This is a genomic window from Agromyces bracchium, assembly GCF_009709675.1.
Taxonomy (GTDB): Bacteria; Actinomycetota; Actinomycetes; order Actinomycetales; family Microbacteriaceae; genus Agromyces; species Agromyces bracchium.
On the sequence record NZ_WMLB01000023.1, the window covers coordinates 226,153 to 281,711 of the forward strand.

General features: G+C 73.0%; 53 protein-coding genes and 1 tRNA gene (1 of these 54 running past the window's edge). 24 read left to right on the forward strand and 30 right to left on the reverse strand.

Annotated features, from left to right (window positions below; translation table 11 throughout):
* Positions 1-923, reverse strand: partial view of an arginine--tRNA ligase gene (locus tag GJ743_RS10550; RefSeq protein WP_328289059.1) — the 5' portion only. It extends 751 nt beyond the left edge of the window; the window shows 923 of its 1,674 coding nt (coding positions 1-923); it begins with the start codon at positions 921-923; its stop codon lies beyond the left edge, outside the window.
* Positions 924-963: 40 nt separating this feature from the next.
* Between GJ743_RS10550 and GJ743_RS10555 the strand changes: the two genes are divergently transcribed.
* The 8 genes from GJ743_RS10555 to GJ743_RS10590 all read left to right on the forward strand — a co-directional run bounded on the left by GJ743_RS10555 (position 964) and on the right by GJ743_RS10590 (position 8,381).
* Positions 964-1,596: an iron ABC transporter ATP-binding protein gene (locus tag GJ743_RS10555; RefSeq protein WP_155051873.1), complete on the forward strand. Its 633-nt coding sequence runs from the start codon at positions 964-966 to the stop codon at positions 1,594-1,596.
* A 64-nt stretch (positions 1,597-1,660) separates the two neighbouring features.
* Positions 1,661-1,733: transfer RNA gene (locus GJ743_RS10560), tRNA-Arg, on the forward strand.
* Between the two features lie 193 nt (positions 1,734-1,926).
* On the forward strand, positions 1,927-3,948 hold the full coding sequence (locus GJ743_RS19990; RefSeq protein WP_155051874.1) for a TPM domain-containing protein: 2,022 nt from the start codon (positions 1,927-1,929) through the stop codon (positions 3,946-3,948).
* A 55-nt stretch (positions 3,949-4,003) separates the two neighbouring features.
* Positions 4,004-4,741, forward strand: coding sequence for a PspA/IM30 family protein (locus tag GJ743_RS10570; RefSeq protein WP_155051875.1), 738 nt, complete (start codon positions 4,004-4,006; stop codon positions 4,739-4,741).
* A 121-nt stretch (positions 4,742-4,862) separates the two neighbouring features.
* Complete coding sequence (locus tag GJ743_RS20365; protein ID WP_196216978.1) at positions 4,863-5,459, forward strand: DnaJ domain-containing protein; 597 nt, start codon at positions 4,863-4,865, stop codon at positions 5,457-5,459.
* An 89-nt stretch (positions 5,460-5,548) separates the two neighbouring features.
* Positions 5,549-6,391: an arginase family protein gene (locus GJ743_RS10580; protein ID WP_155051877.1), complete on the forward strand. Its 843-nt coding sequence runs from the start codon at positions 5,549-5,551 to the stop codon at positions 6,389-6,391.
* A 95-nt stretch (positions 6,392-6,486) separates the two neighbouring features.
* Positions 6,487-7,986 (forward strand): dihydrolipoyl dehydrogenase family protein, encoded by a 1,500-nt coding sequence (locus GJ743_RS10585; RefSeq protein WP_155051878.1) that lies wholly within the window; start codon positions 6,487-6,489, stop codon positions 7,984-7,986.
* Entirely contained in the window at positions 7,983-8,381 is a 399-nt protein-coding gene (locus GJ743_RS10590; protein WP_155051879.1) for a Fe-S oxidoreductase, read from the forward strand. The genes GJ743_RS10585 and GJ743_RS10590 overlap by 4 nt, the downstream gene beginning before the upstream one ends.
* A 71-nt stretch (positions 8,382-8,452) precedes the next feature.
* Here GJ743_RS10590 and GJ743_RS10595 read toward each other — a convergent pair whose 3' ends face one another.
* The 12 genes from GJ743_RS10595 to GJ743_RS10650 form a co-directional block, all read right to left on the reverse strand.
* Entirely contained in the window at positions 8,453-9,484 is a 1,032-nt protein-coding gene (locus GJ743_RS10595) for an iron-siderophore ABC transporter substrate-binding protein (protein ID WP_328289060.1), read from the reverse strand.
* A 72-nt stretch (positions 9,485-9,556) separates the two neighbouring features.
* Entirely contained in the window at positions 9,557-10,393 is an 837-nt protein-coding gene (locus GJ743_RS10600; protein ID WP_155051880.1) for an ABC transporter ATP-binding protein, read from the reverse strand.
* Entirely contained in the window at positions 10,390-11,511 is a 1,122-nt protein-coding gene (locus GJ743_RS10605) for a FecCD family ABC transporter permease (RefSeq protein WP_155051881.1), read from the reverse strand. Before GJ743_RS10605 ends, GJ743_RS10600 begins: the two co-directional genes overlap by 4 nt.
* Positions 11,511-12,590, reverse strand: coding sequence for a FecCD family ABC transporter permease (locus tag GJ743_RS10610; protein WP_328289061.1), 1,080 nt, complete (start codon positions 12,588-12,590; stop codon positions 11,511-11,513). The genes GJ743_RS10605 and GJ743_RS10610 overlap by 1 nt, the downstream gene beginning before the upstream one ends.
* A complete protein-coding gene (locus GJ743_RS10615) occupies positions 12,587-13,579 on the reverse strand; it encodes a siderophore-interacting protein (protein WP_155051882.1) in 993 nt (330 codons plus the stop codon). Before GJ743_RS10615 ends, GJ743_RS10610 begins: the two co-directional genes overlap by 4 nt.
* A gap of 80 nt (positions 13,580-13,659) precedes the next feature.
* Positions 13,660-15,096, reverse strand: coding sequence for an amidase (locus GJ743_RS10620; protein WP_328289062.1), 1,437 nt, complete (start codon positions 15,094-15,096; stop codon positions 13,660-13,662).
* A 75-nt stretch (positions 15,097-15,171) separates the two neighbouring features.
* A complete protein-coding gene (locus GJ743_RS10625) occupies positions 15,172-15,750 on the reverse strand; it encodes a GNAT family N-acetyltransferase (RefSeq protein WP_155051883.1) in 579 nt (192 codons plus the stop codon).
* 49 nt (positions 15,751-15,799) lie between these two features.
* Positions 15,800-16,492 (reverse strand): uracil-DNA glycosylase, encoded by a 693-nt coding sequence (locus GJ743_RS10630; RefSeq protein WP_155051884.1) that lies wholly within the window; start codon positions 16,490-16,492, stop codon positions 15,800-15,802.
* Positions 16,492-17,217, reverse strand: a complete 726-nt coding sequence (locus GJ743_RS10635) for a Type 1 glutamine amidotransferase-like domain-containing protein (protein ID WP_155051885.1) — start codon at positions 17,215-17,217, stop codon at positions 16,492-16,494. The genes GJ743_RS10630 and GJ743_RS10635 overlap by 1 nt, the downstream gene beginning before the upstream one ends.
* On the reverse strand, positions 17,214-17,738 hold the full coding sequence (locus tag GJ743_RS10640) for a phosphoribosyltransferase (protein ID WP_155051886.1): 525 nt from the start codon (positions 17,736-17,738) through the stop codon (positions 17,214-17,216). The genes GJ743_RS10635 and GJ743_RS10640 overlap by 4 nt, the downstream gene beginning before the upstream one ends.
* A 10-nt stretch (positions 17,739-17,748) precedes the next feature.
* On the reverse strand, positions 17,749-18,507 hold the full coding sequence (locus GJ743_RS10645; RefSeq protein WP_155051887.1) for a potassium channel family protein: 759 nt from the start codon (positions 18,505-18,507) through the stop codon (positions 17,749-17,751).
* The gene (locus GJ743_RS10650; protein WP_155051888.1) at positions 18,504-19,292 is read right to left on the reverse strand and encodes an SDR family NAD(P)-dependent oxidoreductase; all 789 of its coding nucleotides are present in this window, start codon (positions 19,290-19,292) and stop codon (positions 18,504-18,506) included. Before GJ743_RS10650 ends, GJ743_RS10645 begins: the two co-directional genes overlap by 4 nt.
* A 70-nt stretch (positions 19,293-19,362) precedes the next feature.
* Between GJ743_RS10650 and GJ743_RS10655 the strand changes: the two genes are divergently transcribed.
* The 6 genes from GJ743_RS10655 to GJ743_RS10675 all read left to right on the forward strand — a co-directional run bounded on the left by GJ743_RS10655 (position 19,363) and on the right by GJ743_RS10675 (position 26,563).
* Positions 19,363-20,571 carry an acyltransferase family protein gene (locus GJ743_RS10655; RefSeq protein WP_196216980.1) on the forward strand — a complete coding sequence of 403 codons (1,209 nt, stop codon included), beginning with the start codon at positions 19,363-19,365 and terminating at the stop codon, positions 20,569-20,571.
* Positions 20,572-20,670: 99 nt separating this feature from the next.
* Positions 20,671-21,996 (forward strand): bifunctional o-acetylhomoserine/o-acetylserine sulfhydrylase, encoded by a 1,326-nt coding sequence (locus GJ743_RS10660; protein WP_155051890.1) that lies wholly within the window; start codon positions 20,671-20,673, stop codon positions 21,994-21,996.
* 114 nt (positions 21,997-22,110) lie between these two features.
* On the forward strand, positions 22,111-23,319 hold the full coding sequence (gene metX / locus GJ743_RS10665; protein WP_155051891.1) for a homoserine O-acetyltransferase MetX: 1,209 nt from the start codon (positions 22,111-22,113) through the stop codon (positions 23,317-23,319).
* 124 nt (positions 23,320-23,443) lie between these two features.
* Complete coding sequence (locus GJ743_RS10670; protein WP_155051892.1) at positions 23,444-24,601, forward strand: sensor histidine kinase; 1,158 nt, start codon at positions 23,444-23,446, stop codon at positions 24,599-24,601.
* Positions 24,598-25,908 (forward strand): hypothetical protein, encoded by a 1,311-nt coding sequence (locus GJ743_RS19610; protein ID WP_230386706.1) that lies wholly within the window; start codon positions 24,598-24,600, stop codon positions 25,906-25,908. The genes GJ743_RS10670 and GJ743_RS19610 overlap by 4 nt, the downstream gene beginning before the upstream one ends.
* Before the next feature lies 1 nt (position 25,909).
* Complete coding sequence (locus GJ743_RS10675; protein ID WP_328289063.1) at positions 25,910-26,563, forward strand: response regulator transcription factor; 654 nt, start codon at positions 25,910-25,912, stop codon at positions 26,561-26,563.
* A gap of 10 nt (positions 26,564-26,573) precedes the next feature.
* Here the strand turns inward: GJ743_RS10675 and GJ743_RS10680 are convergent, their stop codons facing one another.
* The 4 genes from GJ743_RS10680 to GJ743_RS10695 form a co-directional block, all read right to left on the reverse strand.
* Entirely contained in the window at positions 26,574-27,848 is a 1,275-nt protein-coding gene (locus GJ743_RS10680) for an MFS transporter (RefSeq protein WP_328289064.1), read from the reverse strand.
* A 107-nt stretch (positions 27,849-27,955) separates the two neighbouring features.
* Entirely contained in the window at positions 27,956-28,264 is a 309-nt protein-coding gene (locus GJ743_RS10685) for a thiamine-binding protein (protein WP_155051894.1), read from the reverse strand.
* Positions 28,265-28,304: 40 nt separating this feature from the next.
* Complete coding sequence (locus GJ743_RS10690; RefSeq protein WP_155051895.1) at positions 28,305-29,576, reverse strand: glycosyltransferase 87 family protein; 1,272 nt, start codon at positions 29,574-29,576, stop codon at positions 28,305-28,307.
* Positions 29,577-29,613: 37 nt separating this feature from the next.
* Positions 29,614-30,465 carry an ADP-dependent NAD(P)H-hydrate dehydratase gene (locus GJ743_RS10695; protein ID WP_155051896.1) on the reverse strand — a complete coding sequence of 284 codons (852 nt, stop codon included), beginning with the start codon at positions 30,463-30,465 and terminating at the stop codon, positions 29,614-29,616.
* Between the two features lie 24 nt (positions 30,466-30,489).
* Between GJ743_RS10695 and GJ743_RS10700 the strand changes: the two genes are divergently transcribed.
* Both GJ743_RS10700 and GJ743_RS10705 read left to right on the forward strand, forming a co-directional pair.
* Positions 30,490-31,134, forward strand: a complete 645-nt coding sequence (locus GJ743_RS10700; RefSeq protein WP_155051897.1) for an HAD family hydrolase — start codon at positions 30,490-30,492, stop codon at positions 31,132-31,134.
* Complete coding sequence (locus GJ743_RS10705) at positions 31,131-32,267, forward strand: NADH:flavin oxidoreductase/NADH oxidase (protein ID WP_155051898.1); 1,137 nt, start codon at positions 31,131-31,133, stop codon at positions 32,265-32,267. The genes GJ743_RS10700 and GJ743_RS10705 overlap by 4 nt, the downstream gene beginning before the upstream one ends.
* Before the next feature lie 9 nt (positions 32,268-32,276).
* On the opposite strand, the gene GJ743_RS10710 is transcribed toward GJ743_RS10705, so the two are convergent.
* The 5 genes from GJ743_RS10710 to guaB1 all read right to left on the reverse strand — a co-directional run bounded on the left by GJ743_RS10710 (position 32,277) and on the right by guaB1 (position 37,374).
* On the reverse strand, positions 32,277-32,699 hold the full coding sequence (locus GJ743_RS10710) for a VOC family protein (RefSeq protein WP_155051899.1): 423 nt from the start codon (positions 32,697-32,699) through the stop codon (positions 32,277-32,279).
* Positions 32,700-32,757: 58 nt separating this feature from the next.
* Positions 32,758-33,795, reverse strand: a complete 1,038-nt coding sequence (locus tag GJ743_RS10715; protein WP_155051900.1) for a hemolysin family protein — start codon at positions 33,793-33,795, stop codon at positions 32,758-32,760.
* Positions 33,792-35,153 carry a hemolysin family protein gene (locus GJ743_RS10720; RefSeq protein WP_155051901.1) on the reverse strand — a complete coding sequence of 454 codons (1,362 nt, stop codon included), beginning with the start codon at positions 35,151-35,153 and terminating at the stop codon, positions 33,792-33,794. Before GJ743_RS10720 ends, GJ743_RS10715 begins: the two co-directional genes overlap by 4 nt.
* 263 nt (positions 35,154-35,416) lie before the next feature.
* Positions 35,417-35,818 carry a winged helix-turn-helix transcriptional regulator gene (locus GJ743_RS10725; protein WP_155051902.1) on the reverse strand — a complete coding sequence of 134 codons (402 nt, stop codon included), beginning with the start codon at positions 35,816-35,818 and terminating at the stop codon, positions 35,417-35,419.
* A 116-nt stretch (positions 35,819-35,934) separates the two neighbouring features.
* Complete coding sequence (gene guaB1 / locus GJ743_RS10730; RefSeq protein WP_155051903.1) at positions 35,935-37,374, reverse strand: GMP reductase; 1,440 nt, start codon at positions 37,372-37,374, stop codon at positions 35,935-35,937.
* A gap of 208 nt (positions 37,375-37,582) precedes the next feature.
* Between guaB1 and GJ743_RS10735 the strand changes: the two genes are divergently transcribed.
* A complete protein-coding gene (locus GJ743_RS10735) occupies positions 37,583-41,440 on the forward strand; it encodes a multifunctional oxoglutarate decarboxylase/oxoglutarate dehydrogenase thiamine pyrophosphate-binding subunit/dihydrolipoyllysine-residue succinyltransferase subunit (RefSeq protein WP_328289065.1) in 3,858 nt (1,285 codons plus the stop codon).
* Between the two features lie 95 nt (positions 41,441-41,535).
* Here the strand turns inward: GJ743_RS10735 and GJ743_RS10740 are convergent, their stop codons facing one another.
* From GJ743_RS10740 to GJ743_RS10750, 3 genes are all read right to left on the reverse strand, one after another.
* A complete protein-coding gene (locus GJ743_RS10740) occupies positions 41,536-43,881 on the reverse strand; it encodes an MMPL family transporter (RefSeq protein ID WP_155051904.1) in 2,346 nt (781 codons plus the stop codon).
* A 116-nt stretch (positions 43,882-43,997) separates the two neighbouring features.
* Positions 43,998-44,255, reverse strand: coding sequence for a zf-HC2 domain-containing protein (locus GJ743_RS10745; RefSeq protein WP_155051905.1), 258 nt, complete (start codon positions 44,253-44,255; stop codon positions 43,998-44,000).
* Positions 44,252-44,911 carry a sigma-70 family RNA polymerase sigma factor gene (locus tag GJ743_RS10750; protein ID WP_155051906.1) on the reverse strand — a complete coding sequence of 220 codons (660 nt, stop codon included), beginning with the start codon at positions 44,909-44,911 and terminating at the stop codon, positions 44,252-44,254. The genes GJ743_RS10745 and GJ743_RS10750 overlap by 4 nt, the downstream gene beginning before the upstream one ends.
* A 106-nt stretch (positions 44,912-45,017) precedes the next feature.
* Between GJ743_RS10750 and aroA the strand changes: the two genes are divergently transcribed.
* The 3 genes from aroA to bcp all read left to right on the forward strand — a co-directional run bounded on the left by aroA (position 45,018) and on the right by bcp (position 47,968).
* A complete protein-coding gene (gene aroA, locus GJ743_RS10755) occupies positions 45,018-46,388 on the forward strand; it encodes a 3-phosphoshikimate 1-carboxyvinyltransferase (protein ID WP_155051907.1) in 1,371 nt (456 codons plus the stop codon).
* On the forward strand, positions 46,385-47,425 hold the full coding sequence (gene rsgA / locus GJ743_RS10760) for a ribosome small subunit-dependent GTPase A (RefSeq protein WP_155051908.1): 1,041 nt from the start codon (positions 46,385-46,387) through the stop codon (positions 47,423-47,425). Before aroA ends, rsgA begins: the two co-directional genes overlap by 4 nt.
* A 66-nt stretch (positions 47,426-47,491) precedes the next feature.
* Positions 47,492-47,968: a thioredoxin-dependent thiol peroxidase gene (gene bcp, locus GJ743_RS10765; RefSeq protein ID WP_155051909.1), complete on the forward strand. Its 477-nt coding sequence runs from the start codon at positions 47,492-47,494 to the stop codon at positions 47,966-47,968.
* An 88-nt stretch (positions 47,969-48,056) separates the two neighbouring features.
* Here bcp and GJ743_RS10770 read toward each other — a convergent pair whose 3' ends face one another.
* Positions 48,057-48,470: a hypothetical protein gene (locus tag GJ743_RS10770; protein WP_155051910.1), complete on the reverse strand. Its 414-nt coding sequence runs from the start codon at positions 48,468-48,470 to the stop codon at positions 48,057-48,059.
* Positions 48,471-48,666: 196 nt separating this feature from the next.
* Here GJ743_RS10770 and GJ743_RS10775 point away from each other — a divergent pair, with 196 nt between their 5' ends.
* A complete protein-coding gene (locus GJ743_RS10775; protein WP_055859573.1) occupies positions 48,667-48,915 on the forward strand; it encodes a WhiB family transcriptional regulator in 249 nt (82 codons plus the stop codon).
* Positions 48,916-49,057: 142 nt separating this feature from the next.
* Here the strand turns inward: GJ743_RS10775 and GJ743_RS10780 are convergent, their stop codons facing one another.
* The 3 genes from GJ743_RS10780 to GJ743_RS10790 are packed head-to-tail and all read right to left on the reverse strand — an operon-like array spanning position 49,058 to position 52,443.
* Positions 49,058-50,551 carry a sensor histidine kinase gene (locus GJ743_RS10780; RefSeq protein WP_328289066.1) on the reverse strand — a complete coding sequence of 498 codons (1,494 nt, stop codon included), beginning with the start codon at positions 50,549-50,551 and terminating at the stop codon, positions 49,058-49,060.
* A gap of 30 nt (positions 50,552-50,581) precedes the next feature.
* Complete coding sequence (locus GJ743_RS10785) at positions 50,582-51,847, reverse strand: nucleotide-binding protein (RefSeq protein WP_155051911.1); 1,266 nt, start codon at positions 51,845-51,847, stop codon at positions 50,582-50,584.
* Positions 51,847-52,443, reverse strand: coding sequence for a hypothetical protein (locus tag GJ743_RS10790; RefSeq protein ID WP_155051912.1), 597 nt, complete (start codon positions 52,441-52,443; stop codon positions 51,847-51,849). Before GJ743_RS10790 ends, GJ743_RS10785 begins: the two co-directional genes overlap by 1 nt.
* Positions 52,444-52,610: 167 nt before the next feature.
* On the opposite strand from GJ743_RS10790, the gene GJ743_RS10795 reads away from it, so the two are divergent.
* Positions 52,611-52,904 carry a helix-turn-helix domain-containing protein gene (locus GJ743_RS10795; protein ID WP_155051913.1) on the forward strand — a complete coding sequence of 98 codons (294 nt, stop codon included), beginning with the start codon at positions 52,611-52,613 and terminating at the stop codon, positions 52,902-52,904.
* Positions 52,905-52,937: 33 nt separating this feature from the next.
* Here the strand turns inward: GJ743_RS10795 and GJ743_RS10800 are convergent, their stop codons facing one another.
* Positions 52,938-53,525 carry a hypothetical protein gene (locus tag GJ743_RS10800; protein WP_155051914.1) on the reverse strand — a complete coding sequence of 196 codons (588 nt, stop codon included), beginning with the start codon at positions 53,523-53,525 and terminating at the stop codon, positions 52,938-52,940.
* A gap of 177 nt (positions 53,526-53,702) precedes the next feature.
* Here GJ743_RS10800 and GJ743_RS10805 point away from each other — a divergent pair, with 177 nt between their 5' ends.
* Positions 53,703-54,152 (forward strand): Rv3235 family protein, encoded by a 450-nt coding sequence (locus GJ743_RS10805; protein ID WP_155051915.1) that lies wholly within the window; start codon positions 53,703-53,705, stop codon positions 54,150-54,152.
* A gap of 66 nt (positions 54,153-54,218) precedes the next feature.
* Positions 54,219-55,478, forward strand: a complete 1,260-nt coding sequence (locus GJ743_RS10810; RefSeq protein WP_155051916.1) for an adenylate/guanylate cyclase domain-containing protein — start codon at positions 54,219-54,221, stop codon at positions 55,476-55,478.
* Positions 55,479-55,559: the final 81 nt, after the last annotated feature.

The following is a 55,559-nucleotide window of genomic DNA, read 5'->3' on the forward strand; positions in this document are numbered from 1 at the left end:
ACCCGGTCCTTGTCGTCGCCGAAGTCGGTCGTGCGCACCCAGACCGCGCCGTCCTCGTCGAACACGTGGCCCTGCGCGCGGAGGCGCTCCACCGCGGCGTCGATCGCCGAGACGCCGTCGTCGTCCTTCGCGTGGAGCGCGCGCTCGCTCGTCCACACGTCGAAGTGCACGTTGAAGCGCTCGAGCGACGCGCGGATCTCGGCGAGCTGCAGTTCGTAGGCGATCTCGCGCGCGGTGTGCAGCGCCACCTCGTCGTCGAGCTCGAGCAGGTGCGGCTCGCGCTCGAGCACCCGGGCGGCGAGGTCGGCGACGTACTGGCCGGGGTAGCCGTTCTCGGGCGTCGGCTCGCCCTTCGCCGCCGCGATCACCGAGGCGCCGAAGTTGTCCATCTGGTTGCCGGCGTCGTTGACGTAGTACTCGTTCGCGACCTGCGCGCCCGCCGCACGGAGCACGCGGCCGATCGAGTCGCCGAGCGCGGCCCACCTGGTGTGGCCGATGTGCAGCGGGCCCGTCGGGTTCGCCGAGACGAACTCGAGGTTGATCACGCGGCCGGCGAGCGAGTCGCCGTGGCCGTACGCGGTGCCGGCGTCGACGATCGCCTTCGCGAGCGCACCCGCGGCCGCGGCATCCAGTCGGATGTTGATGAAGCCGGGACCGGCGACCTCGGCGCTCGCGACGCCGTCGACCTCGGCGAGACCGGCGGCCAGTTCGGTCGCGATCTCGCGCGGGTTCGCGCCGAGGGGCTTGGCGATGCGGAGGGCGATGCTGGAGGCCCAGTCGCCGTGCTCGCGGAGCTTCGGACGCTCGAGCGTCACGGCGTCGGGAGCGAGGCTCAGCTCGACCGCGGCACCGGCCTCGCGTCGTCGTGCGACCAGGGCGATGACGAGGTCGTACAGGGCACGCGAGAGGTCGGCGGGAGTCACTCGAAGATCCTACCGGGCGCCCGTTGCTATCGTTTCCCGCATGCCGCGCCCGAACGCCCCCCGTCCCCGCCTCCGCCCGGTCACGCTCGCCGTCGCCGGGGCGTCCGCGCTCGCCCTCCTCCTGTCCGCCTGCACCGACCCCTCGGCCTCCCCGACCGAGTCGACGGCGCCGCCCGCCGCCGGCGGATCGGCGGCCCCGACGGCGCCGGCCGAGCCGACCGTCGAACCCGAGCCCACCGAGGAGCCCATCCCGTTCGACGTCGCGTGCGACGAGATCCTCACCGCCGACCAGGTCTACGCGTTCAACCCCAACTACGGGACCGCCCCCGACTACTCCCCGACCGCGGCGACGGTCGGCGACGTGGTCGACGCGTCGGGCACCGCGTGCGGATGGAGCAACCAGACCAGCGGCGAGGTCATCGAGGTCGGCGTGGCCACCCTCCCCGAGCACGCGTACGAGCTCCAGGTCGGCGACGCCGCCATGCGGTCCAACCCCGTGCCCACCTACGGCACGCCGCCCGAGGTCGAGGGCTTCTTCCGGCAGTCCGGCGGCGTGGGCCAGGCACAGGTGTTCTCGAACGGGTACTGGATCGTGGTCGAGTCGCCCGTGCTCTTCGAGCCCGGCGACGCGCAGGACCTCGTCGCCGACGTCATCGCGAACGTCGTCGGCTGAGGTCCTCGACGGCTCGTCGGCGTGCGCCGTCGACCCGCGCAGGTGGTAGTGTTTCCTGCTGTGCGCCTCCGTAGCTCAGGGGATAGAGCGCCGGTTTCCGGTACCGTAGGTCGGGGGTTCGAATCCCTCCGGGGGCACGTCGTGAAGAGCCCGGTCCACTCAGTCAGCTGAGGGCCCGGGCTCGTTCCGTGTCCGGGGCGCAGGCCCTCCGCCGCCCTGCCGCGTCGGCCGCGATCGCGGGCTGCTGAGCGTCCGCTCGGAGTCGTGGACGCTCGTCGGGGCGCCCCAATAGACTCCGAACATCGGCTCCGAGGGGAAGGGCACTGTCGCATGCGGTCGGTTCGCACGGGTTCGATCGCGTTCGCCGTCCTGATCGTCTCGACGCTGCTCCACGTGCCCGCGATCGCGTACGCCGAGCAGCCGGTCGAGTTCGGTGCGAGCCCGATCGTCGACACGGTCGGCGCGCTGACGGCCGACGAGGCGGCCGACGTCGAGGCGGCGATCGACGAGGCGGCCGACGAGACCGGTCGCCAGTTGTTCGTGGCGTACGTCGGCGAGTTCGACGACCCGTCCGACGCAGGGTCCTGGGCGACCGAGACCGCCAACGACAACAACATGGGCAGCGAGGACTACCTGCTCGCGGTCGCGATCGACGGTCGGGCCTACCACCTCTCCGCCGCGGAGGACGCGTCGTTGTCGGCCGACGAGGTCGATCGCATCGCGGTGCAGGTCATCGAGCCGCACCTGCGCGACGGCGACTGGGCCGCCGCCGCGATCGCCGGTGCCGAGGCGATCGGCGGAGGCGGCACGCCGGGCGGTGGCCTCGGATGGCTGTGGATCGTGCTGCTCGTCGTCGCGGCGGCGGCGATCGTGGTGGCGATCGTGCTCGCCCGGAGACGCAGCCGGCACGGCGCGGAGCCGGCCCAGGGTCCGCCCGCGGTTCCGATCGAGGAGCTCCGCCGACAGGCGGGCGGCGCGCTCATCGCCGCGGACGACGCCCTCAAGACGAGCGAGGAGGAGCTCGGCTTCGCGGTCGCCTCCTTCGGCGAGGAGTCCGCAGCCTACTTCCGCACCGCGCTCGCCACCGCGACCTCGAAGGTCCGCGAGGCCTTCGGACTGCAGCAGCGACTCGACGACCACGAGCCCGACACCGAGCCGCAGCAGCGCGAGTGGTACACCGGCATCCTCCGCCTGACCGACGAGGCGGAGGCGCTGCTCGACGCGCAGGCCGAGCGCTTCGACGCACTGCGGGCCCTGGAGCAGAACGCGCCGCAGGCGCTCGCCCGGGTGGAGGAGGCGATCCGCGACGCCGAAGCCGCGATCGGCCCCGCCGCCGCGCGGCTGCAGGCGCTCTCCGCGCAGTACAGCACCGCAGCGCTCGCCTCCGTCGCCGACAACCCCGAGCAGGCGCGCGCGCGCATCGCGTTCGCCCGCGACTCCGCCGCCGAGGCCTCGTCGGCGGTCGGGCGCGGCGAGACCGGTGCCGCCGCCGTCGACATCCGCGCCGCGGAGGAGGCCGCCGACCAGGCCCGCCTCCTCGCGGCCGCGGTCGAGCGGCTCGCGGCCGACCTCGACGACGGCGACCGCGCCGTCGCGGCCGGCGTCGACGACCTCGATGCCGACGTCCGCACGGCTCGCGGCATGTCCGACGCGGCCCTCGTCGCCCTCGCCGACCGCGTGGAGGCCGAGGCCGGCGCACTGCGCGCCGACCTCGGCCGAGCGGGGCGTTCCCCCCACGAACTCGCGGCACGCCTCGACGCGGTCAACCGCGAGATCGACGCGGCGATCCAGGGCGCGCGCGACGCCGCGGTGCAGGCCGAGCGCGCACGGGCCGAGCTCGACCGCACCCTGCTCGCCGCTCGCTCGCGCGTGCAGGCTGCCGAGGACTACCTCGTCGCGCGACGCGGCGCGATCGGCGCGGAGGCGCGCACGCGCCTCGCCGAGGCCGGCCGGCTCGTGGTCGAAGCGCAGTCGCTCGCCGTGACCGACGCCGCCCGGGCCCTCGCCGCGGCGCAGCGCGCCGACCAGCTCGCCGGCCAGGCGATGTCGCTCGCGCAGCAGGATGTCGGCGGATTCGGCGGCGGGTTCGGCGGCTCCTCGGGCGGCCCGGGCGGATTCGGGGCCCCGTCGGGCCGCGGTGCGAGCGGGGGCGACATCTTCGGCGCGGTCCTCGGGGGCATCCTCATCGACTCGATGCTCGGCGGCGGGCGGAGCGGCGGATTCGGCGGCGGCGCTCCCGGCGGATTCGGGGGCGGCCGCGCGTCGGGCGGCTTCGGCGGCGGCCGACGCGCACCCGGGAGCTTCGGCGGATCCGCGACGCGCTCGAGGCGCGGGAGCGGGGGCCGCTTCTGACGCGCCGCTTCGACCAGCACGACCCAGTTCGATCACCACACGGAAGGACACACCGATGACCAAGCAGTCCATCTTCGGACGGATCTCGCAGCTCCTGCGAGCCAACATCAACGCGCTCATCGACCAGGCGGAGGACCCGGAGGTCATGCTCGACCAGATGGTCCGCGACTTCACGAACTCGATCGCCGACGCCGAGGCCGCGATCGCCGAGACCATCGGCAACCTGCGCCTCCTCGAGGACGACCATCGCGAAGACGTCACCGCCGCGCGCGAATGGGGCGACAAGGCCCTCGCCGCGAGCCGGAAGGCCGACGAGCTCCGCACCGCGGGCGACACCGCGGGCGCCGACAAGTTCGACAACCTCGCCAAGGTCGCGCTCAGCCGGCAGATCTCCTCCGAGAACGAGGCGCGCGCCGCCGAGCCGCAGATCGCCGCCCAGACCGAGGTCGTCGAGAAGCTCAAGTCCGGGCTGAACGGCATGAAGCAGAAGCTCGTCGAGCTGAAGAACAAGCGCAGCGAGCTCATCGCGCGGTCGAAGACGGCCGCCGCGCAGCAGCAGGTGCACGAGGCCGTGAAGTCGATCGACATCCTCGACCCGACCAGCGAGCTCGGGCGCTTCGAGGACAAGGTGCGCCGCGAGGAGGCGAAGGCGCGCGGGCAGGCCGAGCTCGCCGCATCCAGCATCGACGCGCAGTTCAACGAGCTCGAGGACCTCGGCGAGCTGACCGAGGTCGAGGCGCGGCTCGCCGCGCTGAAGACCGGGGGCGCCCAGGGCCAGATCTCCGGTTCCTGATCGGGGGCGGATGCCGCGGGGGCGCCGCCGCAGCGACGGCGACCCCGCGGCATCCGCAGCCCCCGGCGCCGACGGCCGGGCGCCCGGCCCGAGCTCTCCGCTCACGAGGGAGGTGCGGAGCATGACCCCCGACGAGGCGGCGCGCGTGCTCGGGGTCGAGCCTGGCGCCGGCCAGGCGGAGCTCGATCGGGCCTACCGGCGGCTCGCGCGCGAGCTGCACCCCGACCGCTACGTCGGTGCGCCGGACGCCGACATGCGCGACGCGAGCGCGCGGTTCATCGAGGTCGCGCGCGCCTACCGGCTGCTCTCGGAGGCGCAGTCGGGCACGAGCGACGACCGCCCGACCGGGCGCATCGTCGTCGAGCATCCGGCCGGGCCGCCCCGCTCGGTCCCGCTCCGTCCGTTCAGCCGGCGACTGTTCGCGACCTGGACCCTCCTGCTCCTCGTGGGCGCGCTCCTGTCGACGTCGACGACGCCCGTCCTCACCCCGCTCGACCTCTGGGGTCGGCTCGCCCTGCTCGTCGCCGCCGCGCTCGCGACGGGGCTCACCCGGAAGCGGTGGGCCTGGTGGGCGACGCTGGTGCTGCTCGGTCTCAGCGCCATCGCGGTGATCGCGTCGACCACCGTCGCCTCCCTGCTCGGGCTCGGCTTCATGGCGATCGCGTCGGTGGGCATCGCCGTCCAGGCCGGCCTCGTGCGGTTCCCCGACCAGGACTGACGACGACCACGCACCGGACTCGGCTCGGTCCGCCCCCGGCGTCCGACCATCGCTTCCGCACGGATGCCGCGAGGCACATACTGGGAACCATGCCGGCCGCCTTCGTCGTCGTCCCCGAGTGGCAGGGTTCCGTCTCCGCGCGCGCGATGAGCCACGCCGACGGGGCGCACGCCATCAGCGGAGACCTCCCCTCCGCCGCCACCGTTCTCGTCGACGTGCCCGTGGAGGCCGGCGACGCGCTCGGCACCGGCGTGCACCGCTACAGCGCCCTGCGGCGGGTCGGCGATCGCATGCGCGAGGCCATGCAGGGACTCGGGCGCACGCCGATCGCGATCGGCGGCGACTGCGGCATCGCGCTGGCCTCCGTCGCGACGGCCGCGGCGGGCGATCCCGACTCGCTCGCGGTGCTCTGGCTCGACGCCCACCCCGATCTCAACTCCCCCGAGACGAGCCCGTCGGGCGCGTTCAACGGCATGGTGCTCCGTGCCATCGCGGGCGAGGGCGCCGACGGGCTGGCCCTTGCGGACGGCGAGCGGATCTCACCGTCCCGGCTCGTCCTCGGCGGGGTTCGCGCGCTCGATGCCGGCGAGCAGGCCTTCATCGACGAGCACGGCATCGCGATGGTCGACGTGGAGCGGTTCGGCGAGCCCGACGCGGTCGTCGACGCGATCGTCGCGACCGGGGCCTCCCGGGTGTACGTCCACGTCGACCTCGACGTGCTCGATCCGTCCGCGATCTCCGGGCTGTCCTACCCGCTGCCGTTCGGCGCCGATCCGGACGAACTGGTCGCGCTCGTGCGGACCGTCGTCGCCCGGGTCCCGCTCGCGGGCGCGTCGATCGCGGGCTTCGCGCCGTCCTCCGCCGAGGCGGCCCTCGACGACCTGCCGACGATCCTCCGACTCATCGGCGCGCTCTCGTCGGGCGCGTCCTGACCGGTCGCGCCCCGATCCTCGCCTCCGCGGCGTCCGCTCCCTAGGCTGGCGTGGTGGCCGGTCGGCGCGTCCTCCGGCCGGAGGAGGGAGCGCGCATGGCCAGGGAGTTCGACCTCGTCGTCCTCGGTGCAGGACCGGTCGGCGAGAACGTCGTGGATCGGGCCCGCGCCGCGGGCCTCGAGGTCGCCGTCGTCGAGCACGAGCTCGTGGGCGGCGAATGCTCGTACTGGGCGTGCGTGCCGTCGAAGACGCTGCTGCGCAGCGGTGCGGCGCTGCGTGCCGCGCGACGGGTCCGTGGCGCGTCCGACGCGGTCACGGGCGACGTCGACGTCGCCGAGACGCTCGCCCGGCGCGACTACTGGGTCTCCGACTGGGACGACCGCAACGCGGTGGCGTGGCTCGAGAGCGTCGGCGCCGTCCTCGTCCGCGGGCACGGCCGCCTCCAGGGCGAGCGCCGGGTCGTCGTCACCCCGCCGGACGGCGGTGCCGACGAGGTGCTCGTCGCACGCCATGCGGTGGCCGTGTGCACCGGGTCGGAGCCGGTGGTTCCGGACGTGCCCGGCCTCGCCGACGCGCGCCCGTGGATCAGCCGCGACGCCACGGGAGTGCGGAACGTGCCGGCCCGGCTCGCGATCATCGGCGGCGGCGTCGTCGCGGTCGAGATGGCGACCCTCTACGCCGGCTTCGGCACGCGGACCACGATGATCGTCCGGCACGGGCTCCTCGGCGGCATGGAGCCGTTCGCCGGCGAGGCCGTCGCGGACGGCCTGCGTGCGCTCGGGGTCGAGCTCCGGCAGGGTGCGAGCCCGGTGCGCGTGAGCCGCGACGAGACGGATGCCGTCGTGATCGAGCTCGACGACGGCGGGACGGTCACGGCCGACGAGGTGCTCGTCGCGACCGGCCGGCGCCCGCGATCGACGGGGATCGGCGTCGAGGCGGTCGGCCTCGAGCCGGGGTCGTCGATCACGGTCGACGACACGCTCGCCGTGGTCGGCCTCGACGAGGCATCCGCGGCCGCCCGGAACGACGTCGACGACGGCGACGGCGACCGGCCCGAGCGCATGCCCTGGCTGTACGCCGTCGGCGACGTGACGGGGCGCGCGTCGTTCACGCACCAGGGCAAGTACCAGGGCCGCGCGGCCGGCGACGTCATCGCGGCGCGCGCCCTCGGCCGTCCGGTCGACGCGGGGCGGTACGGCATCCACACGGCGACCGCCGACTCGGTCGCCGTGCCGAGCGTCGTCTTCGCCGACCCCGAGGTCGGATCGGTGGGCCTCACCGCCGCCCGCGCCGCAGCGCGCGGGCTCGCCGTGCGCACGCCCGAGGTCGCCTTCTCGAGCGTGACCGGCGCGGGCATCCTGGCCGACGACTACGAGGGCCGCGCACGGCTCGTCATCGACGACGAGCGCGACGTCGTGGTCGGTGCGACGTTCGTGGGGCCGGATGTCGCGGAGCTCGTGCACCAGGCCACCATCGCGATCGTCGGCGAGGTGCCCGTCCGGCGGCTGTGGCACGCCGTGCCGGCGTTCCCCACGATGAGCGAGGTCTGGTTGCGGCTGCTCGAGGCCGACGGCCGTCCGGAGGTCGGCGGATGAACCGGACGGTGCGCGTCCGGCTCACCGACTCCCCCATCAGCGTCGCGGGCTACTGGTGGGCGACCACGGTCGGCTTCGCGTGGGGGTTCCTCTGGAGCCGGGGCCGCATCGAGGTGCGCCACGGCCTCATCGTGTTCAGCGGAATGCCGCGCTGGACGTTCGGGCGCGGCGGCTCGTGCGTCGGCGGCTGCTACCTGACCGATCGGAACCACTCCGACACCGTCCTCGGCCACGAGGTCGTCCACCGGGAGCAGTGGCGCACGTACGGCCTGCTCTTCCCGATCCTGTACTGGATGGCGGGGCGGAACCCGCTGACCAACCGCTTCGAGATCGAGGCCGGCCTCGAAGCGGGCGGGTACCTGCGGCGTCGGCGCACGCGGTCGCGCGAGGGCTGAGGCGGAGACGCCGACGACGACGGAGGGCCGGGCTCCGCTGGGAACCCGGCCCTCCGGCCGTCAGCGCTCGATCACTGCTCGACAACGCCCGCGATGGCCTCGACGAGTGCGGGCAGTCCGCCCTCCCAGTCGAAGCTCAGCGCGGTGGGGGGCGAGACCGACGAGACCGTCACGGGGTCGTAGACCTGCGCCACCCTGCCCGCTGCGACCGCGGGGATCGCCTGCAGTTCGGGCTTGACGAGGAAGGCGTCGGCCTCCTCCTTCGTGCTGTGGTAGCTGACGATCACGTCGGCGTCGAGCTGGTCGAGCTGCTCGTAGCTCAGCTCGTAGAAGAAGCCGCCGTCGCTGGTGTCGAGCTCGGAGACGCTCGGGGCGACCTCGAGCCCGATCTCGGTCAGCACCTCGATGCGCGAGTCGGCGGCCGTGTAGACGTAGACGAAGCCATCGCCGTCCCACACGCCGGCGAAGGTCGTGCCCGCGAAGTCGGGGTGCTCGGCGGCCTGCTCGGCGAGGCCGTCGGCGATGTCCTGCAGGACCGCGTCGCCCTCGTCGGCACGGCCGAGCGCCTCGGCGGTGATCTCGATGGTCTGGTCCCACGGGGTGGTCCAGGGCGCCTCGGGGTAGGCCACGACCGGCGCGATCTCGGAGAGCGTGTCGTACTGCTCCTCGGTGATGCCGGAGTACGGGGCGAGGATCAGGTCGGGCTCGGCCGCGATGAACTCCTCGTAGGGGATGGTCGCGCCGCCCTCGGGGTCGGGGATGAGCGCGGGCAGCTCCTCGCCGGCCTCCTCGTACGCCGCCTCGACCCAGGGCAGGTAGTTGCCCTCGCCCACGGTCCAGGCCTGCTCGGCGATGGCGACCGGGTACACGCCGACGGCGATCGCGGCCTCGGTGGAGCCCCAGCCCCAGGTCGCGACGCGCTCGGGCGCCTCCTCGACGACCGTCTCGCCGAGGGCGTGCTCGATCGTGATCGGGAAGCCCTCCGCGGCCGCGGCGTCGGAGCCGCCCTCGGACGACTCGGCGGCGCCGCCCGAGCAGGCGGACAGGGCGAGCGCGGTGACGGCGGCGCCGGCCACGGCGATCAGGGAACGTCGAAGACGCACGGATGCTCCTAGGTTCGGGGGAGATTGATAAGGCAAGGCTAACCTAAGTTCGCATGCACCGCACACCACGCGTCACGCGCGGTCATCGACCGAGTGGAACCGTCCGATCGGCACCACCAACGGGGTCCCCGACACCGGGTCGGCGATCACGTGCGACTCCAGGCCGAACGCCTCGCGCACGGTTCCGGCGGTCAGCACGGCGTTCGGCTCCCCCTCGGCCACGATGCGCCCCGCCGACATCACCACCAGGTGATCGGCGTAGCGCGCGGCGAGGTTCAGCTCGTGCAGCACCATGACGACGGTGGTTCCGCGCTCGCGATTGAGGGCGGTCAGGAGGTCGAGCAGCTCCAGCTGGTGCGCGACGTCGAGGAAGGTGGTCGGCTCGTCGAGCAGCACGAGGTCGGTCTGCTGGGCGAGCACCATCGCGATCCACACGCGCTGTCGCTGCCCGCCGGAGAGCTCCTCGATCGGTCGCTCGGCGAGGTCGGGGATGCCGGTGGCGACGAGCGCCTCAGCGACCACCGCGTCGTCGTCGCTCGAGTGCCGGCCGAACCAGCCCTGGTGCGGGAACCTGCCGCGCGCGACGAGGTCGGCGACCCGCACGCCGTCGGGGGCGATCGAGGACTGGGGCAGGACGCCGACGCGACGCGCGAGGTCGCGACGCGGCATCCGCCCCACGTCACGGCCGTCGAGCACGACGCGGCCGGCCTCGAGGGGATGCAGCCGGGCGAGTCCCCGGAGCAGCGTCGACTTGCCGCAGGCGTTCGGGCCGACGATCGCCGTGATGCGGCCGGACGGGATCGCGAGGTCGAGCGAATCGATGACCCGCCGGCCGTCGTAGCCGAGGCTGACGCCCTGGGCGACGAGCCCCTCGGCCGACGCGGGCGCGGGAACGGGAAGGGCGCTCATGCGCGGGTCCTCTCGGTACGGGCCAGCAGCCACAACAGGTACGGTGCGCCGATCACGCCGGTCACGATGCCGAGCGGTGCGGTGAAGCCGGGGATCGCGAACTGGCCGGCGACGTCTGCGCCGAGCGTGAGCACGCCGCCCACGACCGCGGCCGAGGCGATCGCCGCTCCCCCGCGACCCGCGAGCCGGCGCGCGACGGCGGGCGCGATCAGGGCGACGAAGGCGACCGGCCCGGCGACCGAGGTCGCGAGCGCGACGAGCGCGACGGCGACGACGAGGAGCGCGACGCGAGCGGCATCCGCCCGGACCCCGAGAGCGCGGGCATGATCGTCGCCCAGCGCCAGCGGCCGGAGCGCCTTCGACAGGACCACCAGCGCGGCCCCGCACACCGCGGTGCCGACGGCGAGGAGCCAGAGCTCGTCGCCGCGGACGTCGGCCACGCTGCCCACCGTCCAGTGCAGCGCCGTCTGCGCCTCGCGCACCTCGGCACGTGCGAGCAGCCACGCGACGCTCGACCCGCAGAGGTAGGCCATGCCGACGCCGACGAGCACGAACCGCACGCCGTGCAGTCCCCGGCGCCAGGCGGCGAGCCAGATCACGATCGCGACGACGAGTCCGCCGCCGAAGGCGGAACCCGCGACGATCGCGCCGCCGGCCCCGAGTCCGAGGATCGCCCAGACCGCGCCGAGGCTCGCCCCGGCGGAGATGCCCAGGATGTCGGGACTCGCCAACGGGTTGCGCAGCGTCGCCTGGAAGACCGCACCGGCGAGCGCGAAGGCCACGCCCACGACGAGCGCGGCGAGGATGCGCGGGAGCCGCAGCTCGAAGACGACGAAGCGGTCGATGCGGTCCCCGCCGCCGAGGAGCACCGCGAGCACGCGATCGGGCGTCACGCCGGCTGCGCCGAACGACAACGCCGCGAGCGCGACGGCCGCGGCGACGGCCGCGCCGACCACCACGACGAGCACTCGGCGCCGGCGGTCCTCGCCGCGGGCGGCGGCGACGGCGGCGGCGACCCCGGCGGCGTCGGCTGAGGGACCGGCGACGGCGACCCCGGCCGAGCGCACGGCGCGCGTGCCCGGCTCCGCGGAGGCCCGACCGGCTCGGAGCGCGGCCATCAGAGCCCGGCCACCCGTCGGCTCCGCGCGATCGCGATGAGCATCGGCGCGCCGAGGAACGCGGCCACGACCCCGGCCTCGAGCTCCGAGTTCGGCACGACGAGGCGCCCGATCACGTCGGCGGAGAGCAGCATGATCGGCCCGAGGAGCACCGCGAGCGCGGTGATCCACCGGTAGTCGCTGCCGACGAGTCGGCGCGCGGCATGCGGTACGACGAGCCCGACGAGCGCGATCGGGCCGGCGAGCGCGACCGCGGTGCCGCAGAGGAGGACCAGCGCGATGCCGGCGGCGCCGCGCGTGACGCCGACGCGCTGCCCCAGGGCGGCGGCGACGTCGTCGCCGAGCGCGAGCAGGTTGAACCGGTGGGCGAGCACCGCGGCGAGCACGACGCCGACCGCCAGGAAGGGCCACAGCGCGGCGACGGTCGACAGGTCGCGTCCGGTGAGGGAGCCGACCGCCCAGAAGCGGTACTGGTTGAACGCCTCGGTGTCGCGCAGCAGCACGAGCGCGATGAGCGGCGTGAGCAGCGCCGTCAGCGCCGCCCCGACGAGCGCGAGCCGGACCGGTCGCGCGCCGCCGATCGCGAAGACGGTCGCGGCCGCGACCGTCGCGCCCGCGAACGCGAACCAGATGAAGCCGAGCGGCGCGGTCACGCCGAGCAGCGAGATGCAGAGCACGACGGCGAGCGACGCACCCGCGTTGATCCCGAGGAGCCCGGGATCGGCGATCGGGTTGCGCGTCACGCCCTGGATGAGCGTGCCGGCGAGCCCGAGCGCGAGGCCGGCCGCGAGGCCGATCACGGTGCGCGGGATCCGCAGTTGCACCACGACGGCCTGGTCGGGGTCGGCGAGGTCGGGAGCGACCAGCGCCTGCCAGACCTCGCCCGGGTCGATCGTCCGGACGCCGAGCGCGAGGCTCGCGGCGACCACCACGAGGAGTGCGACGGCGCTCCCGACGAGCACCGCGACGGGGCGCGCGGAGTGCGACCGCCCGCTCGCCGCGGTGCGGTCGACGGCGGCGGGTCGCGCGGGCGGCGCGACCGGGGTCGCGTCCGTCGCCGGGATCGGGGTCGCGTTCACGCCAGTTCGGCGCGGCCCCGCCGCCAGTACCCCATGAACGCGACCTGGCGCCGGTCGAGACCGGCCTCGCGCACGAGGAAGCGGCGGAGCGCGGTGATGACGGATGCCTCGCCCGCGAGCCAGGCATAGCAGTCGCCGTCGAGGCTCGTGCCCTCGGGCACGTCCCACAGGATGCCGTCGGCGTCGGCGGCGGCCTCGAGCTCGGCGAGCGTCCGGCGCGCGGACTCGGCGGCCGCCGAGGCCGGGTCGGCGCAGTCGCGGAGCCAGCAGGTGCGCGCGACCCAGTCGCGGACCGCGGGGACGAGTCGTTCGCCGTGCGCCTGCGCGCCGGTGCGCGGCAGCCAGCGCACCTCGACACCGGCCGGTGCGGCGACCTCGAGCACGTCGTCGGCGCTCGGGACCTCGATGATCGCGGCACCCTCGGCGTCGGCGGGGAGCGACTCGAGGATCGCGCAGATCGCAGGTGCAGCGGTCTCGTCGCCCGCGAGCAGGACGGTGTCGACCGCGCCCGGGCGCCAGTCGATGCCGATCGTACGGCCATCGCTCAGCTCGTCGGGGCCGACGAGCACGATCTCGTCGCCTGGCTCGGCGCGAGTGGCCCACGCCGAGCCGGGGCCGGTGTCGCCGTGCGCCACGAAGTCGACGTCGACCTCGCAAAGCTCGGGGCGCACGCCCCGGATCGTATAGGTGCGGAACGGATTGCGCTGCTCGGCGGGAAGCTCCCGCCACGCGGCGTACCAGTCCTCGCCCTCGGGGAAGTGCTCGAATCCGGAGCCGTCGAGCGGCAGGACGACCTTCACCCGCTGATCGAGGCCGGCCGTGCCGAACTCGGCGAGTTCCTCACCCGCGAAGGTGACGCGCGTGAAGTGCTCCGACAGGCGCCGGACCCGCGCGACGCTCGCGCGGAAGCCGCGGTAGGCCGGACGCGGTCGCGCGGGTGCGGGTGCGGTCGCGGTCGCGGCTTCGGCTTCGGCGAGTGAGGTAAGCATTACCTAAGTCTTGCACACGGGCGCGGGCGGATGACACCCGGCGACGCGTCACGCCCCGACCGGCGCGGACGCGGCATCCGTCACCACACGGGCGGGCGGCGCCGACCGCGCCGCGCGGCCCGTTCGAGCTGCGCCGCGAGCGCGAAGAGCGTCGCCTCGCCGCCGGGGCGACCGATGAGCTGGACGCCCATGGGCAGTCCGGCCTCGGTGTCGTGCACCGGCAGCGTCAGCGCGGGCAGCCCCGCGACGTTGACGAACGAGGTGTACGGCGTGAACCGCACCTGCTGCGCGAAGTTCTCCTCCGCGTCGTCGGCGTCGTACCAGCCGACGGGCCGCGGGGTCATCGCGAGCGCGGGGGGCAGCACCGCGTCGAACGCGGCGAAGCGGGCGATGGTCCGGCGCTCGAACCCCGTGAGCCAGCCCAGCGCCTCGGCGAGCTCGCCCGCGGTCCGCTCCCGGCCGCGTTCGACGAGCCAGCGCGTCAGCGGCTCGAGCGAGTCCTCCGTACCGGGCGGAACCGCGATGCCGGCCGCGCCGGCCTGCCAGATCGTGCGGAACGCCGCCGGATACCCGGGCTCGGACGACGGCGGCAGTTCCTCGACCCCGTGGCCCATCCGGTCGAGGAGGGCGATCGCGCGCTCGAGCGCGGCGCGCGGCTCGTCGTCGACGCGGATCTCGGCGAACTCGTCCCACGGCGTGTCGAGCATCACCCCCACCTGGAACCGCCCCTCGCCGCGGACGGCCGCCCCGAGGTAGGGTCCGTCCTCGCCCGGGGCGCGCAGCGCGAACGGATGGCTCGCCGGGTACCCCCGCGGCGCGATGAGACCGTCGAGCAGCAGCGCCGCGTCGGCGACCGTGCGCGCCAGCGGGCCGACGACGCCGAGGCCGGCCAGGCGATCGATGCCGGAACCCGACGGAACTCGCCCGCGCGACGGCTTCACGCCGACGAGCCCGCACGAGGCTGCCGGGATGCGCACCGATCCCCCGCCGTCGCTGCCGGGCGCGAATGGCAGCAGGCCCGCGGCGACCGCGGCCGCCGCACCGCCGCTCGAGCCCCCCGCCCCGAGCGAGAGGTCCCACGGATTGCGCGCGGCACGGCCCGCGAGCGGCTCCGTGTACGACGGCAGGCCGAACTCGGGCGTCGCGGTCTTGCCGAGGCTCACGGCGCCGGCGGCGTCGACGTCCCGGACGAGGTCGTCCGACGCGTCGGGCACGTCGCCCGCGAACGCGCGGGACCCGAAGGCCGTCACCACGCCCGCGCGGGGGTGCAGGTCCTTGTCGGCGAGCGGCATGCCCCAGAGCGGCGCGGCGTGCGCGAGATCGCGCTGCACGAGCCCGGCCCGCTCGCGAGCCGCATCCGGCGTCACCAGCGCGAAGGCCCCGACCTCGTGGTCGAGCCGCTCGATCCGGCCGAGGTAGTGCTCGGTCGCCTCGAGCGGCGTCACCTCACCGCGTTGCAGGAGCTGGTGCAGCTCCAGTGCGGTGTACTCGTGCAGGTCCTCGTGCAGGTCGGCCACCACCCGAGCCTACGCACCGCGAGCCCGGCGCAGCACGGGTCGAGCGCCTCGCGCGGCGCCGGCCCGCGGCATCCGCTACTTCAGGGTCTTCTGCAGCAGCACCGTGCCGAGCCAGCGGTCGAACTTGAAGCCGACCCGGCCCATGCGCCCGATCTCGTGGAAGCCGAACCGCTCGTGGAGCCGGATCGACGCGTCGGCGCCCTGGTCGGCGATGACGGCGATCATCTCCTTCAGCCCGGCCGCCTTCGACGCGTCGATGAGGGCGGCGAGCAGCGCCCGCCCGAGGCCCTTGCCGGATGCCGCGGGGCCGAGGTAGATCGAGTTCTCGACGGTGTACCGGTACGCGCGCTTCTGCTTCCACGGCGACACCAGCGCGTAGCCGAGCAGCTGCCCGGTGGGCGACTCGGCGACCAGGAAGGGCATGCCGAGCCGGCTCAGGTAGGAGTACTTCTGCTTCCACTCCCGCAGCGACATCGCGTCCTCGTCGAACGTGACGGTCGAGTTCGCGACGTAGTAGTTGTAGATCTCGCGCACCGCGGGCAGGTCGGCCGGTCGCGCGGGACGGATCTCGAAGGAGAACGGGGCCTCGGGCTCCTCGGGCTTGCGCAGGTGCCGCGGCAGGGCCCGGCGCGCCTGGTATTCCTCCTCGAGCATCCCGCCATGCTACGCGCGCGACGTTGCGAACGGATGACGCGGGGGCGCGTCAGGCCGGGATCGCCCAGTCGACGGGCTCGCCGCCCTGCGCGACCAGCAGCTCGTTCGCCCGGCTGAACGGCCGCGAACCGAAGAACCCGCGGCTCGCCGACAGCGGACTGGGGTGGGCCGACTCGATGCGGGGCACGTCGCCGAGTCGCGGCGCGAGGGACTGCGCATCGCGACCCCAGAGGATCGCCACGAGCGGCCCGCCGCGTGCGACGAGCGTGCCGATGGCGTGGTCGGTCACGCGCTCCCAGCCCATGCCGCGGTGCGAGGCCGGTTCCCCCGGCCGGACCGTGAGGACCCGGTTCAGCAGCATGACGCCGTGCGTGCTCCACGCGCCGAGGTCGCCGTGCGCGGCCGGCGGGATGCCGAGGTCGTCGGAGAGCTCGCGGTAGATGTTCGCGAGGCTCCGCGGCAGGGGCCGGACGTGCCGCTCGACGGCGAACGACAGGCCGATCGGGTGCCCCGGGGTGGGATACGGATCCTGGCCGACGATGAGGACGCGCACGTCGGGCACCGGCTGGCGGAACGCGCGGAGCACCGCGTCGCCCGCCGGGAGGTAGCCGCGCCCCGCGGCCGCCTCGGCGCGAAGGAGTTCCCCGAGGTGCGCGATGTCGCCCGCGACCGGGGCGAGCGCCTCTGCCCAGGTCGCGTCGATGAGGCCCGCGTCGGCGAGCTCGGGAAGCGTGCGGCCCATCAGACCCCGATCGTGGAGACGAGAACGCCCTGGTCTGCCGGCAGGACGCGCCAGACGCTGCCCGCACCCTCCACTCGGAGGCCGCCGTCGCCCACGATCAGCGCCGTGCGCTCGTCGATGCCGAGGCCTCCGGCGACGAGCCCGGATTCGACCGCGGCGACCAGCCGCGAGAGCATGCCGCGCTGTGCGACGTGCACCTCGATCGCCACGTCGACCAGCCCCAGGCCGGCCTCGATCTCCAGCTCTGCGCCCGGTTCCTCCGGATCCTCGGGCGCGACCGGCACTCCGCCGATGCGCGATCCGCTCCCGAACGAACCCTCCGACGCGATCATCGCGCCCGCCGAGACGCCGAGGTACGGCACGCCGTCGGCGACCAGTCGGCGCAGCTCGCCGAACACGGGCTCGAGTCCGGCTCGGACGTCTTCGACGACGCCCCCGCCCACGGCGACGCCGTCGACCCCGGCGATCGCCGCGAGCCCGATCGGCTCGCCTGGTCGCCACACCGTCGGCTGCGGCTCGATCTCCGTGCCGCCTCCGGCGACGGCGAGGAGTTCCGCCAGTGCCGCGGCCTTCTCCCCCGCCTCGGGATGCAGCGAGATCACGGCGATGCGCGGTCGTCCGCGGCCCGCTGCCGCCGCCCGCCGGGCGGCCTCCGCGACGAACGGCGCGTACAGCGCGGCATCCGAGCGCTCGGTGGCGCCGCCCCCGACGAGGTGGATGCTCATCGGGTCGCCTCCGGCCCCTCGACGGGCGGCAGCGCCGACCACGGGAAGATGATCCAGTCGTCGGTCCGCCGGTAGTCGTAGTCGGGCGCGAGCACGGTGTGGGACTTCGTGTACAGCGTCGCGCTGCGCACCTCGGCGCCGGCGTCCGAGAGCAGGTCGACGACCTTTCGCAGCGTCCGGCCGGAGTCGGAGACGTCGTCGACGAGGAGCACGCGGCGACCGGCGAGCGCCGGAGCGTCGAGCATCGGCGGGTGCAGCACCGGCTCGGGCAGTCGCTCGTCGACGCCCGTGTAGAACTCCACGTTGATCGAGCCGCACGACTTGGTGCCGAGCGCGTAGGCGATGGCTCCCGCGAGGAGCAGCCCGCCGCGCGCGATCGCGATCACCACGTCGGGCCGGAACCCCGAGCCGAGCACGTCGGCCGCGAGCGAGCGCGCGGCGTCGCCGAAGTCGTCCCAGGAGAGGATCTCGCGCCGGATCCCGTCGGCGTCGGTCGCGGCGTCGTTCGCGTCGAAGGTCATGCCCGTCAGGCTACCGGCCCGCCTCGCCGCCATCGGCGGCCGACCCGGTCTCCGGCACCTCGAGGTCGTCGGCCACGAGCCCCTCGCGCTCGGCGAGCGCGGAGCCGCCTGGCGGCCCGCCGTGGCGGAGCGCGCTCAGGCGCTCGTTCAGCACGGAGATGATCGTCGCGGACGCGACGCCGACGATCGCGATGCCGCCGATCATGAGGAACACCGCCCAGGTGCGCCCGAGCGTCGTGACCGGGTAGGTGTCGCCGTAGCCGACGGTCGTGAGCGTGACGACCGCCCACCAGAGCGCGTCCCCGAAGTTCGTGATCGTCGCACCTGGCGCGTCCCGCTCGGCCTGCAGGGTTGCGAGGGCGATGAAGAAGACGTACATCGCCGCGTAGACGACGGAGGTGATGACGAAGTTCGCACGGACGGTGTCGGCGGTCCGTCGCTGCAGCGCGGGGATGTGGCGGAGGAGCGTCACGGCGCGGAGCGCCCGGAACACGGGGATCAGCACGGAGAGGAACTCGATCGGGTGCTGCCACGTGTAGCGCCATCGCTCGCCGGCCGGCGTCAGGACGAGCCGGACGATGAAGTCGACGAGGAAGGCCACCCACGTGATGATGAGGATCGCGTTGATGACGTGGCGCCACTCGCCGGCGAAGTCGGGAGCGAGGACCGAGACGGTGTACGCCGCGACGAAGAGGAAGCCGAGGATCGCCAGCACCGCCGCCGTGCGGTCGACCCAGCGATGGCGCCGCTCGACCAGCCCGATCCTCATGCGCCCGGCTCCGCCTTCACGACCAGTTCGCCCTTCGCGAGCCGGTACGGCGCCGCCTGGGCGACGGGCTTGACGACGATGAGGTCGAGGTCGACGTGCCGCGGCTTCGACATCGCGTCGACGATCACGCCCGCGATGTCCTCCGCGACGAGCGGCTCGGGGACGCCGTCGTACACCGCGTCGGCACGGGCCCGGTCGCCGCCGAACCGGACGAGTGCGAACTCGTCGGTCCGCACCATCCCGGGGGCGACCTCGACCACGCGGATCGGCTCGCCGTTCAGCTCGAGGCGCAGCACCTCGGTGACCGCGTGCGCGGCGAACTTCGCGGCGTTGTACCCGCCGCCGCCGACGTAGGCCACGTGTCCGGCGATCGAGGTGACGTTCACGATGTCGGCGACGCCCCGGTCGACCGCGCCCCGCCGGAGGTGCGGGAGCAGTGCGCTCGTGACCCGCTTCAGGCCGAGCACGTTGACCTCGAACATCCACGCCCAGTCGTCGAGGTCGGACTCCTCGACCGACGCGAGCCCCTTCGCGCCGCCGGCGTTGTTCACGAGCGCGTGGACGCCGCCGGTCGCGGCGACGTGCTCCGCGAGCGCGGCGACATCCGCATCGCTCGTCACGTCGGCGACGAACGGTTCGGCACCGGTCTCGCGGGCGAGTTCGGCCAGGCGTTCACCGCGACGCGCGACGGCGACGACGTCCCAGCCTGCGGCCACGAGGCCGCGCACCGTCGCGGCCCCGATGCCCGAACTCGCTCCCGTGACCACTGCGCGCAACTGATCCATGCCGACATTCTGCCGGAGGACCGTGCCGAGGCCGACGCGCCGCCGACGGCCGGTGCGGGAGAATGGGCGGATGGAGCCGACCACCACGCCCCATGCCCACCGCCCGCCGCACCGCAAGCGGCGCGTACCGCTCTGGGACAACGCCAGATGGATCGCGATCACGCTCGTCGTGATCGGCCACGGCATCCTGCCGCTCATCGCCGAGGACGACGCGGCCTACAGCGTCTACCTCTTCATCTACTCCTTCCACGTCGCGGTGTTCGTCACGGTCTCCGGCTACTTCGCCAAGTCGGGACCGCCGAACGCCCGGGCGATGCGGCAGGTCCTCACCGACATCGTCTTCCCGTACTTCATCTTCGAGACGATCTGGACGGTGATCCGGTTCGCGCTCGGCGGGGACTTCGTGCTCGACTACACGACGGCGTCGTGGACCCTGTGGTTCCTCATCGCCCTCGCGATCTGGCGGATCGCCCTGCCCTACCTGGTCCTGCTGCGCTTCCCGCTCCTCATCGCGATCGCGATCTCGATCGGCGCCGGCTACGCCGTCGAGATCGACTCCACGCTCGCGCTCACGCGCACGTTCGGCATGTTCCCCTTCTTCGTCTTCGGCTGGAAGCTCCGGCAGTGGCGCATCACCGACCGCTGGCTCGACCTGTCGACCGCCGCGACCTGGCGCTGGCGGACGGGCGCCATCGCGCTCTTCTCGGTCCTCCTCGTCGTGCTGCCCATGGCGATCGAGACCTGGCGCGACCTCAGGCTCCGCCGCTTCATGCTCTACGACGAGTCGTACGAGGCGATCGGCTACGACGAGCCGTGGTCGGGCGCCATCCGGCTCTTCCTGCTGCTGCTCGCGATGCTGCTCGCGGTGGCGTTCCTCGTCCTCATGCCGCGGCGGACGACGCCGTTCACGGCGTTCGGCAGCGCCACGATGTACATCTACCTGCTGCACTCGTTCGTGCTGTTCCCGCTCAGGGAGACGCCGATCCTCGAGGGCGAGCAGCCCTGGTGGGTGCTCCCGGCGATGATCGTGTTCTGCATCGGCGTCTCGGTCGTGCTCTCGCTGAAGCCCGTGCGGCGCGTCTTCCGCCCGCTCGTGGAGCCGCGCGCGCGGTGGCTGTTCCGCCCCGAGCCCTCGACCGCCACCGGAACGCTCGTGCTCCCGCCCGACGCGCTGCCGCCGCTGCCCGATGCCGGGCCGACGGCGCCGCCCGCGCCGCCCGCGCCACCCGCGCCGCCGTCGCCCCCGCGACGGGATCCGGGCCCCGGCGCGCGCGAATGACGCCGTGTTGCGGGGTTCGTTGAGGCCCCGCCGGGCCGGACGTACCGTGGGCGACGGATGCGGCGGAGACCGCACCCCCGTTTCGTGAAGGAGTCCCACATGGCCGACCACGCCGCCGACTGGCGATTCGAGACCAAGCAGGTCCACTCGGGCGCCGCGCCCGACCCGGTGACCAAGGCCCGCGCGACGCCGATCTACCAGACCACGTCCTACGTCTTCGACTCGGCCGAGCACGCGCAGAACCTCTTCGCGCTGGCCGAGTTCGGCAACATCTACACGCGCATCATGAACCCCACGCAGGCGGTCGTCGAGGAGCGCCTCGCCGCGCTCGAGGGCGGCAGCGGCGCCCTGCTCGTGGCGTCGGGGCAGGCGGCCGAGACGTTCGCGGTGCTGAACATCGCGCAGGCCGGCGACCACATCGTCTCGTCGAGCTCGATCTACGGCGGCACGTACAACCTGTTCAAGTACACGCTCGCCAAGCTCGGCATCGAGACGACGTTCGTCGAGAACCAGGACGACGCCGACGAGTGGCGTCGCGCGGTCCGCCCGAACACGAAGCTGTTCTTCGCCGAGACCATCGGCAACCCGAAGATCAACATCCTCGACATCGGGCTCGTCTCGGGCATCGCGCACGAGGCCGGCATTCCGCTCATCGTCGACAACACGATCGCGACGCCCTACCTCATCCGCCCGTTCGAGCACGGCGCCGACATCGTGATCCACTCGGCGACGAAGTTCCTCGGCGGCCACGGCACGGTCATCGGCGGCGTCATCGTCGACGGCGGCCGCTTCGAGTGGTCGAAGAACGTCGAGAAGTTCCCCGGCCTCACCGAGCCCGACCCGTCGTACCACGGCGCGAGCTACACGGCGGCGGTGGGCGATGCGCTCGCGTTCATCATCAAGGCGCGCGTCCAGCTGCTCCGCGACCTCGGCGCGTCGATCGCCCCGGCGAGCGCGTGGCAGCTCATCCAGGGCATCGAGACGCTCTCGCTCCGCGTCGAGCGGCACACGCAGAACGCGCAGGAGATCGCGGAGTGGCTCGACCGCCACCCCGACGTCGCGCACGTGAACTACTCGGGCCTGCCCTCGAGCCCGTGGTACGCGGCGGCGAACACCTACGCCCCAAAGGGCGTCGGCGCGGTGCTCTCGTTCGAGCTGAAGGGCGGCGTGGACGCCGGCCGGGCGCTCGTGGACAACCTGTCGCTGTTCAGCCACCTCGCGAACATCGGCGACGTCCGTTCGCTCGTCATCCACCCGGCCTCGACGACGCACTCGCAGCTGACGCCCGAGCAGCAGCTCACGACCGGCGTCACCCCCGGGCTCGTCCGACTCTCGGTGGGCATCGAGAACGTCGACGACCTGAAGGCCGATCTCGAGGCCGGCCTCGCGGCCGCGCGCCGGGCGAGCGAGGCCGCCCGGGTCTAGCACCCGAGCGCAGACGACACGGATGCCGCGTCCCGCGAGGGGCGCGGCATCCGTCGTCTTCCGGCCCGGCGTAACAGTGCCGCGGCCGCCGACCGGGTCGGGGAGAATCGGAGCATGGACTGGCAGACGACCTCGGAGACGGTGCCCGCGAGCGTCGTGCCCGAGGCCCGCGCCGCCCACCAGCTCGCCGGGCGCGCGCCCGCGACGGGCGCCTGGCGCGAGGGCGACCCGGTCGGCGACCGTCGATTCGCGAGGGTCGGCGCGCTCGAGCTCGAGTCGGGCCAGGTCCTCCCCGACGTCCGCATCGCCTACGAGACGTGGGGCACGCTCTCGCCCGCGCGCGACAACGCGGTCCTCGTCCTCCACGCGCTCACGGGTGACAGCCACGTGATCGGTCCCGCGGGCCCTGCCCACGCGAGCGCGGGGTGGTGGCCGGGCGTCGTCGGTCCCGGCCGCGCCATCGACACCGACCGCTCGTTCGTGGTGGCGCCGAACGTGCTGGGCGGATGCCAGGGCTCGACGGGTCCCGCCTCGCTCGCGCCCGACGGCGTGGAGTGGGGGGCGCGGTTCCCGTTCCTCACGATCCGCGACCAGGTCGCCGCGCAGGCGGCGTTCGCCCGCGGCCTCGGCATCGAGCGGTTCGCGGCCGTCGTCGGCGGCTCCATGGGCGCGATGCACGTGCTCGAGTGGGCGCTCATGGCACCGGAGTCGGTCGAGCGCATCGCCGTGCTCGCGGCCCCGGCAGCGACGACCGCCGACCAGATCGCACTGAACTCCGTGCAGCTCGAGGCGGTCCGCAGCGACCCCGCGTTCCGAGGCGGGGCGTACTACGACGCCCCCGACGGCGAGGGCCCCACACGCGGCCTCGCGCTCGCCCGCCGGATGGCGATGCTGAACTACCGCACGCCCGTCGAGCTCAACCAGCGCTTCGAACGCGGCTGGCAGTCCGAGCTCGATCCCCTCGGCGGCGGAGGGCGCTTCGCGGTCGAGTCGTACCTCGACTTCCACGGCAACAAGTTCACCCGACGGTTCGATGCGAACAGCTACCTCGTGCTCACCGAGGCCATGAACTCGCACGACATCGGGCGCGGTCGCGGGGGCGTCGCCGCGGCACTGGGCCGCATCGAGGCGACGACGCTCGTGCTCGGCATCGACAGCGACCGCTACTTCTCGCTCGAGGGCCAGCGCGAGATCGCCGCCGGAGTCCGGAACGCGATCCACGGCGACGAGCCGGTGGTCCTGCGTTCCGACTACGGCCACGACGCGTTCCTCATCGAGGACGACGCCGTCGCCGCAGAGCTCCGCCGGCTCCTCGCGTCCTGACCGGATCCGGACTTCGCACCCCGCTTCAGGCCTTCTGTCCCGCATACGGGGGACGTTCTGAGCTATCTTCGAGAAGGACGATGCCGCGTTGCGCGAGCGACGGCCCGAACAGGCAGGGGGTGGCATGCGGCGGATCGACAAGGAGCGCGACCGGCTGCTGCGTCGTCTCGCGCGGGTCGGCGGGCTCACGGGCGCCGCCGTCGCGCTCGCCTGCATCGTCGTTCCCGGTGCGATCGGCCCGTCCCGGTTCGCCCTCGCCGCGGCCCTCGTCGTCGGCATGGCGGTCCTCATCGGCCTCGCGACCGCTCGCGGCGCACTCGCGGCGACGATCGGCGCGATGGCCGCCGCCACGGTGCTGCTGCTCGTCATCGGCCTCGATCCGACGCTCGATCCGGCGGGGGCGAGCGCGATGGCCGCCGTCGGGGCGCTGTCCACCGCCGCCCTCGCGATCCCGCTCGTCGTCCGGCCGGCGGGTCCGGCGGTCATCGTGGCGAGCGCCGCGTCGATCCTCGTCGCCCTGGGCGCGTCCGCGGCGTCCGGCGCCGACGTCCGCCTCGTGGTCGTGGCCACGGTCGCCGGCTGGATCGCGTGCGGGATCGTCGGGATCTGGCTCGCGCGGGCCATCGACCGCGCCGCGGAGCGGATCGACGAGGTGGGCCGTGCGCACGAGGCCGAGCGGCTCGCGAGCGAATCGGAGGCCCAGCAGCGCCAGGACGCTCGCGTGCTGCACGACACCGTCCTCGCCACGTTGAGCCTCCTCGCCCACTCCGGCGTCGGGGTCGAGACCGGTCCGCTGCGCCAGCAGGCCGGGGACGACGCGCGTCTGCTCAAGCAGCTGCGGCTCGGAGCGCCGCTCGACAACGGTTCGAGCGCGATCTTCTCCCCCGAGTCCTCCGACGAGGGCCTCGGTGCCACGTTCGAGTCCGTCCGGCAGCGCTTCGCGCGACTCGGACTCGACGTCAACTGGCACGGCGCCAACCACCTCGTGCTTCCGAAGGACGCCCTCGACGCCCTGCTCGGTGCACTGGGCGAGTGCCTCGAGAACGTCCGCCGGCACGCCGGCGTGAGCGTCGCGGACGTCACCGTGACCGACGACGAGCACACGGTCCGCGCGATGGTGACGGACCAGGGCGCCGGATTCGAGCCCGCGGCGGTCGATCCGGCGCGCCTCGGGTTCGCCGAGTCGGTCGTCGGGCGGCTGCACGCCGTCGGCGGTCGGGCGAGGGTCTTCAGCTCGCCGGGGTCGGGGACGACGGTCATGCTGGAGGTGCCGAAGCCGTGAACCCCTTCCGCCGGACCCACGAGGCCGAGGCCTCGCCCGACACCACCCACGAGATCCAGTTCGATCGCCCGAGACGATCGGCCCGCGCCGCCGAGGACATCCGGAGCGCCCACGGCGGTCGCCGCCTCGCGGTCGGCATCACCGCGGCCGCGGGCGTCATCGTCCTCGCCCACTTCGCCCATGCGGTGGGGCTCGTCGGCGTCTTCCCACCCGGGACTGGCTCGGGTCCCGCGTGGATCGCGTTCGCGATCGTCGCGGTCGCGACCGTCGTCGCCACCCGCGGCCTCACCCGCGTGGCCGACTGGACGCACGTGCTCATCCTCGCCGCGCTCGCCGTTCCCGTCGCGATGGACCTCTCGGCGACCGCGGGCCTCCTGCACCTCGGCATCACGCCGACGGCCGCTCCGGCCGCCGCGGCGCTGCTCCTCCCGGTCGCGGCGCTCCGCGAGACGCGGACCCCGGTTGCGGCGTCGGCCGTCATCGCCGTCGTCCTCGCGGTCGCCGCGCTCCTCCAGGCGGAGACGGCCCGATCGTGGACCGTGGCCGGTCTGGCGATCGCGGCCACCGCGGTCGTGCCGGTGGTGCTCGTCGCGATCGGCGTCCGCGGGTTCCGCCGACTCGTGGGTCGCGAGCTCGACCTCTCGCTGGTGCAGTCGACCGTCGCGACCCCGCGCTCCGCCGTCGGCATGCGCGCCTCCGAGGAACTCGCGGAACTCGACTACGACGCCGAGGCGCTGCTCGAGGACGTGGGGTCCGGCCGGATCTCGATCCCGCTGCCCGCCGATGCCGCCGACCGGGCGAGCAGCCTCGCCGCCCGGTTGCGCATCCGGCTCATCGAGGGACGCACCGACACGTGGCTGCGCCACGCGGTCACCGAGTCGGCGTACCTCAGCCGACGCGTCAGCGTCGACGACGCGCAGGGCCTGGCCGGCCTGCTCTCGCCCGCGCAGCGCGAGGGACTCCTGCTCGCGCTCTGGCTCGTCGCCGGGCAGCGACGACGCAAGGCGAACGAGCCGCCGCTGGAGGTCCGCGTCCGCTGCCGCGAGAGCGAGATCGGCCCGCCTGACGACGACGATCCGGAGGACGGATCGCGCTCGGCCGAACTGGCCGCCGTCGCGATCGGGCTCGACGTGTCCGGCCTCCCGGCGCGTCGCGTCGATGCGGCGGCATGGGATGCACTCGATAATGTCGGTGTACACGAGATCGTCCCGGGTCCTGAGGGGTTCCGGATCGAGCTCGAGTGCCGGATCGACCCCACGGTCCGGAATCCGGCGCCGCCCAGCGCCGTCAACCCGAGGGGAGCCTGACGTGCCCGAACCCGCGCTGCCGCCCATCCGACTCGCCGTCGTGGACGATCACCGCATGCTGCTCGGCGCCCTGACCGAGTGGCTGCGCGGCGCGACCGACGACGTCGACCTCGTCGCCGCCGTGCCGTCGTGGTCCGAACTGCTCGCGAACCCGGAGTTCCCGGTCGACGTGGTGCTGCTCGACCTCGACCTCCGCGACAACATCCCGATCTCGATCAAGCTGTCGACGCTGAAGTCGGCGGGCGTGCGCACGATGCTCATGAGCACGTACTCCGAGCCGGCGGTCGTCCGCGAGGCGCTCGGCGCCGGCGCGCTCGGCTACCTCGTCAAGTCCGAACCGGTCGAGACGATCGTCGAGGCCATCCGCGCGGCGCGGAACGGCGAGCAGTACCTGTCGCAGGAGCTCGAGGACGCGCTGCAGACCGATGGCGCGGCGCCGCGTCTCAGCGCCCAGGAGCGCCGCGTGATGGCGCTCTACGGCGCGGGTCAGCCCGTCAAGGCGGTCGCGTTCCAGCTCGGCATCTCCGAGGAGACCGCGAAGAGCTACCTCAAGCGCATCCGCGAGAAGTACCGCCTCGCCGGCTACGACGTCGGCACGAAGGTCGCGCTCCGGAAGCGCGCGATCGCCGACGGCATCCTGCTGCAGTCCGAGTAGGCCCGCGTCCTCAGTCGCCGATCGCGCCGAACGCCCCGGTCACCGAGGGCAGGGGGATGCCGCGGCGCTGTCGCGCCCGGTCGAGCGCGAAGGTGCCGACCGCGAGCATGATGCCCGCGATGGTGAGCAGCAGGCCGACCCAGACCGGGGCGACGTAGCCGAGTCCGGCGCCGATGACCATTCCGCCGAGGATCGCGCCGAGGCTGTTGCCGATGTTCAGGGCCGAATGGTTCAGGGCGGCGGCGATCGACTGGCTGTCGCGTGCGACGTCCATGAGGCGGGCCTGGATGGTGGGCGACAGTGCCGCAGCGGACGCGCCGACGAGGAAGACGCCGACGCCCAGGCCGAGCGGATGCCCCGCCGTGAAGCCGAGCAGGACGAGCGCGCCGGCGAGGACCGCGAAGAACAGGTACATCGATCGTCGCACGCTCCAGTCGGCGAGCCGCCCGCCGACGAGGTTGCCGATCGTCATGCCGAGGCCGAAGACGACGAGCACGAACGGCACGGCGCCCGCGGGCAGTCCGGTCACCTCGGTCGCGAGCGGCGCGACGTAGCTGTAGACGGAGAACAGGCCGCCGAACCCGATGGCTCCGATCGCGAGGGCGAACCACGCCTGCGCGCGGGTGAAGATGCGCAGCTCCCGCTTCATGGTGGCGGCGGCGTCGCCGGGCTGCCACGGCACGGCGACCGCGACGGCGAGGAACGTGGCGACGAAGATGGCGGCGACCGCGAGGTAGGCGATGCGCCATCCGGCCTGCTGACCGAGCCAGGTGATGAGCGGGACCCCGAGGACGTTGGCGATGGTGAGCCCCGAGAGCACGAGCGCGACGCCGCGGGCGCGCTTGCCCGGGCCCATGAGGCTCGCGGCGACGAGCGAGGCGATGCCGAAGTAGGCGCCGTGCGGGAGCGCCGCGACGAAGCGCGCGGCCACGACGAGTTCGAACGTCGGGAGCAGCGCCGAGGCGATCGTGCCGAGGCTGAACGCGGCGAGGAGCGCGAGGAGGAGTCGCTTGCGCGGCCAGCGCGCGGCGGCGGCCGCGATCGTGGGGGCGCCGACGACCACACCGAGCGCGTAGGCGGAGATGATCCAGCCGGCCGCGGCGTTCGCGGCATCCGTCGACTCGGCCGAGAGGCCCGGCAGCAGGTCGGCGGCCATGTCGGGCAGCAGGCCCATCGCGACGAACTCGGTCGCGCCGATGCCGAAGCCGCCCATCGCGAGCGCGAGGAGGGCGAAGCGGATGCGGGCCGGCGACGGCGTCGTCGGCCCGTTGGTCTCGGGGGTCACCGTTCGATCATCGCACGGATCGAATCGATTCGACAAACGGTCCGTCGGCCCGGACGTCGGGCCCCGACGTCATGTCCCGGGAGCCGACGGCCCCGCGATCCGCGGACTCAGCCGTCGTTCTCGATGGCCGCCTCGAGCCGATCGACCTTCGCGTCGAGCTCGCCCGTGTACCCGGGACGGATGTCGGCCTTCAGCACGAGGGAGACCCGCGAACCGTACTCGGCGACCGCGTCGCACGCCTCCTTCACGACCCGCATCACCTCGTCCCACTCCCCCTCGATCTCGGTGAACATGGACGTCGTGCGGTTCGGCAGGCCCGACTCGCGGACGATCCGCACGGCGGCGGCCACCGCGTCGTGCACCGACCCGTCGCTCCGTCCCGTCCCACTCGGTGCGACCGAGAACGCCACCAGCATCCGAATTCCTCCCAGGGTCGACGGCGCGGGGCGCCGGAGGTCACGACGCCGTTCGAGGGCGCCGGTCGCTCCCAGCCTGCCACACCGAGCGCACCGACCATCCGAGCAGGACGCACAGCAGCACGGCCTTCACCGTGAGCAGCAGCACGAACCCCGGATTGGCGATGAGCAGCCACGCGTACCAGTACGGGTAGATCACGTGCGTGAGCACGGCGATCGCCGCCGCGAGCGCCGCGGGCGTGAGGAAGCGGGCGCCGCCGAGCACCAGGCCGAGCACGACCGGGGCAGCGAGCCACGTGACGAACTGCGGCGACCCGACCTTGTTGGCGATCATGAGCACCGCGGTGAAGGCGACGGCGAGCGGCGGCAGCAGCGCGCCGACGTGCGCGGCGCGCCTCGCGGCGCGCACGCCGACCGCGAGCACCGCGGCGAGTCCGACCAGCATGAGCGGCGTGGTGAGCGCGGCCGCGACATCCGCCCCCGGACCCTCGATCTGGAACGTCAGGATGTCACGGTCGTAGACGATCGTCGCCGCATCGGTGCCCGCCACGATCCACCACAGCCAGATCACCGCGAGCGGCGCCTCGATCTGCAGCCCGCGCCCGGCCTGCTCGGCGACGAAGCCGAACGCGTTCGCACCCGAACCGGCGAGCAGGCTCACGCCGACGATCGCGATCGACAGCGACGCGACGACCGTGAACACCTCGAACCGGCGCCGGAGCGCGACGAGCATCGCCGCCACGAGCGCGGCCGGCCACACCTTGATCCACGTCGCGATCGTGACGAGCACGGCGGCCACGCGGGGTCGCCCTGCCGCCCAGAGCAGGCCGAGGAGCGCGAAGGGCACGGTGACGGCGTCGAGGCGGCCGAGCGCGATCGGGCCGAGGAGCGCGAGGAAGGCGAGCCACCACCAGGCCGCGGCCCGGCGTCGCCGGGAGAGGACGCCGCGCCCGAGGAGCACCGAGAACGCGATCGCGTCGAGGAACGTCACCATGCCGAGCCAGGTCACGCCGTACCAGGCGGCGCCGAACGCGAGCGCCGCCGTCATGGGGGCGAACGCCAGGATCGGGTACACCCATGGCGTGTCGATGCCCATGCGGAGGAATCCGAGCTGCGCGGTCTCGGCCCAGACCCGGTACACGGCCGTGACATCGCCGAGCGGCCAACCCGGCGCGTAGAGGTTCAGCAGGGCGAGCCCGAGGTGCACCGCGCCGAACGCGACCCACAGGGCGGTCCGCCCGCCGAGACGCGGGCGCCGCCGACGCGGGGCTCCCGGGCGGTGCCCCGCGACCTCGGTGCCGGACTCCGCCATGGCATCCGAGCCTAGCCGCGCGCCGCCCGCGACCCGCTCAGCGTCGCAGCAGGCCGCCGACGACGGCCGGCACCGCGTGCGCCACGTCGAGCGCGGTCACCGGCCCGCCCTCCCACGCATCGCTCGCGCGGCGTGCGGCCTCGGAGTGGATGAGCGCGGCCGTCGCGGCGAGGTGCGTGATCGCGGCGGCGTCGTGCGCGAGGCGCTCGTGGTGGGTGGCCGCGAGCGCGCCGATGATGCCGCCGAGGACGTCCCCGGTGCCGGCGCTCGCGAGCCAGTGCGTCGACTCCGTCACGGTGATCCTCGTGCCGTCCGGATCGCACAGGTGCGTGACCGCGCCCTTCAGGAGGACCGCGACACGCAGCTGCTGCGCGGTGCGCTCGGCCCAGGCGGCGGGATCGGCGTCGATCTCCTCCACGGTGCACGGGATGTCGCGGTCGTGCAGCAGGCGCGCGAGTTCCCTGCGGTGCGGCGTGATCACGGTCGGCCCGGTGTGCGAGCCCACGAGGTCGAGCCCGCCCGCGTCGAGCACCGACGGCAGGCCGGACGCGAGGGCGTGCTGCAGTTCTCCCGCGAGCCGGAACGATCGGTTCGTCGAGTCCATGCCGGACCCGAGCAGCCACGCCTGCACGCGACCCGGGACGGCGACCGTCTCGGGACGCGCGGCGAGGACCGCCTGCCGCACCGCGCGCGGACCGGTGAACCGCACCATGCCGACCCCGGTCCGGTGCGCGGCCTCGACGCCGAGCACCGCCGCGCCGGGATAGTCGGGCGAGCCCGTGATGACGCCGAGGACGCCGCGGCGGTACTTGTCGTCATCCGCGCCAGGCTCGCTCAGCCATGCGGATGCGTCGTCGAGCGTCCATTCGCGCCACGTCCCGGTCACCATGGTTCCAACGATAGGTTGATGGGCATGCCCGCGACCATTCCCGCGCCGATCGCCCTGTCGCCCCGAGTGGTCGTGTTCGACTACGGCGAGGTCATCTCGCACTCTCCGTCCGCCGCCGACCGCGCGGCGCTGCTCGCGCGAGCCGGAATCGCGGACGACGGTGCGGAGGCGTTCTGGAGCGCGTACTGGGCGCACCGCGACGAACTCGACCGCGGCACCCTCGCGATCTCCGACTACTGGGCCCGCGTCGCCGACGACCTCGGCACCGAGTGGTCCGAGGTCGACCGCCACGAGCTGTGGGCGATCGACCATCGCGGATGGCTCAGCGTCGATCCCGGCACGCTCGGCGTCCTGCACGCCCTCCGCGACGGCGGCACCCGCCTCGCCCTCCTCTCGAACGCCGGTGCCGACTTCGGCGGATGGCTGCGTCACGGCTCGTTCGCGCCGCTGTTCGAGGCGGTGTTCGTCAGCGGTGAGCTGCAGATGGTCAAGCCGGAGGCCGAGATCTTCGCGCACGTGATGCGCGAGCTCGACATCTCGCCCGACCAGCTCCTGTTCGTCGACAACAAGCCCGTCAACGTCGACGGTGCGATCGCGGTCGGCGGTGCCGGGCACGTGTTCACGGATGCCTCCGGCCTCGAGTCGTGGCTGCGGGGTCTCGCCGCATGAGCCGCACCGACCTGGGCCTCGCGGAGGCGCCCGCAGCAGCTCCGGCCCTGTTCCGCCCGATCACGATCCGCGACCTCGAGATCCGCAACCGGATCTGGGTGCCGCCGCTCTGCCAGTACTCGGTGACCGAGCGCGACGGCGTCCCGCACGACTGGCACCTGGTGCATCTCGGCTCTATGGCCGCGGGCGGCGCCGGGCTGGTGATCGCCGAGGCGACCGCGGTGAACCCCGCGGGGCGGATCTCGGACTACGACACCGGGCTGTGGAACGACGAGCAGGCGGCGGCGTGGGCGCGCATCACGCGGTTCATCCGGTCGCAGGGGGCGGCCTCCGGCATCCAGCTCGCACACGCGGGCCGGAAGGCGTCGGTGTGGCCGGAGACCGTCGACCGACGCGGTTCGCAGCCGCTCGACGAGGGCGGCTGGACCACGGTGGCGCCGTCGGCGATCGCCTTCGACGGACTCCGCCGGCCGGAGGCGCTCGACGAGGCGGGCATCCTCGCGGTGATCGAGGACTTCCGAGCCGCCGCACGCCGGGCCGTCGCCGCGGGCTTCGACGTCGTCGAGGTCCACGCCGCGCACGGCTACCTCGTGCACCAGTTCCTGTCGCCCCTGTCGAACCTCCGCGAGGACCGCTGGGGCGGCGACCTGGAGGGCCGCGCGCGCCTGCTGCTCGAGATCGTGCGCGAGGTGCGTGCCGAGATCGGCGAGCGGATGCCGCTGTTCGTGCGCTTCTCGGCGACCGACTGGGCGCCCGGCGGTTGGGACGAGGAGCAGACCTCGACCGTGGCCGGCTGGGCGGCCGAGGCCGGCGCCGATTTCTTCGACATCTCGACGGGCGGGCTCGTGCGCGACGTCCGGATCCCCGTCGGACCGGCGTACCAGGCCGCGCACGCGGAGTTCGTGCGCGGCCGGGCCGGGGTGTCGGTGTCGGCGGTCGGCCGGATCACGACGCCCGAGCAGGCCGAACAGCTCGTGGCATCCGGTTCGGCGGACGCGGTCATGTTCGGCAAGGCGATGATGCGCGACCCCCACCTCGCGCTGCGTGCCGCGAACGCGCTCGGCGCCGATGCCGCGCACTGGCCGCCGCAGTACCTCCGGGCACGGCCGGAGGCCAACGACGGGGAGTTCTGAACCGGGCGATCAGGCGGACGCCGCGGCGAGCATCTGCTTCGCCTGGTCGAGCGTGACGGCCTTCGGCTGCGCGAGCGAGAGGATGTTCCCCTCGCTGTCGTCGAACCACGCTCCGCGCTCGCCCTCGTCGTCGACGACGCCGTTCTCGGTCTTCAGGCCGGGCAGGTCGTAGTCGTGGAACACGATGCCCTTCGACCTGAGTACCGCCATGTCGCGATCCAGGTCGTCGGTCATGATGCCGAGCGCCGTCGCCTTGTTGGTGCCGGCGAACTCGGACTCGTACACGAGCACTGCGACGCCGCCAACGACGTACGTCGCACCGCCCATGTCGGTCGAGACCGGATCCAGGCCGAACGTGTCATGCCAGAAACGCTGCGCCCGCTCCAGGTCGGACGCTGCGAGCACGGCCATCGTCATCGAGTTCTCGAACATGAGACCACCTCATCTCTCGGAGACGCCGTGAGTCTACGCCGAGCCCGGTGCGGCCGCCTCACCCCCTCCGGGTGGCATCCTGCACCTCGCCGACGAGCTCCTCGATGATGTCCTCGAGGAAGACCACGCCCGTCGTCCGCCCCTGGTCGTCGAAGGCGCGGGCCAGGTGCGTGCCGAGCCGGCGCATCGAGGCGAGCGCGTCCTCGAGGTCGGTCCCGTCGAAGATCGAGACGACCCTGCGGACGCGCTTGGCGGGGATCGGATCGTCGAACTCGTCGTCGTCGAGGTCGATGACGTCCTTCAGGTGGACGTACCCGACGGGCTCGCCGTCGGCGCCCGCGAGGACGTAGCGCGAGAACCCGCGACGCGCGACCGCACGCTCGACGTCGCTCGGCGTGGCATCCGCCGGCAGGCAGACGAGTTCGGCCATCGGCACCGCGACGTCGCGCACCTTCTTCGTCGTGAACTCGAACGCGGCGGTCAGGGTCCCGCTCGCGTCCTCGAGCACGCCCTCGCGGCGCGACTGGACGACGATGGTCTGCACCTCCTCGAGCGTGTACGTCGAGGTCGCCTCGCTCTTCGGCTCGACGCCGAAGAGCCGGAGCACGCCGTTCGCCGTCGCGTTCAGCGCGACGATCACCGGCCGGAAGATCCGTGCGATGAACACCAGCGGCGGCGCGAGCAGCAGCACGGCACGGTCGGGCAGCGAGAACGAGAGGTTCTTCGGCACCATCTCGCCGAGGACCACGTGCAGGTACGAGACGAGCAGCAGCGCGATCACGAACGCGATCGTGGAGACCACCTCGGGCGACCACCCGGTGAGCTCGAGCGGGTACTCGAGCAGGTGGTGGATCGCAGGCTCCGACACCGTCAGGATCAGCAGCGAGCAGATCGTGATGCCGAGCTGGCTCATCGCGAGCATGAGCGTCGCGTGCTCCATCGCCCAGAGCGCGGTCTTCGCACTGCGGCTGCCCTGCTCGGCGAGGGGCTCGATCTGGGAGCGCCGCGCGGAGATGACCGCGAATTCGGCGCCGACGAAGAACGCGTTGCCGAGGAGCAGCACGAACAGCCAGGCGAGTCCGGCCCAGTCGCTCATCGTCCGACCTCCCTCGGCTGGGCGGCGGCCACGGTGGGCGCCTCGTCCCCATCCGCCTGGGTGGGCACGGTCACGGGCGAGAACTGGATCCGGTCGATGCGGCGGCCGTCGAGACGTTGGACGCGGAACGTGCCGCCCTCGACCTCGACCTCGTCCCCGACGACCGGGAGTCGACCGAGGCTCGCCATGACGAAGCCGGCGACGGTCTCGTAGGCGCCGTCCTCGGGCACCCGGATGCCGGTGCGGTCGAGCAGCTCGTCGGGCCTGAGGATGCCGGGGAAGCTCACGAACTCGCCGCGACGCACGACGCCGGCGCGCGTGCGATCGTGCTCGTCGGAGACCTCCCCCACGAGTTCCTCGACGAGGTCCTCGAGCGTCGCGACGCCGGCCGTGCCGCCGTACTCGTCGACGACGACGGCCATCTGGTAGCCGCGACCGCGCAGTTCGCCGAGGAGCGCGTCGAGCTTGATGGTCTCGGGAACGCGGAGCGCGTCGGACTGCAGCGCCGACGCCGGCACGACCTCGCGCTTCTCGCGCGGCACCGCGACGGCCTGCTTGACGTGCACGATGCCCACGACGTCGTCGAGGTCCTCGTCGTAGACGGGGAACCGGCTGAACCCGGTCTGGCGCGCGAGCTCCAGCACGGCCTCCGTGGGTTCGGTCCGCTGCACGGCCGCGACGCGCGGGCGCGGGGTCATCACGTCGGAGGCGTCGTGCTCCGAGAAGCGGAGCGTGCGACCGAGGAGCGTCGCGGTGTCCTGCTCGAGGAGTCCGGCGCTCGCCGACCGGCGGACGAGGCTCGAGAGCTCCTCCGCCGAGCGGGCGCCCGAGAGCTCCTCCTTCGGCTCGATGCCGACGAGGTGGAGCAGGCGGTTCGCGCTGCCGTTCAGCACCGCGATCGCCGGGCGGAACACCCAGGTGAACGCCGTCTGGAACGGCATCACGACCTTCGCCGTCTGCCGCGGCAGGGCCAGCGCGAAGTTCTTCGGCACGAGCTCGCCGATGATCATCGACAGCAGGGTCGCGACGACGACCGCGGTGATCGCGCCGACCGGGCGGATGAGCGCCTGGGGCACCCCGATCGCCGCGAGCGGGCCCGCGAGGAGCGACGAGATCGCGGGCTCCATCGTGTAGCCCGTGAGGAGCGTGGTCAGCGTGATGCCGAGCTGCGCACTCGAGAGGTGCGTCGAGGTGATCTTGAGGCCCTCGATGGTGAGCCCGAGTCGGGTCTCACCCCTGGCGCGCCGCGCCTCGAGGTCGGCGCGATCGAGGTTCACGAGCGCGAACTCGCTCGCAACGAAGAGGCCCGTGCCGACCGTGAGGAGGAATCCGATGCCGAGGAGTACCCACTCAGACATCCGCACCTCCCCGCGCGGTCACGGGCGAGGGTCTATGGCAGGGCGAGGTCGCAGAGGGAGGGTCGTCCATGGTCGACCCAGTATATCGGCGGATGCCGCGAGCTCCCCGAGCCGTAACGCCGCCGTCACACGCCCCGGCCCGGCGCTCTCCGGCCCGGCGCTCTCCGGCCCGGCGCTCTCCGGCCCGGCGCTCTCCGGCTCGGCGCTGTCCGGCCCGGCGCGGCTCGGCCCGGCCCCAGCCCGGCCGGCACGCTCCTGATTCCTCATGTGCGCCACGCTGCACATGAGGATTCCGGATCATCTCCGCCGATTCGCCGACACGGCCGGGGCGGATCGACGAGCGGCGCCCGCCGCTCCGCGGAGCCGTAGCGGTGGTCGAACGCCCGGAGCACTCGCTCGGTCTCAGCCTCCAGCGCGCCGACGAACTCGTGCTCGAGCCGGTACGACCTGGAACGCGGCTCTGCCGGATCGACGCCGGCCGACACGACGCCGAGCCGCCGGAGCGTGCCGAGCCGATGCGAGACCGCCGTGCGGGAGAGGCCGAACTCCATCCCGAGGACCTCGACGAGGGTGGCGGCGGAATGCTCGCCGACGGCGAGCACCTCGACGATGCGCCGACCGATCGGGTCGGCGAGCACCGCGAACGGGTGGGCGGCCGGATCCATGCCCGTGAGCGTAGGACGGCGACGGGATCGACCGAGTCATCCACCAACAGGCCCTCTGCGACGCCGCAACCGGACCGGCGGCCGCGCCATCCGCTCACCGCGCGACGGCGGCCGCGCTACCAGCTGACCGGCAGCGCCTTGCCCTCCTCGTAGCCCGCGGCCGACTGAATGCCCACGAGCGCGCGCTCGCGGAACTCGGGCACCGATCGGGCGCCGGCGTAGGTGAACGAGCTGCGCACGCCCGACGTGATCATGTCGAGCAGGTCCTCGAGCGAGGGCCGGAGCGGGTCGAGGTAGATCGCCGACGACGAGATGCCCTCGGCGAAGAGCTCCTTGCGGGCGAGCTCGTATGCGGAGAGCCGGCCGAAGCGCTCCTTGACCGCCTTCGTGGACGCCATGCCCCAGCTCTCCTTGTACACCCGCCCGTCGGCGTCGCGGCGCAGGGTGCCGGGCGCCTCGATCGTGCCGGCGAACCACGAGCCGATCATGACGGATGCCGCGCCGGCGGCGAGCGCGAGCGCCACGTCGCGCGGGTACCGCACGCCCCCGTCCGCCCAGACGGCCGCGCCGTGCTCGCGCGCGGCCTCCGAGGTCTCGAGCACCGCGGAGAACTGCGGGCGCCCGACGGCCGTCATCATGCGGGTCGTGCACATGGCGCCCGGCCCGACGCCGACCTTCAGCACATCGGCGCCCGCCTCGACGAGGTCGGCGACCGCGTCCGCGGTGACGATGTTGCCCGCGACGATCGGGATGCCGAGGCCCGCCGCCTTCACGGCGCGCACGGCACGGATCATGCCCTCCTGGTGACCGTGCGCGGTGTCGACCACGAGCATGTCGACGCCAGCGCCCGCGAGCGCGCGCGCCTTGGCCTCGACGTCCCCGTTGATGCCGATCGCCGCCGCGACGCGGAGGCGGCCGGAGGCATCCGTGTTGGGTTCGGAGACCGTCCCGCGCAGGGCGCTGCGGCGGCTCAGCGTGCCGATCACCCGACCGTGCTCGAGGATCGGCGCGAAGTCGATGTCGGCGTCGACCATGAGGTCGAACGCGCGACGGGGCGTGTCGACGTCCTCGGCGTCGAGCGACGGGATCGCGCCGTGCACCAGGTCGCCGAGCCGGGCGTCGGGCAGCGCCGTGGCGAGTCGCATCGCGGGGATCGTGCCGGCGTACGCGCCGTCGTCGTCATGCAGGACGATGCCGTGGCCCTCGACGGGCGGCAGCACCTCGAGCGCGTCGGCGACGGTGCGGTCGGCCGGGAACGCGTGCGGCACGTCGAACCGGGCGGGCCGGGACTTGACCCAGCGGATGGCCTCGTCGAGCTCCTGCAGGGGCAGGTCCTGCGGCAGCACGCCGATCCCCCCGCGGCGTGCGAGCGTCGCCGCGAGACGCGGCCCGGTCACCGAGTTCATGTTCGCCGAGACGATCGGGATGCTCGCCCCCGACCCGTCGTCGGGCGCGAGCGACACGTCGAGCCGGCTCGTCACGCCCGACCGGCTCGGCACCAGGAAGACGTCGGAGTACGTGAGGTCGTGCCGCGGCGTCGTGCGATAGAACTCCATGCCCTCAGGCTATGCCCCGCTCCTCCACGAGCGGTGGGCGTCGGCCGCCCGGAGGGCCTGCTGGGAGGATGCTGCGATCCGCGCGCTCATCCGTTGCCCGGTGCCGAGCGCCGCCGGAAGGGGTTTAGGCTTGTCTGGGCGTTCCGCGTCGTGCTGCGCGCCACGCCTCAGGTGAGCATCCATCAATGGAGAGAGTGGGCGAAAGGCTGTGTCGAGCCAATTGACCGGGTCGGGATCCGACGAGACCACGTCGGCGATGTTCGGAGCCAACGAGTGGCTCGTGGACGAGATGTACGAGCGGTTCCTCGCCGACCCCAGTTCGGTGGACGAGACCTGGCGCGAGGTGCTCGAGCACTACCGTCAGGTGCGCACCGGCGAGACCGCCGCGACGCCCGCGACCGCCCCGGCGATGCCCGACGAGACCGCGCTGCACAGCGCGGCGAGCGAGCAGGCGGAAGCCGCTCCGGCCGCGCCCGCGACGCCGGCCGCCGAGCAGCCGGTCGCCCCCGCGGCCCCGACCGAGCCGCAGTCCGAGGCCGCCGCGCCGACCGGTGAGGCCGCCCCGGCCGACCAGCCCGCGGCATCCGCCCACGCCCCCGCGACCGCGCCGAACGCCGTCATCGGCCAGGCGCCCGCCGCCCGCACGACCTCGGTGGCACCGCGCACCGCCCCGGTGCCGGCCGACGTCCCCGTGACGAGCCCCCAGCAGCAGGCCGACGCCGGCGAGCGCGAGGACGAGGTCGTCCCGCTCAAGGGCCTCCCGAAGACCCTCGCGGCGAACATGGACGCCTCGCTCACCGTGCCGACCGCGACGAGCGTTCGCACCGTGCCCGCGAAGCTCATGATCGACAACCGCATCGTGATCAACAACCACCTCCGACGCACCCGCGGCGGCAAGGTGTCCTTCACGCACCTCATCGGCTGGGCGCTCATCCAGGCGCTGAAGGAGTTCCCGAGCCAGAACGTCTACTACTCCGAGGCCGACGGCAAGCCGGCGCTCGTGAAGCCCGCGCACATCGGCCTCGGCATCGCGATCGACATCCCGAAGCCCGACGGCACCCGCGCCCTCCTCGTGCCCGCGATCAAGCGCGCCGAGACGATGACCTTCAACGAGTACCTCGCCGCCTACGAGGACCTGGTCTCCCGTGCGCGCAAGAACAAGCTCACCGCCGACGACTTCAAGGGCGCGACCATCTCGCTCACGAACCCCGGCGGCATCGGCACCGTGCACTCCGTGCCGCGCCTCATGAAGGGCCAGGGCTGCATCATCGGCGCCGGTGCGCTGGAGTACCCGGCCGAGTTCCAGGGCGCCAGCGAGAAGACCCTCGCGAACCTCGCGATCGGCAAGACGATCACGCTGACGTCGACCTACGACCACCGCGTCATCCAGGGCGCCGGCTCGGGCGAGTTCCTGAAGAAGGTGCACGAGCTGCTCATCGGCGACCGCAACTTCTACCAGGACATCTTCGCGGCGCTGCGCCTGCCGTACGAGCCGATCAAGTGGAACGCCGACATCTCGGTCGACATCGCCAGCGCGATCGACAAGACGGCCCGTGTCCAGGAGCTCATCAACTCCTTCCGAGTCCGGGGCCACATGATGGCCGACATCGACCCGCTCGAGTACGTCCAGCGCTCGCACCCCGACCTCGACATAGAGAGCCACGGGCTGACCTTCTGGGACCTCGACCGCGAGTTCGTCACGGGCGGCTTCGGCGACAAGCGCACCGCGCTCCTGCGCGACATCCTCGGCGTCCTCCGCGACTCGTACTGCCGCACCATCGGCATCGAGTACATGCACATCCAGGACCCGGTGCAGCGCAAGTGGATCCAGCAGCTGGTCGAGCGCAAGTACGAGAAGCCCACGCACGACGAGCAGATGCGCATCCTCGGCAAGCTCAACGAGGCCGAGGCGTTCGAGACCTTCCTGCAGACCAAGTACGTCGGCCAGAAGCGCTTCAGCCTCGAGGGCAGCGAGTCGATGATCGCGCTCCTCGACGAGGTGCTGCAGGGCGCCGCCAAGGAGGGCCTCGACGAGGTCGCCATCGGCATGGCGCACCGCGGCCGCCTGAACGTCCTCACGAACATCGCCGGCAAGACCTACGGCCAGGTGTTCCGCGAGTTCGAGGGCACGCAGGACTCGAAGGCGTTCTCCGGCTCGGGCGACGTGAAGTACCACCTCGGCACCGAGGGCACCTTCACCGCCGACGACGGGCAGCAGGTGCCGGTCTCGCTCGCCGCGAACCCGTCGCACCTCGAGGCCGTCGACGGCGTGCTCGAGGGCATCGTCCGCGCCAAGCAGGACCGCAAGCCCGTCGGCACGTACTCGGTGCTGCCGATCCTGGTCCACGGCGACGCGGCGATGGCCGGTCAGGGCGTCGTGGTCGAGACCATGCAGATGTCGCAGCTCCGCGCGTACCGGACGGGCGGCACCATCCACCTCGTCGTCAACAACCAGGTCGGCTTCACGACGGTCCCGGGCGACGCACGTTCGTCGATCTACTCGACGGATGTCGCGAAGGCCATCCAGGCGCCGATCTTCCACGTGAACGGCGACGACCCCGAGGCCGTCGTCCGGGTCGCGGAACTCGCCTTCCGGTACCGCCAGGAGTTCAAGCGCGACGTCGTCATCGACCTCGTGTGCTACCGGCGTCGCGGGCACAACGAGGGCGACGACCCCTCGATGACCCAGCCGCTCATGTACAACCTCATCGAGGCGAAGCGCTCGGTCCGCAAGCTCTACACCGAGGCCCTCGTCGGCCGCGGCGACATCACCGAAGAGGAGTACGAGGAAGCGCACCGCGACTTCCAGGACCGCCTCGAGCGCGCCTTCGCCGAGACGCACGCCGCGCAGACCGGATCGATCCCGATCGTCGGCGGCGACGCGCACGGCGCGGAGCCGGTCTCGGGCGAGCTCGAGACGACCGGGGTCTCGACCGAGGTCGTCCACGCCATCGGCGACGCCTTCATCAACAAGCCCGAGGGCTTCACGGTCCACCCCAAGATCCAGCAGCTGCTCGCCAAGCGCCAGGACATGAGCCGCAACGGCAAGGTCGACTGGGGCTTCGGCGAACTGCTCGCGCTCGGATCGCTCCTCCTCGAGGGCACCCCGGTCCGCCTCGTCGGCCAGGATGCGCGTCGCGGCACGTTCGTGCAGCGCCACGCGGTGCTCCACGACCGCACGAACGGGCAGGAGTGGCTGCCGCTGCAGTACCTCGGCGACCAGCAGGCCCGGTTCTGGATCTACGACTCGCTGCTCAGCGAATACGCGGCGATGGGCTTCGAGTACGGCTACTCGGTCGAGCGGGCCGACGCGCTCGTGATGTGGGAGGCGCAGTTCGGCGACTTCGCGAACGGCGCGCAGACGATCATCGACGAGTTCATCTCGTCGGCCGAGCAGAAGTGGGGCCAGCGCTCGAGCGTGGTCCTGCTGCTCCCCCACGGCTACGAGGGCCAGGGCCCCGACCACTCCAGTGCCCGCATCGAGCGCTACCTGCAGCTGTGCGCGGAGGACAACATGACGGTCGCGCGTCCCTCGACGCCGGCGTCGTACTTCCACCTGCTGCGCCGGCAGGCGTACCAGCGTCCGCGGCGTCCGCTCGTCGTGTTCACCCCGAAGGCGATGCTGCGCCTCCGCGGTGCGACGAGCGAGGTCGAGGACTTCACGCAGGGTCGCTTCGAGCCGGTGCTCGACGACGCCCGGATCACCGACAAGGCCGCGGTCAAGCGCGTCGTGTTCATGGCCGGCAAGCTCTACTACGACCTCCTCGCCGAGCTCGAGAAGAACCCGAACCCCGAGGTCGCGCTGGTCCGACTCGAGCAGTACTACCCGCTGCCCGCCACGGAGCTGAAGGCCGTCGCCGACGCGTACCCGAACGCCGAACTGGTGTGGGCGCAGGACGAGCCCGAGAACCAGGGTGCGTGGCCGTTCTTCATCATCGAGACGAACAAGCTCGGCCCGCGCGAGGTGCGACTCGTCGCCCGCACCGCGGCCGCCTCCCCGGCGACCGGGTCGGCGAAGCGCCACGCGGCCGAGCAGGCCGACCTGATCAAGCGCGCGCTGTACTAGGCCGCGCGCCCGCCCGACGACGAGACGAGCGGATGCCTCCTCCCGGAGGCATCCGCTCGTCTCTGTCTGTCGAGGGGCCGGTCGGCCCGCCGAGGTCAGCGCGCCTCGACCGGAACCCGGTCGGCGGGCAGGGGCTCGCCGTCGGCGTCGCGATCGCCGTCCGCGGACGGCGCGGGCCCCGAGTCATCCGCCGGCGCCGCGTGCGCTCCGTGCTGCCGCTCCTCGCGCGACAGGCGACTCGGCCACCAGATCGCGCGCCCGATGTCGTACGAGACCGCGGGCACGAGCAGCGTCCGCACGAGGAACGTGTCGAGCAGCACGCCGAAGGCGACGATGAACGAGATCTGCGCCAGGAAGAGGATGGGCAGCACCCCGAGCGCGGCGAAGGTCGCCGCGAGCACCAGGCCCGCGGACGTGATGACGCCGCCGGTCAGCCGGAGGCCCCTCAGGATGCCTTCGCGGGTCCCGTGCCGGGCCGCCTCCTCCCGCACGCGGGTCATGAGGAAGATGTTGTAGTCGACGCCGAGCGCGACGAGGAAGACGAAGCCGAAGAGCGGCACCGACGGGTCCGCGCCGGAGAAACCGAACACGAACTCGAACACGAGGGCGGAGACGCCGAGCGCGGCGGCGAAGGAGAGCACGACGCTCGCGATGAGGATGAGCGGGGCGACGACCGCCCGCAGCAGCAGCATCAGGATCACGAGGATCGCGAGGAGCACCAGCGGGATGATGAGGCGCTGGTCGGCGATCGCGGCCTCGTTGGTGTCGAGCGCCACGGCCGTCGGGCCGCCGACGAGCACGTCCGCGCCGACCTCGTCCAGGCGTTCCCGGAGGTCGACGACCGCGGCCTCCGCCTCCGCGGAGTCGGCGGGGTCGTCGAGCGTCGCCTGGAGCAGCACGGTGCCGTCGACCACGGTCGGATCGGGTGCGGGCGTGCCGGGCGGGCCGAAGGCCTGGATGCCGTCCCCGGTCACGGGGGCGCTGCCGGCCGGGGAGTCGGCCGAGAGCACGGCGACGGATGCCACGCCCGGGGTGTCGAGCGCGATGTCGGCCATGTCCTGCAGGTCGTCCTCGGGCCCGATGATCACGGCGGGCGTGCCGGAACCGCCCGGGAAGTGCTCGCTCACGAGTTCCTGGCCGTCGCGCGCCTGCGACTCGCCGAGCACGAACTCGCTCGAGGGGACGCCGTCGGCGTCGAGCCGGACGAGGCCGAGGGCCATGACGGCGAGGAGCAGCGTCGACAGGATCCACACGATGCGGGGGCGGCGCGAGACGAGCCGCCCGACGGCGCCCCAGAGTCCGCGTTCCGCGGCCTCCTCGGCGTCGACGGGAGCAGCGTGGCGGCCGTGCTCGGCATCCGGCGCGGCCTGCTCGACGCGCGCGATGCGCCGCGGCCAGAACGCGACGCGCCCGGCCCAGAGCAGCAGTGCGGGCAGGAGCGTGAGTGCCGCGAGCAGGGCGAAGACGATGCCGATGGCGGCGACCGGCCCGAGGATCTTGTTCGAGTTCAGCTCGGAGGCGAGGAGGATGAGCAGGCCCACGATGACGGTTCCCGCCGAGGCCGCGATCGGCTCCCAGGAGCCCTTCAGCGCGGCCCACGTGGCATCCCACTTCGTCTCGTGCTGTGCGAGCGCCTCGCGGTACCGGGCGATGTAGAGCAGCGCGTAGTCGGTGGCGGCGCCGATCACGAGGATGAAGAGGATCCCCTGGGTCTGCCCCGACAGCAGCAGCAGGTCGGCCTTCGCGAGCTGGACCACCGTGAACACCGAGGCCGTGAGCGCGGTCACGCTCGTGAAGAGCACGATGAGCGGCAGCAGCGGCGAGCGGTACACGATCACGAGGATCACGAGGACCGCGAGGAGTGCGACGGCCAGGAGGAGGCCGTCGATGCCGGCGAACGCGGCGGCGAGGTCGGCCGTGAAGCCGGCGGGGCCGGTCACGGCCGCGGTGGTGCCGTCGATGGGCGACTCCTCGAGCAGTCCGCGCACGGACTCGACCGTGACTCCGGATCCCTCCTCGCCCTCGCCGGGAGCGATGGACGCGACGAACTGGGCCGCCTCGCCGTCCTCCGACGGGATGACCGGCGACGTCTCGTCCGCGACGACGCCGTCGAGGTCGACGACCCCATCGCGGAGGTCCTCGATGTCGGCGAGCTGGGCCGCCGTGAGGTCGGACCCGTCGTCGGTCGCGACGATCACGATCGCGGGGACGTTCTCCGAGTCGCGGAACGCGTCCTGCAGCTCGTTCACCTCCGTGGCCTCCGCCGACGCGGGGAGGAAGGACGCCTGGTCGTTGCGCTGCACGTCGGAGAGCCCCCCGAACGCGGCGCCTCCGGCGCCGAACAGTGCGAACCAGACGAGGATCAGGACCCCGGGGATCAGGATTCGAAGCCAGACGGGGACGCGACCCCCGGGACGTTTCGCGACGGCATGCTCGTTCATCGTGCTCGACGCTACGGAACGGTCGCCGTGGCGCGCGTCCATCGAAAGTTCGGAAACGGACGAGCGCTGCCGTTCACGGGGCGCCGGCGACGCGGCGCGGGCGCTGCGCGGACGATTCAGTCGGCCAGGACGTCGTGCCCGGACTGGAACGCCCGGATGCGGCCGAGCACGACCGTGCGGAGCTCCTCGGGCGCGCTCTCCCGGCACGCCCGCTGGACGACCTCGGTGATCGCCACGCCGACGCGCAGCTCGCTCCGGCAGTCCTCGCAGTTCGCCACGTGCTCGCGGATGTCGGCGGCATCCTCGCTGCACAGCTCGTTGTGCAGGTACTCCTCGAGCTCGGCCTTCGCCTTGTCGCAGCCGCAGTCGGTCATTTCGCGCTCCTGGTGGATCGGGTCGCCGGCTGCGTGGTGGCGAAGCCGCGCTCGCTGGCGTAGTCGGCGAGGGACTCGCGGAGCATCCGCCTGCCGCGGTGCAGGCGACTCATCACGGTCCCGATCGGGGTGTTCATCATGTCGGCGATCTCCTGGTAGGAGAATCCCTCGACGTCGGCGAAGTACACGGCGAGCCGGAAGTCCTCGGGCAGCGCCTGGAGTGCGTCCTTCACCGCCGAGTCGGGCAGGTGGTCGATCGCCTCGGCCTCGGCCGATCGGCTGGAGGACGCCGTCGTCGACTCGGCGCCGCCGAGCTGCCAGTCCTCGAGGTCGTCGATCGTGCCCTGGTAGGGCTCGCGCTGCTTCTTGCGGTAGCTGTTGATGAAGGTGTTCGTGAGGATCCGGTACAGCCACGCCTTGAGGTTCGTGCCCTGCCTGAACGACGCGAACGCCGCATAGGCCTTCACGAAGGTCTCCTGCACGAGGTCCTGCGCGTCGGCCGGGTTCTTCGTCATCCGGAGCGCCGCCGCGTAGAGCTGGTCGATGAACGGCAGCGCCTGCTCCTCGAACAGCGCGCCGAGGTCGCGCGTCTCATCGCCGGGCCGCTCGTCGGTCAGCGTCTCGTCGGCAGGGGTCGCAGTGTCGTCGCCGCTCATCAGGGGCCATCCTAGATCGTCGGTCTCCGAGACGACCGGGCGATCGAGTACCGCGAGTGACACGCACCGACTCCTTCCTGCTCTCGGACGCTACTGTTGGTAACCGATGCAGATCTCGAGGTATTCCGCGCCGGAGTTCGATCCGTACGGCGACAACCGCCAGACCGAGACGGATGACGGATGGCGCGCGCCCGTGGCATCCGGCCCGCTCTCGGCCTCGCTGTCGCTGCCCGGCTCGAAGTCGCTCACGAACCGCGAACTCGTGCTGGCCGCGCTGGCCGACGGCCCGTCGACGCTGCGGGCGCCGCTCTGGTCGCGCGACAGCGAGCTCATGGTCGAGGGCCTGCGCGCCCTCGGCGTCGGCTTCGAGCGGATGCCGGGCGCCGGCGGGTTCGGCGACGACCTCCGCGTGACCCCGGCCGACGAGCTGTTCGGCTCGACGACGATCGACTGCGGCCTCGCGGGCACGGTCATGCGCTTCCTCCCGGCGGTGGCGGCGCTCGCCCTCGGGCCGACGACGTTCGACGGCGACGCGTCCGCGTACCGCCGCCCGATGCGCGGGGTCATCGAGGGCCTGCGCGGCATCGGCGTCGACCTCGACGACGACGGGCGCTGGGCGCTGCCGTTCACGGTGCACGGAACGGGACGCGTCGAGGGCGGCGAGCTCACGATCGACGCCTCGGCGTCGAGCCAGTTCGTCTCCGGGCTGCTGCTGTCGGCGCCCCGGTTCGAGCGCGGCCTCGACCTGACGCACTCGGGCGAGCGGCTGCCGAGCCTGCCGCACATCGAGATGACGATCGACACGCTCGCCCGACGCGGCGTCGAGGTCGAGCAGCCCTCGGTCGGCCGCTGGCGCGTGGCGCCCGGCCCGATCGCCGCACGCGACGTCGAGATCGAGCCCGACCTGTCCAACGCCGCGCCGTTCCTCGTCGCCGCGCTCGTCGCGGGCGGGTCGGTCACGATCTCGGGCTGGCCCGACGAGACGACCCAGGTCGGCGCGCAGCTGGCCGACCTCCTCCCCCGCTTCGGCGCCCGCGTCGAACGGGCGGGCGACCGGCTCACCGTGCACGCGCCCGAGCCGCCCGCAGGCGGCGGCCGAGGCATCCGCGGGGTGGACCTCGACCTCTCGGAGGCGGGCGAGCTCGTCCCGAACCTCGTCGCACTCGCGGCCTTCGCCGACGAGCCGAGCACCATCACCGGGATCGGGCACATCCGCCACCACGAGACCGACCGGCTCGCCGCGCTCGCGTCCGAGCTGAACGGCCTCGGCGGGCGCGTCGCCGACCTCGACGACGGCCTTCGCATCGAGCCGGCCGCGCTCCACGGCGGCGGGTGGAGGGCCTACGAGGACCACCGCATGGCGACGACCGGCGCGATCGTCGGCCTCGCGGTCGACGGCGTCGTCGTCGACGACATCGGCTCGACGTCGAAGACGCTCCCCCAGTTCACCGAGCTCTGGGAGCGGATGCTCGGATGAGCTGGTGGGACACGGACGACGAGGACGAGGAGTACGGGGAGTACGACGAGGCCGACGTCCGGATCCGCCCGAACCGCAAGGGCAGCCGGCCCCGCACGAAGGTGCGCCCCGAGCACGCCGACGCCGACACCGGGTTCGTGCTCGGCGTCGACCGCGGGCGGTACGCCGTGCTCGTCGACGAGGGAGGCCCCGACGAGCGCGAGATCATCGCGGCGAGGGCGAGCGAACTCCGCCGGAAGTCCGTCGTGACGGGCGACCGTGTCGACCTCGTGGGCGACACCTCGGGCGACGAGGGCACGCTCGCGCGCATCGTCCGCATCCGGGAGCGCACGACCCTCCTCCGGCGCAGCGCCGACGACACCGACGCGGTCGAACGCGTGATCGTCGCGAACGCCGACCAGATGCTCATCGTGATCGCCGCCGCGAACCCCGAGCCGCGGGTCCGCCTCGTCGACCGCTACCTCGTCGCGGCGTACGACGCGGGCATCGCCCCGCTCGTGTGCGTGACGAAGACCGACCTCGCCGACCCGGCGCCGTTCCTCGCGAACTTCGCGGGCCTCGACCTCCCCGTCGTCCTCAGCCGCAGCGACGACATGCCGCTCGAGGAGATCTCCGACCGACTCGTCGGGCACCGCACGGTGTTCGTCGGCCACTCGGGGGTCGGCAAGTCGACGCTCGTCAACGCGCTCGTGCCCGACGCGAACCGCGCCACGGGCCACGTGAACGTCGTCACCGGCCGCGGCCGGCACACGTCCTCCTCGACGGTCTCGCTGCGGCTCGAGCACGACGGCCGCACCGGCTGGGTCATCGACACGCCCGGTGTCCGCTCGTTCGGGCTCGGCCACGTCGACCCGGCCAACATCCTGGGTGCGTTCGCCGACCTCGCGCGCGTCGCGGAGGACTGCCCCCGCGGCTGCACGCACCTGCCCGACTCCCCCGACTGCGCGATCATCGAGGCCGTCGAAGCCGGCGAGCTCGGCGAGTCCGGGCGCGTGCGGCTCGACTCGCTGCAACGGCTGCTCGCGACGTTCGCCTGAGGGGCACCGGCGGATGCCTAGGCTCGCGCGGCACGCGGCATCCGTCGCCCTGCCTACGATTGAGGCATGACCGACGTTCGACTCGCCGCCGGCGACCTCGCGCCCGACTTCACGCTCCCCGACCAGGACGGCTCGCCCGTCACGCTCTCCTCGCTCCGCGGGCAGCGGGTCGTGCTGTACTTTTACCCCGCGGCCATGACGCCGGGCTGCACGACCGAGGCGTGCGACTTCCGCGACAGCCTGAACTCGTTCGCGGGCGCCGGCGTGCGCGTCGTGGGGGTCTCGAAGGACGAGGTCCCGAAGCTCAGGGAGTTCGCCGAGCGCGACGGCCTGAACTTCCCGCTGCTCTCCGACACCGACCTCGCGGTGCAGCAGGCGTACGGCGCCTGGGGCGAGAAGCAGCTCTACGGCAAGACGGTGACGGGTTCCATCCGCTCGACGTTCCTCATCGACGAGGAGGGCCGGATCGCCAAGCCCATGTACAACGTCAAGGCGACCGGGCACGTCGCACGGATCCGCAAGGAGCTCGGCCTCGACGGCTGAACCCGCCGCATCCGTTCATCGACGGGCGGTCGTCGCACTGCGGCGGCCGCCCGTCGCGGTCTTCCGGCGGAGACGCCGCGCGACCGGGTCAGCTCGCCGCCGCGTCCTCCGGCCGGGCGTAGAGCGCCCGCACTGGCGGCCAGAGCAGGAGGCCGATCACCGTGATCGCAGGCACGAGCAGCACCCAGCCGATGTCGGCCCGCGCGAACAGGCCCTGGAACGCGCCCACCGCGATCGAGACCTGCAGCACCTGCCAGACGATCGCCGCGGCGCGCGACCAGGGCGCCCGACGAACGGATGCCACGGCGATCGCGCTCACCCAGGCCGCGGCGATCGCCACCACGACGATGAGCGCGACGGCGGTCGCGAACGACGACGGCTCCAGCACGAGCAGGTCGACGACGAGCCAGACGAGGACCGCGATCAGCGCTCCGGCCTCGGCGAACAGCAGGCCCACGACGGTCACGAACGCGGCCCGCACGCCGCCCGGATTCACAGGCATCTCCCGAAGAGCACTCTTGATTCGCTTCTCTCGCTATGCGACCATTTACAAGGCCGAATTGATGCTCACAGGGACGTGAGCCGATCGCTTCCCACGATCCTACTTCCCGAGATTCGGCTTTCCCCCTGCAGCACCGCCGGTTCCCGGCTGCGCACTCGTGCGCCCGCTGCGAACCGATGAAACAAGGAGCATCTACATGGATTGGCGCGACAAAGCCGCCTGCCTCACCGCCGACCCGGAACTCTTCTTCCCCGTCGGCAACACCGGTCCGGCCGTCGACCAGATCGAGAAGGCCAAGGCGGTCTGCGCCCGATGCACCGTCACCGAGATCTGCCTGCAGTACGCCCTCGAGACCGGTCAGGACTCGGGCGTGTGGGGCGGTCTCAGCGAGGATGAGCGCCGCGCCCTGAAGCGCCGCGCCGCCCGCGCACGTCGCGCCGGCTGAGACCGGCGCGCACCGCGCGCCCTGGCTCCGACGACCCCCGGGTCGTCCCCGACGGAGCCGGCCCCGCAGGTCGCGCGACCTCCCCGCAGCACCCGGACCGGACGGCACCCGCGATCACGCGGGTGCCGTCCGTACGTTCGGGTCAGTCCTTCGTGATCCAGCGCAACGGCACCTCGATCGTCACCTCGGTGCCGCTGCCGACGACCGTGTGCCAGTCGATCGTGCCGCCGAGCTCGCCCTGGATCAGCGTGCGGACGATCTGGGTGCCGAGGCCCTCGCCGACCTTGCCCTCGGGCAGGCCCGAGCCGCTGTCGCGCACCTGCACGGTGAGCACCGTCTCGGAGCGGTTCGCGATCACCTCGACGTCGCCCTCCTGACCGGCGAGGCCGTGCTCGACGGCGTTCGTGACGAGCTCGGTGAGCGCGAGCGCGAGCGGCGTGGCGTACTCGCTCGGCAGCACGCCGAACGACCCCGACTTCTTGGGGTGCGCGGTCGTGTTGTGCGCGGCGGCCACCTCGGCGACGAGGAGCAGCGCCCGGTCGAACACCTCGTCGAAGTCGACGTTCTGCGTGAGCCCCTCCGAGAGGGTGTCGTGCACGACCGCGATCGCCCCGACCCGGCGCATCGCCTGCGTCAGCGCGTCGCGCGCCTCGTCAGAGTGCGTGCGGCGGGCCTGGATCCGCAGGAGCGAGGCGACCGTCTGCAGGTTGTTCTTCACGCGATGGTGGATCTCGCGGATCGTCGCGTCCTTCGTGATGAGCTCCTGCTCCTGGTGGCGGAGCTCGGTCACGTCGCGCGTGAGCACGATCGCGCCCGTCCGCTCGCCGCGACGCCGGATCGGGATGGCGCGCAGCGACACGGTGACCCCGCGCGACTCGACGTCGGTGCGCCACGGCGCGCGCCCGGTCACCACGAGCGGGAGGGATTCGTCGACGTCGAGCTTGCCGCTCAGCAGGCGCGTCGCGACGTCGGCGAGCGACTGGCCCTCGAGTTCGTCGTCGAAGCCCATGCGGTTGAACGCCGACAGCGCGTTCGGGCTCGCGAACGTCGTGACGCCGTCGACGTCGAGCCGGATCAGGCCGTCGGAGGCGCGCGGCGCCCCGCGACGGGGACCGGTCGGCGCGCCGAGGTCGGGGAAGTCGCCCGAGGCGATCATCTGGAACAGCTCGTCGGCGCAGTCGTTGAACGTGAGCTCCTGCCGACTCGGGGTCCGGGTCGAGCCGAGGTTGGTGTGCCTGGTGATCACGGCGACCGGATCGGGTGCGAGCGCCGTGCCGGTCACGGACAGGCGGCGCATCACTGGCACGGCGCGCACGCGCGTCGGCATCTCCTCGTACCAGTCGGGAGCCGACGACTCCTGGATCCTGCGCGCACCGAAGGCCTCCGAGACGAGCTCCCGCCACTCGCTCCGGATGCCCTGGCCGACGAAATCGCGGTAGAACAGCGTCGCGGCGCTCGAGGGGCGGGAGTGCGCGACCGCGACGAAGCCGTCGTCGCCCGAGGGCACCCAGAGCACGATGTCGGCGAAGGCGAGGTCGGCGAGCAGCTGGAGGTCGCCGACGAGCATGTGCAGCCAGTCGACGTCGGCCTGGCTGCTGCGCCCCTGGGCGAGGACGAGGTCACTGAGGGTCGACACGGGTCAAGCGTACCCACCCCAGCGGATGCCTCAGACCGCGATCGCCCGGCGCCGCAGCGCACCGAACGGGACCCTGCCGCGCCGCGGCTCGGCGGCCGACGCGAGCAGCCGGTCGTCGACGTACGACCGCAGCGCCGCCCGGAGCGGGGACCGCGGCGCGGCGTCCCGGAGGGTGCGCGCCGTGAGGATCGCGGCATCCGTCGCCCGACCGTCGTGCGGAAGCAGGACGGCGTCGGCGAGCCCCGCGAACCGACGCAGGGTCTGCCGGACCTGGGCGTGCGCGTCGATCCCGAGCGCGCTCGTGCGCACGCGATTGACCAGCACGTCGATGCGGTCGGGATCGACGTGCTCGACGAGTTCGGCGTGCCCGCGAAGCAGCCGTGACAGGCCGACGGGGTCGGCGAGCCCGACGGCCACCACGCGATCGGCGGCGGAGAGGACCGCGAACGTCGCGGCGTTGCGCCGCGGCGCGAAGGGGTCGCTCGTGAGCTCCTCGTCGCGCTCGAGGCTGAAGCCGACGTCGATCACGACGAACTCGAACCGCGCCCGCATGACGCGCAGCGTCTCGGTGACGCGCTCCTGCGAGAGCTCGGGCCACCGGCTCGGCCCGACCAGTCCCGTGAAGACGTCGAACGACGCCCTCGGCGACGAGTACCGCTGGGCGATGCGCTCGAGCTCGACGCGGTCGAGCGCACCGGACCCGGCGAGCCGGCAGGCCGATGCGAATCCGGGCGCCTCGTCGAGCAGCCCCAGCGCGGGCGCGATCGCGCCGCCGTAGGGATCGGCGTCGACGAGCGCCACCAGGTGCCCGGCGGCGGCGAGCTCGGAGGCGATGCCGACGGCGGTCGTCGTGCGCCCCGGCGCGCCGGACGGGCCCCACACCGCGATGACCCCTGGGAGGTCGGCCCGGTGCGAGGATTCGAGCGGGCCCGTCGCGTCGACGAGCCGGGACGGAAGGTTCGGGCCGCCCGAGAGCACCGCCTCGAGCTCGGCCGGTTCGACCTCGGCGTCGAGCACCTCGTGGAGCCCGATGCGACTCGCCTCGGCCCGATCGCGATCGGTCGAGGCCAGGGCGACCACTCGGATGCCCCGCCGGTCGCAGGCGGCGAGGAGCTCGGCGTCGAGCGTCGCCGCGCCCGCCCCGACGACGACCGCGTCGGGGCCGAGCACGTCGAGGCAGTCGAGCACGTCACGGCGCCCGACCACTCGAGCGACGATCACGTGACCGGCCTCGACGAGGTCGGCGAGGAAGCGATCCTCGACCGAGGGGTCGAGCGCGAGCGCGAGCCGCGCCATCAGCCGGCACTCGACGCGACGGCCGGCGCCGGAACCAGGTCGATGGCGTCGCCGGAGGCGAGCGCCTCGAGCAGGGCGGCCGTCTTCGCGCGCGGGATCAGCAGTTCCACGCTCGGTCCGTCGCCCGCGACCATGGCGTCGGCCTCGAGCACCGCGGCGACCTCGGCGCCGGCGACGAGCACGATCGGGGGCTCGAACACGCCTCGCTCGAGTTCGCCCGCAGCCCACACGTCGACCACCGCACCCGGTGCGATCTCGCGCGCGAGCGGTCCGCGGCTCGGCACGACGACGGTCGCGGTCCCCGCGGCGTCGCCTTCGGTGACGGATGCCGCCGGAACCAGTTCACCCTCGCGCACCGTCCTCGTCACGACGAGCCCGTCGCCGGGCACGTCGCCCGGCACGAGGTAGCCGTCGGCGAGACCGCCGAGCCGCACCGACTCGATCCGGAGGTCGTCGAGCGTCACGCGTGAGCCCGCGGTGACCGTCGTCGGTGCGACGAGCACCTCGGTCGTGTCGTCGAGCGCCCCCACGAGCGCCCAGACTCCGATCGTCGACCCCGCGACCAGCACGAGGCCGACGAGCAGACGCGGGTCCATCCGCCGGCGCTCCCCGGCTCGCCGTGTCGGACGTTCCGCCATCACTGCTCCTCCCGCGGCCGCACACCTGCCGGCGACCACGACCCATCGTCGCCGGAGTCCGAGAGGACGCCGTGAAGTTATCCACACGACGCGTGGCCGGCCCGGCACGCGCTGATACTTGAGTGATGGTCCACCACGCTGCGGGAGAGCCGCTCGGCCGCTTCCTCACCATCGCCGACACGGCGGAGGTGCTCGCGGTCGACGTCGAGGCCGTGCACGAGCTCGTCATGTCGGGCGAGCTCCCGGCGATCCGCGTCGGCGACCGCGGCCCGTGGCGTATCGAGCGCTCGCAACTCGAGGTCTTCATCGAGCTGCGCTACGAGTCGACCCGCCGCGAGGTGGCCTGGAACGAGGGCGAGTTCGCCAACGTCATCGAGTTCTCCGGGGTGCGTCCGGGCGGGCTGCGCCCCGTGGACTGAGCCCGACGGACCGAGCCCGACGGATGCGCCCGATCACCTCGCGTCGGTCGTGACCACGGCGGTGATCCGCGCGAACGGCACGAGGCGATAGCCCCGTACCTCGCGCTCGCGACGCGGCGCGCCCGGCTCGTGCAACGCGAGATCGAGGTGGTCCGAGGCGACCCGGTCGATCGTGCCGTGCACCCGACCGTCGAGCGTGCGGACCTCGACGCCGGCGCGACGACGCCCCAGGTCGCGCAGCGCGAACGCGAGGCCGATCCGCTCCACGAGACCGCTCGGCGCGGCCTGCGGAGCGAGGCTCTCCTCGACCTGCCGGCGGCTCGCGGCGACGGCGGCGATCGCGGACACCGGAACCAGGCACTGGGCTCCGGGGGGCCCGCCGCCGACGCCGCCGATCCAGTCGCGCCCGAATGCGGTCGGCCGCAGCTGCACCGAGGTCGCGTCGACGAGTTCGAGCCGGACGGCCCCGCCGTCGGCCCCGGACATCGCCGCGATCCGCTCGCGCAGTCCGAGCCGGCCGACGCGCGCACGCTCGGATTCGATGGCGAGCGCCCGCTCCTCTTCACGGCGATCATGGTCGAGCTGCGTCTCGAGGTCGTCGAACAGCCGGTCCCACCGCATGCGACCGACGCTAACCCCCGGGTCCCCCGGGCCGACGCGGTTCTCCACAGGCGACGATTTCCCTTGACACCTGCACTCCGGCGCCCCTACCGTTCGATCTAGACCACCCGAACACCCCCGAAGAGGGGGCACGTCGCGTCGGACCCCCCGCCGATCGCCCGCCCTACTGGAGCCGTCATGACCGCACGCCAGCCCGGCGCGCCTCGCAGCGCCGCCATCGATGGAACGAGCGCCCGCCGCCTCGACCTCGACGACTACTTCGCCCGGCAGCGCGCGGGCCGCGCCGAGCTCCCCGACCCCGAACCGCTCCTGCGGAACCTCACGCACTGCGTGATCGAGGTCCTCGCGGGCGCCCGCGACCTCGAACAGCTCGCGCGCTGGGTCACCGACGACGTCTATCGGAACCTCTCCAAGCGCGTCGTCCTCGCGGCGCGCGCTCGGCGCGTCAAGGGGCTCGTGCCTCAGCGGCCGGCGTTCACGGTGGGCCGCGTCCACCTCGGCGAGCCGGCCGACGGCATCGTCGAGGCGGTCGTCATGGTGCACCAGCGCGCCAGGTCCCGCGCCGTCGCCATCCGCTTGGAGGGCCTCGACCAGCGCTGGCGCGCGAGCGTCATCAGCGTGCTCTGAGCCGGCGCCGGCACCATCCGCCGCGTCCCACCCGGCCCGCGTCGCCTGATCCAATAGGCTCATGCGATGGAGCGCACGCCGGCGCCGACCGGGCGCACGTCCCGACTGCTCGAGTCCGTGGCATCCGTCGGCTTCGCGATCGAGGACGACGACGACCGCCGCATGGAGAAGTCGGTCCTCACCTTCACCGCCCTGTTCACGGCACTCGTCGTGACGCCGTGGGCCGCGTTCCACTACGCGATCGGGCGGCCCGCAGCCGCGTCCATCCCGACGTTCTACGTGCTCATGACGATCGTCGGCCTCCTCGTCCTGCGGCGACGACATGACGACCGCTTCCTGCGCGCATCGCAGCTCGCCATGTTCCTCGTGCTGCCGCCGCTCGTGCATGTCGCGCTCGGCGGGTTCGTGCAGAGCAGCGCCGTCATCCTCTTCGCGCTCGCCGCGCCGATCGGCGCGCTCTCGTTCACGCGCGTGCCCAGGCCGTGGATCGTGTTCGCCGTGTTCACGGCGATCGTGCTGGTGCTCGTCCCGCTCGAGCCGACGCTGCAGGCGATGGTGCCGCCCCTGGACCCCACGGTCGTGACCGTCTTCTTCGCCGTCAACATCGTCTCGATCTCGACCATCATGTTCGTCGCCATGGCCTCGTACGTTCGCTCCCGCGACCGTCTCGCCGCCGCGCTCGCGACGGAACGCGATCGCACCGACCGGCTCCTCCGCAACGTCCTGCCCGATGCGATCGCGGACCGTCTCGTGGCCGGCGAGCGACCGATCGCCGACCGCTACGATCGCGTCGGCGTCCTCATCGCCGACATCGTCGACTTCACGGCCCTGTCGGAATCGGTGTCGGCCGACGACCTCGTCCACGACCTGAACGACCTGCTCCGCGACCTCGACGCCCTCGCGACCGGGCTCGGCGTGACCAAGGTCAAGACGATCGGCGACGCCTACCTGGCCATCTGCGGCGGTCCATCGGGCATAGCGGACCTGGCCGCGCTCGCGGATCTCGCGCTGGGGTTCCGTGAGATCGCGGGCACCCATGCGATCGGTGGACGGAGCGGGATCCGCCTGCGCATCGGCATCGACGTCGGACCGGCGGTGGCGGGCGTGATCGGCGAGTCCCGTTTCCTCTGGGACGTCTACGGTGCGACCGTGAACACCGCCAGCCGGATGCAGTCGACCGCCCCGGCCGGCGCGATCCAGGTGACCGACCGGGTCGCCGCGGAACTCGCGACCGCGTTCGAGCTGGCCGAGCGCGGCATCATCGAGGTCAAGGGTCTCGGACCCGTGCACACCTCGTACGTCGAGGGGCGACGCTCGCCGGACTGAGCGGGCGGCCTCTCCGCCTCCGCCGCACGGGCCGGAACGCGAACGGACGGCCCGGGTCGCCCCGAGCCGTCCGCACGCGTC

What these genes read in the sequence shown, in the direction of transcription:
- GJ743_RS10655 (WP_196216980.1), top strand. Translation starts at nt 19,363, where the DNA reads ATGGAGCCGACCACCACGCCCCATGCCCACCGCCCGCCGCACCGCAAG.
- GJ743_RS10795 (WP_155051913.1), top strand. Translation starts at nt 52,611, where the DNA reads ATGGTCCACCACGCTGCGGGAGAGCCGCTCGGCCGCTTCCTCACCATC.
- GJ743_RS10805 (WP_155051915.1), top strand. Translation starts at nt 53,703, where the DNA reads ATGACCGCACGCCAGCCCGGCGCGCCTCGCAGCGCCGCCATCGATGGA.
- GJ743_RS10635 (WP_155051885.1), bottom strand. Translation starts at nt 17,217, where the DNA reads ATGAGCATCCACCTCGTCGGGGGCGGCGCCACCGAGCGCTCGGATGCC.
- GJ743_RS20365 (WP_196216978.1), top strand. Translation starts at nt 4,863, where the DNA reads ATGACCCCCGACGAGGCGGCGCGCGTGCTCGGGGTCGAGCCTGGCGCC.
- GJ743_RS10685 (WP_155051894.1), bottom strand. Translation starts at nt 28,264, where the DNA reads ATGCTGGTGGCGTTCTCGGTCGCACCGAGTGGGACGGGACGGAGCGAC.
- GJ743_RS10615 (WP_155051882.1), bottom strand. Translation starts at nt 13,579, where the DNA reads ATGCTTACCTCACTCGCCGAAGCCGAAGCCGCGACCGCGACCGCACCC.
- GJ743_RS10790 (WP_155051912.1), bottom strand. Translation starts at nt 52,443, where the DNA reads ATGGACCCGCGTCTGCTCGTCGGCCTCGTGCTGGTCGCGGGGTCGACG.
- bcp (WP_155051909.1), top strand. Translation starts at nt 47,492, where the DNA reads ATGACCGACGTTCGACTCGCCGCCGGCGACCTCGCGCCCGACTTCACG.
- guaB1 (WP_155051903.1), bottom strand. Translation starts at nt 37,374, where the DNA reads ATGGAGTTCTATCGCACGACGCCGCGGCACGACCTCACGTACTCCGAC.
- aroA (WP_155051907.1), top strand. Translation starts at nt 45,018, where the DNA reads ATGCAGATCTCGAGGTATTCCGCGCCGGAGTTCGATCCGTACGGCGAC.
- GJ743_RS10640 (WP_155051886.1), bottom strand. Translation starts at nt 17,738, where the DNA reads ATGACCTTCGACGCGAACGACGCCGCGACCGACGCCGACGGGATCCGG.
- GJ743_RS10690 (WP_155051895.1), bottom strand. Translation starts at nt 29,576, where the DNA reads ATGGCGGAGTCCGGCACCGAGGTCGCGGGGCACCGCCCGGGAGCCCCG.
- GJ743_RS10660 (WP_155051890.1), top strand. Translation starts at nt 20,671, where the DNA reads ATGGCCGACCACGCCGCCGACTGGCGATTCGAGACCAAGCAGGTCCAC.
- GJ743_RS10580 (WP_155051877.1), top strand. Translation starts at nt 5,549, where the DNA reads ATGCCGGCCGCCTTCGTCGTCGTCCCCGAGTGGCAGGGTTCCGTCTCC.
- GJ743_RS10600 (WP_155051880.1), bottom strand. Translation starts at nt 10,393, where the DNA reads ATGAGCGCCCTTCCCGTTCCCGCGCCCGCGTCGGCCGAGGGGCTCGTC.
- GJ743_RS10645 (WP_155051887.1), bottom strand. Translation starts at nt 18,507, where the DNA reads ATGAGGATCGGGCTGGTCGAGCGGCGCCATCGCTGGGTCGACCGCACG.
- GJ743_RS10785 (WP_155051911.1), bottom strand. Translation starts at nt 51,847, where the DNA reads ATGGCGCGGCTCGCGCTCGCGCTCGACCCCTCGGTCGAGGATCGCTTC.
- metX (WP_155051891.1), top strand. Translation starts at nt 22,111, where the DNA reads ATGGACTGGCAGACGACCTCGGAGACGGTGCCCGCGAGCGTCGTGCCC.
- GJ743_RS10605 (WP_155051881.1), bottom strand. Translation starts at nt 11,511, where the DNA reads ATGGCCGCGCTCCGAGCCGGTCGGGCCTCCGCGGAGCCGGGCACGCGC.
- rsgA (WP_155051908.1), top strand. Translation starts at nt 46,385, where the DNA reads ATGAGCTGGTGGGACACGGACGACGAGGACGAGGAGTACGGGGAGTAC.
- GJ743_RS10585 (WP_155051878.1), top strand. Translation starts at nt 6,487, where the DNA reads ATGGCCAGGGAGTTCGACCTCGTCGTCCTCGGTGCAGGACCGGTCGGC.
- GJ743_RS10590 (WP_155051879.1), top strand. Translation starts at nt 7,983, where the DNA reads ATGAACCGGACGGTGCGCGTCCGGCTCACCGACTCCCCCATCAGCGTC.
- GJ743_RS10725 (WP_155051902.1), bottom strand. Translation starts at nt 35,818, where the DNA reads ATGGATCCGGCCGCCCACCCGTTCGCGGTGCTCGCCGACCCGATCGGT.
- GJ743_RS10670 (WP_155051892.1), top strand. Translation starts at nt 23,444, where the DNA reads ATGCGGCGGATCGACAAGGAGCGCGACCGGCTGCTGCGTCGTCTCGCG.
- GJ743_RS10650 (WP_155051888.1), bottom strand. Translation starts at nt 19,292, where the DNA reads ATGGATCAGTTGCGCGCAGTGGTCACGGGAGCGAGTTCGGGCATCGGG.
- GJ743_RS10770 (WP_155051910.1), bottom strand. Translation starts at nt 48,470, where the DNA reads ATGCCTGTGAATCCGGGCGGCGTGCGGGCCGCGTTCGTGACCGTCGTG.
- GJ743_RS10700 (WP_155051897.1), top strand. Translation starts at nt 30,490, where the DNA reads ATGCCCGCGACCATTCCCGCGCCGATCGCCCTGTCGCCCCGAGTGGTC.
- GJ743_RS10745 (WP_155051905.1), bottom strand. Translation starts at nt 44,255, where the DNA reads ATGACCGACTGCGGCTGCGACAAGGCGAAGGCCGAGCTCGAGGAGTAC.
- GJ743_RS10710 (WP_155051899.1), bottom strand. Translation starts at nt 32,699, where the DNA reads ATGTTCGAGAACTCGATGACGATGGCCGTGCTCGCAGCGTCCGACCTG.
- GJ743_RS10630 (WP_155051884.1), bottom strand. Translation starts at nt 16,492, where the DNA reads ATGGGCCGCACGCTTCCCGAGCTCGCCGACGCGGGCCTCATCGACGCG.
- GJ743_RS10800 (WP_155051914.1), bottom strand. Translation starts at nt 53,525, where the DNA reads ATGCGGTGGGACCGGCTGTTCGACGACCTCGAGACGCAGCTCGACCAT.
- GJ743_RS10625 (WP_155051883.1), bottom strand. Translation starts at nt 15,750, where the DNA reads ATGCTCGAGGAGGAATACCAGGCGCGCCGGGCCCTGCCGCGGCACCTG.
- GJ743_RS10705 (WP_155051898.1), top strand. Translation starts at nt 31,131, where the DNA reads ATGAGCCGCACCGACCTGGGCCTCGCGGAGGCGCCCGCAGCAGCTCCG.
- GJ743_RS19990 (WP_155051874.1), top strand. Translation starts at nt 1,927, where the DNA reads ATGCGGTCGGTTCGCACGGGTTCGATCGCGTTCGCCGTCCTGATCGTC.
- GJ743_RS10695 (WP_155051896.1), bottom strand. Translation starts at nt 30,465, where the DNA reads ATGGTGACCGGGACGTGGCGCGAATGGACGCTCGACGACGCATCCGCA.
- GJ743_RS10555 (WP_155051873.1), top strand. Translation starts at nt 964, where the DNA reads ATGCCGCGCCCGAACGCCCCCCGTCCCCGCCTCCGCCCGGTCACGCTC.
- GJ743_RS10720 (WP_155051901.1), bottom strand. Translation starts at nt 35,153, where the DNA reads ATGTCTGAGTGGGTACTCCTCGGCATCGGATTCCTCCTCACGGTCGGC.
- GJ743_RS10750 (WP_155051906.1), bottom strand. Translation starts at nt 44,911, where the DNA reads ATGAGCGGCGACGACACTGCGACCCCTGCCGACGAGACGCTGACCGAC.
- GJ743_RS10775 (WP_055859573.1), top strand. Translation starts at nt 48,667, where the DNA reads ATGGATTGGCGCGACAAAGCCGCCTGCCTCACCGCCGACCCGGAACTC.
- GJ743_RS10570 (WP_155051875.1), top strand. Translation starts at nt 4,004, where the DNA reads ATGACCAAGCAGTCCATCTTCGGACGGATCTCGCAGCTCCTGCGAGCC.
- GJ743_RS10715 (WP_155051900.1), bottom strand. Translation starts at nt 33,795, where the DNA reads ATGAGCGACTGGGCCGGACTCGCCTGGCTGTTCGTGCTGCTCCTCGGC.
- GJ743_RS10810 (WP_155051916.1), top strand. Translation starts at nt 54,219, where the DNA reads ATGGAGCGCACGCCGGCGCCGACCGGGCGCACGTCCCGACTGCTCGAG.
- GJ743_RS10740 (WP_155051904.1), bottom strand. Translation starts at nt 43,881, where the DNA reads ATGAACGAGCATGCCGTCGCGAAACGTCCCGGGGGTCGCGTCCCCGTC.